Below are 57,671 nucleotides of genomic sequence, written 5' to 3' on the forward strand. Positions count from 1 at the left end.
AAAAACGCATGTTAAAGAACGAGCAGTAAGAGGAGGCTAACGCAGATGATTTCAATTAAAAATGTTAATAAAAGTTTCGGTACACATCATGTATTAACGGACATCTCATTAGAAGTACCAAAATCCAATGTCATCGCATTGATTGGTCCTTCTGGTGCGGGTAAGTCGACACTCATTCGTACAATTAATGCACTTGAGCCGATTGATTCAGGTGAGATTATTGTAAATGGTATTTCGATTCACGATAAAAAGACGAATATTAATAAAGCGCGTACGAATATCGGTTTCGTATTCCAAAGCTTTAATCTATATCCGTTCTTAAGTGTTTTAGATAATGTAACGATTTCACCAATTAAGGTGAAAAAACAGTCAAAAGAACAAGCTGAAAAGCGAGCAGTCGAATTATTAACGTCACTTGGGCTAGGAGATAAAGTACATGCTTTCCCTGGGCGTTTATCAGGTGGACAACAGCAGCGTGTTGCCATTGCGCGTGCGCTTGCGATGGATCCAGAAGTCATGCTATTTGACGAACCAACATCAGCACTCGACCCAGAGATGGTAAAAGAGGTACTCGATGCGATTCGTAAACTTGCACATGAGGGTATGACGATGGTCGTTGTAACACATGAAATGGGCTTCGCAAAAGAAATTTGTGACGAGATTGTTTTCATGGCAGAAGGAAAAATCGTCGAAGTCGCACCACCGAGCGAATTCTTCTCGAACCCGAAAACAGAACGCGCACAAAACTTCTTAAAAGCAGTATTAAATCATTAATATTTGTAGGGCACGACGTAGATGCGTCGTGCTTTTTTTGTGGAGAACGAATCTGGAGCGAGTGGCCCATTTTCGCCTTCGAATGTCCCGTTTGACGGGTGAATGGCCCAAATCGAGGTGCGAGTGACCCAATTTCTTCAGCGAGTGACCCAAAATACGGGTCGAATGCTCGAATTCACACTAACATAAACAATTCAAGTCCCTTTGAATTACTCAAAAGCCTTGAAGAAAGTGCAAAGAGGGAGCAACTTAGGTCTTGAAGCGTGTGGCCTATTTTCGCCCTCGGATCAGTCCCTTTCAGAGAGTGAGATTCCCTTTCACGCGTGGATCAGTCCCTTTCGGCGAGCAGGATTCCCTTTCGCGCGCGGGTCAGTCCCTTTCGGAGGCGTGGATTCCCTTTCGCGCGCGAGTTTGTCCCTTTCGGAGGCGAGGATTCCCTTTCGCGCGCGGATTAGTCCCTTTCGGAGGCGTGGATTCCCTTTCGCGCGCGGATCAGTCCCTTTCAGCGAGCAGGATTCCCTTTCGCGCGCATGTTAGTCCCTTTCGGCGAGCAGGATTCCCTTTCGCGCGCGAGTTTGTCCCTTTCGGAGGCGAGGATTCCCTTTCGCGCGCGGATCAGTCCCTTTCGGAGGCGTGGATTCCCTTTCGCGCGCGGATGATTCCCTTTCGGAAGACGAGATTCCCTTTCGCACGCGGATCAGTCCCTTTCGGCGAGCAAGAGTCCCTTTCGCGCGTGGATCAGTCCCTTTCAACAAAATTCGACACTCATTCATCCACGCCCCTAATATTAAATCTATGTAAAAACCACCTAAAAAATAACAAAAAAGCATGATGTTAACGTATGATATTTATAGAAAAAAGGCGTATAATATGGCTACTAATAAATGTATATTTGAAAGAAGGATTTTACCCATGGCGTTAGATATGAATTCACGCATTACCAACTTAGAAATTTCAGGCATTCGTCGTTTTGCCAATCAATTAGCAAATTTTCCAGAAGCACTCAATTTGACGATTGGTCAACCCGATTTTCATGCTCCAGAGGCAGTAAAAGAAGCAGCAGCACAGGCGATTTTGCAAGATCGTACGGGCTATTCAAGCAATGCAGGGTTACTAGAGCTTCGTGAAGTAGTAGCAGCGTTTTTTAAAGAGAAGTATCAGTGTTCATATAATCCAAAAACGGAAGTAATGGTGACGAATGGAGCAAGTCAAGCGCTCGATGCCGTATTACGTACGATTTTATTACCTGGTGATGAATTGATTGTGCCAGCACCGATGTATGCAGGTTACGTTCCTGTAATTGAGAGTGTAGGAGCAAAAGTAGTCTATTTAGATACAACAGATACGCATTTTCAGCCATCACTCGAGCGTTTAAAAGCATGTGTGACACCAAAAACAAAAGCGATTTTATTTAACTATCCGACAAATCCGACAGGTGCCACATTAAGTCATGATGTGATGGATGAGATTGTTGACTATTTAAAAGATCAACAGCTTTATATTATTTCAGATGAAATTTATAGTGAAAATACATTTGACCATGCACATCGTTCATTTGGTTCATATCCAGAAATAAAAGATCGTCTTTTCTTAATTCATGGGTTATCAAAATCACATGCGATGACTGGATATCGAATTGGCTTCATCATGGGGCATGAACATCTCATTCAACAGACATTAAAAGTGTCAGCCTTCAACATCTTATGTGCAGCTGTTCCAAGTCAGTATGGAGCTATTGCGGCATTAACAATAGCTAAAGATGCACCAGAAGTGATGAATGTATCCTATCGTCAACGTCGCGACTATGTGTATGAACGATTAATCGAAATGGGAATTGAAGTACAAAAGCCAGAAGGTGCATTTTATATCTTCCCATCGATTCAGCAGTTCGGTATGACATCTGAAGAATTTGCGACACGCTTAATGATTGAAGGTGGCGTGGGCGTTGTGCCGGGTTCTGCGTTTTCAAAATTGGGAGAAGGGTATGTAAGGATTACGTATGCTTATGCGATGGAAACGCTTGTTGAAGCGATGAATCGCATGGAACAATTCATTCAAACACTCAAGTAGCCTTGTGCTACATACATAATTGGATGTTCCGAGCATATGAAAACAATGAATAAGGGGTTGTTATAGTGATTTATGCAGGAATTTTAGCAGGCGGTAAAGGGACACGAATGGGGAATGTTCCGATGCCTAAACAATTTTTGTCGTTACAAAATAAACCGATTATTATTCATACAGTTGAAAAATTTGTTCTAAATCCACGAATTCAAAAGATTTTTATCGCCGTGCCACGTGATTGGGTACAACATACGCGAGATTTACTAAAAAAGTATGGACTTTCAATCCCACGAATTGAAGTAGTAAGTGGTGGATGTGATCGAAATGATACAATTATGAAAGTTATTGATGCCATTGAAAAAAATGCAGGAATTCAAACAGATGATATTTTAATTACTCATGATGCGGTGCGTCCATTTTTGACGCATCGTATTATTGAGCAAAATATTGAAAAAGGGTTAGAAGTAGGCGCAGTTGATACCGTGATTAATGCGATTGATACGATTGTTGCATCAGAGGATGGTGAATTTATTTCGGATATTCCGAGACGCGATTTTATGTACCAAGGTCAAACGCCACAAACATTTAATATAGTCGAGTTACGTGAGTTATATCAAGCACTAAGCGATGATGAAAAAGAAATTTTAACCGACGCAGCCAAAATTTTCGTTATGAAAGGGAAGAAAGTGGGAATCGTTAAAGGAGAAACGTTTAATATCAAAGTAACGACACCTTACGATTTAAACGTAGCAAACTCAATTTTGAAAGGGAGTTTGGATAAATAATGATTAATCAAATTTATCGACTCGTATCTGCTAGACAATTTGAGTTAAGTTACAAAGACCGTTCCTTACAAGGCGAGGAAATCATTGTGCGTCCGACACATCTATCCATTTGTGCAGCCGACCAGCGTTATTACACAGGTCGACGTGGCGCAAAAGCGATGCGTCAAAAGTTACCAATGGCGCTAATACATGAAGGAATTGGTGAAGTAGCATATGACCCAAAACACGAAATTCCAGTAGGTACGCGTGTTGTGATGGTGCCAAATACACCAACAGAAGATGATCCTTATGTCGCTGAAAACTATTTACGTTCAAGCCGCTTCCGTTCAAGTGGGTATGATGGCTTTATGCAAGATTATGTCTTTTTAAAGCGTGACCGCATTGTTCCGTTACCTGAACATGTTTGCCCAAACGTCGCATCTTTTACAGAATTAGTTACGATTACAACACATGCTCTCAGTCGTTTCGAACAGAAGGCGATTAAGCGTCGTGGACATTTTGGTGTTTGGGGGGATGGTAATTTAGGTTATATTACTTGTTTGATTTTAAAGTACATGTATCCAGATTGCCATGTAACGATTTTCGGGAAAACGCAATATAAACTAGATCATTTTACATTTGTGGATGAGGCTATTTTTATTAATGAAATTCCAGAGAATTACGAAATCGATCATGCGATTGAATGTGCAGGTGGTAAAGGAAGCCAGTATGCGATTGATCAAATGATTGATATTATTAAGCCAGAAGGTGCAATTTGCTTACTTGGTGTGAGTGAATTTCCTGTAGAAATTAATACACGTATGGTACTTGAAAAGGGCTTAACGTTGATTGGTAGCAGTCGAAGTGGCTCACTCGATTTTCAACGTACTGTAAATCTGTATAAAAAGTATCCTGAAATTCCTGAATATTTATCAACACTTGTAGGTAATGTCACAAGAGTGGAGTCTGTGCAAGATATTACACGCGCTTTTGAAGAAGATTTATCACGATCTTGGGGCAAAAGTGTGATGGAATGGAAGATCTAATATGTCGATAAAATATACTATTTTAAAATGGTATAAACAAATAGTGAATAGTTATTATCAACTCATCACGCTCTTTTCGCCTATTCGAAAAGAGAAAGTGGTGTTCTTTCTCTATAGAGGTTCAAAATTAGAAGGTAATCTACAAATGGTTTTTGAAGAATTAAAAAAACAATTTCCATCAAAAGAAATCTATATTCAAACATCTGCTAAAAAAGTAGGTCTCGCTATTTTAAAAGATTTATGGTTAATACGCGATGCAGAAACCGTATTGATTGATGATTATTTTTTAGCCGGATATCTTGTTACGCCGAGAAAAGGTACACGCATTATTCAACTTTGGCATGCTACAGGCGCGTTTAAAAAATTTGGACTTAGCACACGTAATACACAGTTTGGACCTTCGGAAAAGTATCTTGAAATATTACCAATTCACCAACATTATACCGCTGCATATGTCTCAACTGATATTTCCGCCAAATATTTTTCCGAAGCTTTTGGTATGTCACCTACACAAATTTTTGCGATGGGTTCGCCACGTGCAGAACAGTTAATGTGCCATGTTGCGCCACCGCCTGTTAAATTTTCGCATCAAAAGAAAAATATGACGAAAATTTTAATTGCACCTACGTATCGAGCAAGTAAAGTTCACCAAGAATCATTACTTAGATGGACAGATGAAGTCCAAGAAATAGTGAAGCAATTACCGGAAAATACACTATTTATTATCGTATTACACCCATATGAAAATTCACAGGATTGGATACCTTTAATGAATCATCCACAAATATATGTAGATCTACAATCAAGTGCAAATACTTGGATGCCACATGTGGATGCTTTTATTACAGATTATTCTTCTGCTATTTTTGAATTTGCTTTATTTGAAAAACCGTTAGCGCACTATATTCCAGACCTAGAGGAATATACAAAAAATAGAGGTTTCTATCGTCCAATCAAAGAAATTACAGATGGTGACTTGTTGCATAGTCGCAAGCAATTAATCGAATGGATTAATCAACGCCACCAGCATGAGTACTTAAATACAGAGCGTATGGTACGCGAAAATATTGGTGATGTATCGGGAGTTACGGAAAAAATTGTTCAACACATCTTTGAACCGAAGTGAGGGAAGTTACATGGCGAAAAAATTGACGTTCAAGCAAAAAGTTGATCGGCGATTTAAAAAAGAAGTCTTTCAGATGCTTTATAAAATGTTTTCATTACTACCAATTAACAAAAATCGCATTTCGATTTTATCAGACAGCCGCAAAACAATGAGTGATAACTTCCAATTCGTTTACGATGAGTTGCAAAGAAAGAAAAATTATAGTTACTACTTTTTATTAAAGCCATCCGTTAAAACACGCAAACGCTATATTGAAATTATTCAATTAGCGTATAATTTGGCACGCTCAAAAGTTATTTTACTCGATGATTTTTATCCGATGATTTATCCATTGAAAATTCGAAAAGGTGCCGATCTAATTCAAATCTGGCATGCGGTAGGTGCTTTTAAAACATTTGGCTTTAGTCGAATTGGTAAACCAGGTGGCCCAAAACCTGATTCGAATGCACATCGCAATTATACAAAGGCGATTGTTAGCTCGAAATACGTAGCTCCTTTCTATGCAGAGGGCTTTGGCATCGATGAATCCTGTGTTGTTGCAACAGGAGTACCAAGAACCGACGTCTTTTTTGACGAATCTTATAAACAGCAAAAAACAAAAGAAGTTTATGAAAAATACCCACAGTTTATTGGGAAGCGCGTAGCTTTATATGCACCGACCTTTAGAGGAAATGGTCAATCAAGTGCTAAGTTTCCAAAAGAACAACTTAATTTAGACCAGATTTATGAAGGACTGGGTGAAGAAGATGTCTTTATTATTAAAATGCATCCATTTGTTAAAAAGAAAATCTCAATTCCAGAAGCATATCGGGATAAAATTTTTGATTTAACAAAATACCCAAGTGTTAATAATCTATTATTTATTACAGATGTACTCATTACAGATTATTCATCTGTTTGTTTTGAATATGCTTTATTAAATAAACCGATGATTTTTTATTGTTTTGATTTAGAAGAATATATTTCAGCACGTGATTTTTATGTCCCATATGAAGAGTTTACACCTGGAGAGATCGTTCGAGATACCGATCAAATGGTGCGTGTACTACAAAATCAATTGAATCATCCACATGTTGACTACAAAGATTTCACAGATAAATTTTTTGATGATTTAGATGGAAAATCAACAGAACGTGTCGCAGATTTAGTTATATCTTGTATGGAACGAAAATAGGAGGTGATTAACAGTTAGAATAAAACTATAAATATATATAAAAAACTATTGATTTTTCATACATTTCATAACACAATAGAATTATCCACTAATTCAAAGGAGAATGTAATGTATGAAAAAATATAGTATTGGTCAATTCGCTAAAGAAATCGGAGTAACAGTTCAGACTTTAAGAAACTGGGATAAGACAAATAAATTAAATCCCCAATATACAGCACCTTCTGGACACCGTTATTACTCTCAACAACAACTTGAATATTTTCTTGGTTTACATTCTCCTGAATCAGAATCGAGAATAACTATAGGCTACTGTCGAGTATCTTCTCATCAGCAAAAGGATGATTTGCAGAGACAAGTGGAAAACATGGAATCATACTTACTGTCTCAAGGTAATCCATTTAAGATTGTGAAAGATATAGGTAGTGGCATAAACTACAACAAAAAAGGGTTAAATGATGTTATTGATTTAGTCCTAAATTACAAAGTAGATCGAGTTGTAGTTTTATACAAAGATAGGTTATTACGATTCGGATTTGAAATCTTGGAAAATTTATTTGCTAAATACGGAACAAAGATTGAGGTTATCGACAATACTCCAAAGACAGATGATCAAGAGTTGGTCGAAGATTTAATTCAGATTGTTACTGTATTTAGTTGCAAATTACAAGGGAGACGGGCGAATAAGGCTAAGAAATTAATTAAGGAGTTGAAAGAGAATGATACTAGCAAAGAAGATACGAATTAAACCAACTAAAGAACAAGAAATTCAGTTATGGAAATCTACTGGTGTGGCAAGATGGGTATACAATTGGACATTAGCCAGACAACAAGAAAATTATCAACGAGGGTTGAAATTCTTATCTGACAATGTTTTAAGAAAAGAAATCACACAAATTAAAAAACAAGAGGACTTCCAATGGTTGAGTGAAGTGTCAAATAATGTAGCTAAACAAGCTGTTAAAGATGCTTGTAATGCGTATAAGAGATTCTTTAAAGGTTTGGCGAAACGCCCAAGATTCAAATCTAAAAAGAAATCTAAACCTTCTTTCTATAATGATAATGTGAAACTTAAAGTAAAAAAGAACACGGTGTTAATTGAGAAAGTAGGATGGGTTGCAACTTCTGAACAAATACCAATGGGGGTGAAATATACTAATCCTAGAGTATCTTTTGACGGAAAGTATTGGTATATCTCTGTTGGAGTAGAGAAAGAACAAGTAAAACAAGAATTAACGAATGAAGTAATTGGAGTAGATTTAGGAGTTAAAGAATTAGCAATTTGCTCGAATGAAATGGTGTTCAAAAACATTAACAAAACAAAAGAAGTGAAAAAGATTGAGAAACGTTTACGTAGGTTACAGCGAAGCGTTTCTCGAAAATACGAGATGAATAAGGAGGGAAACCGATTTGTCAAAACATGTAACATTATAAAAATAGAAAAGCAAATACGAAATCTACACAGACGGTTAGCTAACATTAGAAACAACCACATTCATCAAGCGACAAATACAATAGTGAAAACCAAACCTTGTAAAGTTGTGATGGAAGATTTGAATGTAGTTGGAATGATGAAAAATCGTCATTTAGCTAAAGCAGTAGCTAAACAAAAGATGTATGAATTTCTCCGTCAAATGAAATACAAATGTGAAAAATACGGAATTGAATTTATACAAGTTGGGCGTTTCTTCCCATCTTCTAAAACATGTTCGTGCTGTGGACAAATTAAATCAGATTTAAAATTATCTGATAGAGTTTACAAGTGTGACTGTGGATTAGAGATAGACAGAGATATGAATGCTGCGTTAAATTTAGCTAAATTTGGAGAATTAGTAGCTTAGTCACTTACAAGATACTACTAATGTGTAGGGTTCGTTGTACCCGAATTAACGCCTGTGGAGTATCATATCAAATGTGAGTAGCTTCGGTAAAAGCAGATACAAAGAAACAGGAAATAAACATTGCTTATAGATTTTTATAGGTTTTTGGCAACGGGAACAAAATTAATGAAAAGAAAAATTTTTATGGCTGTGAATGATGTCAACATCAATAAAGGCGGTATTAATAGCGTGATGTTTTCACGTACGCATTTATTCGATAATGATAAATATAGTACAGCACTTGTCACATTGGATGACAAAACAAACTATCCTGAAATTGAAAAACAGCTGAAATATGAAGGACGCATTGCAGAAACATCGGAAGTTATTAATATTTTTGAATACTATCGTAATAAATTTACCCGTGGTGAAGTGAATGAAGAAATACGTGCACAGTATGAGCGTAATTTACAACGAGAAGAAGAAGGTTACCATTACCAACTAGATGGTAAAGTAGCACGCTATTTCGATAATGGTCGCTATGTAAAGTATAAGCGATGGGATGACGAAGGACGTTTACGCGTTGTCGATTATTTCTCAGAAATACGAGTACGCATTGAACGCGAAATTTATCATATTGACGGTTATTTACTACAAAAAGAAACATATCACCCATCTAACAATAAAGTAACGCAAATTCATTATTATACAAAAGAAGGTTTTTGCTACTTATCACGCTGGTTTAATCATAATACAGGTAAGCCGCAGCGAATTGTATTATTTAGCCCAGATCGTCAAGAAGCAAAAGTATTCCCTTCTAACTTAGAATTTCATGCGAGTTTTTTAGAGGAATTATGTGATTTAGAAGAAGTAAAACCAATCATTATTTGTGATGGACCAGGCACAAGTCCGAAAGTACAACACATTCCAGCTGAGAAAGCGATTCGTATCTATACAATCCATACGAACCATTTATTAGAACCATATACAATCGGTAGTGAAGTAAAACCGGATATCAAACATGTACTTAATAATAAAGATGAAGATGCACCAATCGTTGTTTTAACGAATCGTCAAAAAATTGATATCGAGACACAATTCTCAGATCGAAAATGGAATATCCATGTTATTTCGAATGTAGCGGAAAGCGAACTACAAGTGACGAAAAAACATCTAAATCGCGTTGTCACAATCAGTCGTTATAACTCAGAGAAGCGTCTTGATTTATTAATCCAAGCATTCAAAAAAACAGTAGAAGTAGTACCAGATGCTGAGTTACATATTTACGGTGATGGTCCACAAAAAGATGCTTTGAAAAAATTAATTGCTGACTTAAAATTACGTAAATCAGTAAAACTACTACCTTATACAAACGATGTTTTCACAAAATTAAGCGAAGGCTTATTCACAGTCATCACATCAATTTACGAAGGACAAAGTTTAGTTATTTTAGAAGCGATGACACAAAAAGTACCAGCAATCAGCTTCAAAGTGAACTACCTTGTACGTGAATTAACAGATGGCACAACAGGAAAAGTTGTACCAAACGGTGACATCGATGCATTGGCAGAAGCGATGACAGACTGGTTATACACACCAGAAAAAGCTCTAGAAGTAGGCGAACATGCATACCAAGTCGTCAATGAAAAATATACACGCGAACGCCAATACCAAGAATGGGATGAACTATTCGAACAAGAAATCGCTAAACAAAACTAATATGTGAAAAAGCGCTCATGGATGTGAGTGCTTTTTGTTTGGGATGAATTTTTGATTATGAAAGGGACAAATCCGCGCGCGAAAGGGAATCGATGTCGTTGAAAGGGACAAATCCGCGCGCGAAAGGGAATCGCCGCCTCCGAAAGGGACAAATCCGCGCGCGAAAGGGAATCGCCGCCATTGAAAGGGACAAATCCGCGCGCGAAAGGGAATCTTGGTATTTGAAAGGGACAAAACCGCGCGCGAAAGGGAATCCTGCTCGCCGAAAGGGACAAATCCGCGCGCGAAAGGGAATCTTGGCATTTGAAAGGGACAAATGGTCGCGCGAAAGGGAATTCTGCTCGCCGAAAGGGACTGATTCACGCGCGAAAGGGAATCCTGCTCGCCGAAAGGGACTGATCCACGCGCGAAAGGGAATCTTGGCATTTGAAAGGGACTGATCCACGCGCGAAAGGGAATCTTGGCATTTGAAAGGGACAAATGGTCGCGCGAAAGGGAATCCCCGCCACTGAAAGGGACAAAACCGCGCGCGAAAGGGAAACGCCGCCTCCGAAAGGGACAAATCCGCGCGCGAAAGGGAATCGGCGCCGTTGAAAGGGACAAAACCGCGCGCGAAAGGGAATCGGCGCCGTTGAAAGGGACAAACTCGCGCGCGAAAGGGAATCGCCGCCATTGAAAGGGACAAAACCGCGCGCGAAAGGGAATCCCCGCCACTGAAAGGGACAAATCCGCGCGCGAAAGGGAATCGCCGCCATTGAAAGGGACAAACCCGCGCGCGAAAGGGAATCCTGCTCGCCGAAAGGGACAAAACCGCGCGCGAAAGGGAATCCTGCTCGCCGAAAGGGAATCCCTACCACTCAAAAACCAAAAACCGAAAACGCTCTGCAATCTCAGAGAGTTTTCGGTTTCAATCGTTTCAGCGTTGGACTTGTTTTAAGTCTTCTTTAATTTTTGTTGTTGAGATGCCTTCTGTACGTGGTAAGTAGCATACTTCGCAGTAGTCAGATAGGAAGTCGAATTTGCCTTCCCAATCATGTCCCATTACGAATAAGTCTACATTGTATTTTTGTACATCTTCAACTTTTTGTTCCCAGTTATTTTCAGGAATGACTTTGTCTACATATTTAATCGCTTCCAAAATCATTTTGCGATCTTCGAAACTATAGTAAGCTTTTTTGCCTTTTAGTGCATTGAATTCATCCGACGAAATGGCAACGATTAGGTAGTCGCCCATTTCTTTAGCACGGCGAAGAATGTTGATGTGGCCAGCGTGTAGTAAATCAAACGTGCCATACGTAATAACGGTTTTCATAATTTGCCTCCAAAATCATACTTTTGGTTATTATAGTACACCCATTTAAAAAAAGAAAGATGTGTTATAAGTGAGTTAGTAAGTATTCTGCTAAGTTTTTAGAAGATTGACCTGTAGAATACGTATTCCAGTGGCTCGAGTAGTCTTGTATAACAGTTGCATCAAAATCGAGATGAAGAATTGCGTGTACTAATTCTTCGTCGCTATCCACAACAGGTCCGGGAACCATTGTTGGATAGTCACTCCAAAATCCACGACTCATACGGTATTGATCTAAATCATATGGATAGAAGATTTGTGGCTTTTTAAAGAACGCATACTCAAACGGAATTGACGAATAATCACTGATTAAACAGTCAGTTACCGTTAGTACTTCATGAATTGGTACTTGATTGTCGAGTACGATAATTTGAGGGTTTACTAAATTTTCTACTGTATGTTGAACAGCAGGATGTAATTTAATAATCAATACATATTCATCGCCGACATCTTGCATCAATTTTGTAAAGTGAATCGGAATTTGCTGTGTAGTTAATTCTAAATCACGAAAAGTTGGTGCGTATAATAGAACTTTCTTTTCACGCAAGATTGGATATTTTTCAAATAAGCGTGTGCGTACCTCAGTAACACGCGACTCGTCAAAATAAAAATCTGTGCGCGGAATCCCTGTGCGTAAAAACGCATCCGGATCCTTATGAAATGCTAGACGGAAAATCTTCGCCATTTGTTCCGAACCGACAACCACTTTATCCATACGTTTATAAACTTTTCGAAAGCGACGAACTGCTGCTGGTGTACGATATGCGATACTCGGATCAGAAAGTGCGAATTTTTTAATTGCACCTGCTGCATGCCAAAGTTGAATACATTCGATATGTTTCGGCAGCACATGTAAAAGCGGTACATAATTGTCGATTAATAGCGTTTTACAAGTAGAGATATGGTACAAACCACCTATATATTGACGTAAGTCTTTCATCTCAAATAAAATAATCTTTTTTACGTTAAGATTTGAAAAATTTTCGTTGCAACGAGACGTTTTTAGTACGATAATATCTGAGTAGCCTTGCTCGTTTAGTGCTTGTATTGTATAAGCAGCGTTATCGCCAAAATCGCATAAGAAAACCATCTTTTTACGTGTCGGAAAGATGGAAAAAAGTGCGAAGAAAAATTTATTTATAAGTAAAAATAGTTGAATTAACAATTCTTTTGTCATAGATTCACCCAAGTTAGTTTAATTTTTTACTACTTTTTTTATTATAGCATATTCTCTTGAAGGCGAAATATTGAAAGTTTAAAAAAATGGAAAGATTCATCATAGGAATATGGTATGATGTATGTTGAAAAATTATTAAAATTGAAAGAGTGAACAACTTTGTCTATTAAAAATATATTAACAAAAGTCTTGAAGAAGGCTTATCGTTATATGGCAAAAAAGCCACGCATCGAGAATTTAGTTGTCTTCGAAAGTTTTCATGGTAAACGTTATAGTGATAATCCACGTGCGATTTATGAATATATGAAAGAAAATTGTCCAGAATTTGATTTGATTTGGTCTGTAAATAAAAAGAGTATCCCGATGTTTAAAGAAATGAATGTTCCTTATATGAAGCGTTTTTCTTTAAAATGGTTGCTGACATTCCCGAGAGCACAGTATTGGGTGAATAATGTGCGTCTTGCGAAATGGATGAAAAAACCTAAAGGTACAACTTATTTGCAAACATGGCACGGTACACCATTGAAGCGATTAGGGACAGATATTGAGGAAGTACATATGCCAGGCACAGTCACTTCGAAATATCGTAAAAATATTATCTCAGAATCGAAAAACTGGAGCTATTTAGTAGGGCCAAACGCATACTCAACAGAGATTTTATCACGTGCATTTCATTTTAAAGGACCTGTAATTGAGTCAGGCTATCCGAGAAATGATGTCTTACATAACCCATCTGAAGCACGTATGCAGCAAATTCGTCAGTCATTGAATATCGATCCGAAGAAAAAAGTGGTATTATACGCACCGACGTGGCGTGATGATCAATTTTTCGAAAAAGGTAAATATCGTTTTGAGTTCCAATTTGATATTAATCGTATGAAAGAAAAATATGGCGATGATTTTGTCTTATTAGCGCGCATGCACTATCTTGTGTCAGAGAGCTTTGACTTTACGCCATATAAAGATTTTATTATCGACGTGTCAGATTATTATGATATTGCCGATTTATATTTAATTAGTGACTTATTGATTACGGATTATTCATCTGTGTTCTTCGATTACGCGACATTAGATCGCCCGATTATTTTCTATATGTATGACTTAGAAGATTATCGTGATCGCCTACGTGGTTTTTATATTGATATTGAAGCGGATGCGCCAGGTAAGATTGTCAAAACAGAAGATGAGCTCATCGCTGAAATTGATCGTGCGTTAACAGAAGGTCATGCAGATCCTGCTCGTTACGAACGTTTCAAAAATCGCTTCTGTGAATGGGAAGATGGACGTTCTTCGGAGCGTGTTGTGAAGCGCGTATTCTATAAACAAACACTCGCACCGGCCTACATTCCACCAGTAGAAGATGAAACAACTGTTGAAACAGAACCATGTGAAACCGTATTAAATTAATAAAAGTAATCCGAAAAGAGGAGTCGTCCGCAAGGCGATTTCTCTTTTTCAATCGCATGGACATTGTGTCTTAAATTGGGTGCGAATATGCTATAATAAGCAATGAATATTCGGAGCGTTTTGGAACTAATTTTCGCAGCATTTCGTTCTAATTATTTGAAATACAGGGAATAGAGGAAAATACAATATGAAAGCAATGATTAATATCATTAAAGAACAGGTGAATTCATTTTATCTGGTTCAGCGTTTAGCGAAATTCCAACTGCGCATTGATAATCAGGGGAACTATCTTGGATTCATATGGGAAATTTTAAATCCTGCCATCCAAATGGCGATGTATTGGTTCATCTTCGGCTATGTGATGCGTCGAAACGCAGAAGTCGACGGTATTCCGTATGTATACTGGATGTTAGCGGGGATTTCTTTCTGGTTCTTTATTAATAAAGCTATTTTACAAGGTTCAAAATCAATCTATCAAAAATACTCCATGGTCGCAAAGATGAATTTTCCACTTTCGAGCATACCGAGTTATATTATTATGGGAAAATATTATGGTCACTTGGCGCTACTCGCTGTCATTATGGTCATCTTCTGGATTGGCGGATACTATCCGACATGGCACTATTTCGAACTCATCATTTTCGTATTATGGTCATATGTGTTAGCCTTTTCAATCACATTACTTACATCAACACTGACAGTCGTTGTACGTGATTTACAAATGGTCATTCAATCGGTTCTACAAGGGATGTTCTTCATCTCTCCAATTCTGTGGGATCGCTCAAAAGACATGCCCGAATTATTACAAAATATTTTAATGTTGAATCCATTCTATTTCTTAGCGCAAGGTTACCGTGCTGGGTTACTAACACATGAATGGTATATCATCAATCATTGGGAACTCGCATTATACAACTTAGCACTTATACTGATCTTCTTGTACTTCGGTGCAAAAGCACATTATAAATTCCGTGCGCGCTTCTCAGACTTTGTCTAAACTTTATGGAGGATGCTCAAATGGCAGAATCAGTTATTTTAAAAAATATTACAAAAAAATATCGTATGTATGAAACGAAGGGCCAGCAAATTGCTGACCTGATCTTTCCAGGTAAAAAAGGTTCATCTTTTAATGCGATTGAAAATATCACTTTTTCAGTAGAAGAAGGCGATGTCGTCGGACTTGTCGGTATTAATGGTTCGGGGAAGTCGACTTTATCCAATATCATTGGCGGACTCGTTCCACCAACATCGGGCGAATTAATCGTTAATGGTGAAGTGAATGTCATTGCGATTCAGTCAGGTCTGAACAATGCCTTAACAGGTGCTGAAAATATCGAATTCAAATGTCTACTTATGGGCTATTCAAAAGAAAAGATTAAAGAAGTCATGCCAGAAATCATTGAGTTTTCAGAGCTTGGAGACTTCATTTATCAACCTGTTAAACAATATTCAAGTGGTATGAAGTCGAAACTTGGCTTTGCGATTAGTGTAACAGCGAATCCTGATATCCTCGTAATCGACGAAGCATTATCTGTTGGAGACCAGACGTTTACAGATAAGTCACTCGCAAAAATGCTCGAATATAAAAAACAAGGAAAGACGATTTTCTTCGTCAGCCATAACCTTTCTCAAGTACGTAATTTCTGTACAAAAATTGCATGGATTGAGGGTGGGCGTTTACGTGAATTCGGCCCAACAAATGTGGTCATGCGTAACTACATGGCGTTCCTAAAAGACTATAATAAGCTGACACCAGCCAAGCAAAAAGAATTCCGCGACCAATTGGCGAAGCAGCGTAAGCATAAATAAGAATAGGAGTGACAAGCGGTGAGAAAAACATTATTTCTGGTAAGCAATGACCTCAATACGGAACAAAGAGGCTTGCATAAAGCAGTATTAAAACAAGCGCGTCTGCTCAATCAGCCAGATTACCAACCTGTTCTTGTAACATTAGACTACAAACCAAACTATGCGGAAATCGAACGTGAACTTCATGTCACAGGTCATCTTCCACATGATGTGCATATTGTGAATTTATACGACTACTATCGTGATCGCTTTGCAGTGGTGGAAGTATCGGCTGTTTCAAAAGCACATTACGAAAAGAACCGTCATAAATTCGAAGACGAATTCTTTGTAGAAGATGCTGGCAATCACGCACGCTATTTTGAAAATGGTCGCTATGCAAAATATAAGCGCTGGGACGAAGATGGTCGCTTACAATTCGTCGACTACTTCAATGACAATCGCGTACGTATTTCGCGTGAGGAGTTCCATCCAGCAGGATATAAAGCACGCGAAATTTTATATCATCCAGCAAACAACAAGAAGAATCAAGAGAGTTACTTTACACCAGATGGCTTCTGTTACTTAACAATCTGGTTCAACTATTTAACAGGCGGACAACAACGTGTCTTCCTATTTGACCCGAAAATTCAAAAAGCCTTTGATTTTAAAAATCGTTTAGAGTTTCAAACTTTCTGGGTGAATGAATTATGTCGTTTAGAATCGGTTCGTCCGATTATTGTTGCTGAAACTGAACGTGTAGCAGATCGCGTACTCGGTGTGGAAGATCAGTATGCGGATAAAATTTTTGTTGTCGAACATAACCATTTAGAAGAACCTTATACAGTTGGTAGTTCGATGCCAAAGTTTATGAAGTCAGTCGTTAATGCGATTCCAAAAGGCTATGCAACGGTTGTATCAACAGAAAAACAGCAACTTGATTTACACAGTGATGTCGGCAATCGTGGCAATATTCACGTCATTCCACCGACAGTTGAAGCGATGCCAAGTGAAGCATTACGTGATCCAAATCGCTTCGTCATGGTGACACGCCTTATTGAAGATAAGCAAGTACAGCACGCAATAAAAGCGATGAAACAAGTGATTGCAGAAGAACCTGATGCACGCTTAGACATTTATGGTGTCGGAAACGAAGAAGCGAATCTACAAGAATTAATTGCAGAAGAAAAGCTTGAAAAAGTTGTCACATTAAAAGGCTACCATCCGAATGTAGCAGACATCTATCAACAAGCCCTCGCTTCCATCATTACAGCGAAAACAGAAGGACTTAATTATGCGTATGCGGAAGCAGCGATTCAAGGCACACCAACCATCTCTTATGCGATTACATACGGTCCAACGACATACATTACGCATAATGAAAATGGCATACTCGTTGAACCTGACAATATCGAACAACTCGCAACCAGCATGATTGAAGCAATCCAAAACCCAGATCACATGCTAAAACTCGGTGCAGCTGCAAAACAACACGCAACAGAACAATTTGCAGAAGCCACATACAAAGAACGCTGGCAACACGTCTTACACCAAGCTGTTCACCACAGCCCGAAAATCAATATGATCTAACTCTTAACTCTCGCTTAGGCGAGAGTTTTTTTGTTGTGAGTAGATGGTGGTGGGGGGTGGTGGGAGGATGGACTTAAGTTGACTAGGTTGTGTCTAAAAACTATTTTCGCTTCATGATACAATGTTAAAAACAAGAAATTGAGGTGGATGAAATGGCGCCAAGTCGTTACGAATTATCAGATGAACAGTGGAAACAAATTGAAGGGTTCTTCCCGCCGTACACAACCGGTCGTCCTTCGAAACGAAGTAACCGCGAGATGTTCAATGCGACGCTGTGGATTGCGCGTAGTGGTGCCCATTGGCGTGTGGATCTGCCAGAACACTATGGCTTTTGAAAAGCAGTGTATGCTCGCTTTTGTAAATGGCGGAACGACGGGACACTCATTTTGATTTTTCAAGCGCACATTATACGATTCCACCACGTACGAACGCCAAAGAACCGTGGTCTGTCGATTGGTATCTCTACAAAGAACGCCACGTAGTCGAATGCTTTTTCAATAAAATCAAACATTTCCGACGAGTGGCCGCGCGTTATGACAAATTAGCCACTTCTTTTTTTGGCATTCGTTTATATCGCTGCGATTTTCAAATTAACGCAACGCAATAAGGTAGAGTTTTTAGACACGTCCTAGTATTATTCACTATATTTAGACATAGAAAAACACCCCAAAAGTTAGTTTGAAGTGACCCCTAAAAGTTAGACACGGTTATTTCATTTAGGCAGCTTGAGTGAAATGGGTTCGGTACGCTACCGGACTCATTTTGTATTTTGCCTTCATACGTTTTGTGTTGTAATACGTTATATACTTTTCAAGTTCCAATTTAAAATGCTCCACACTTTCAAATTCCTTCAAGTAAAGGAATTCCGATTTCAATATGCCGAAGAAATTCTCCATGACGGAGTTGTCGTAACAGTTCCCTTTACGGGACATACTTTGCACAATCCCTTTTGATTCAAGGGCATGGCGATATTGCTTCATTTGATAATGCCAGCCTTGATCAGAATGCATCAATAGTTGATGTTCTTCCGGCAATCTCTCTAAAGCCTTCTCTAACATCTCAGATACTAAAGAATACGTTGGTCTAGAGCCAATGGTATACGTGATGATTTCTCCGTTAAATAAGTCTAAAACAGGTGATAAATAGAGCTTTTCACCAAATAGCTTAAACTCCGTAATATCTGTTACCCATTTCTCATTCGGTGCCTCTGCTGTAAAGTTACGATCTAAAATATTTGGCGCAATTTTACCGACGGTACCTTTATAGGATTTATACTTTTTCATACGCACTAAGCACTTTAAACCCAGCTCTTTCATGATGCGCTGCACCTTCTTATGATTCACCTTTTGCCCACGATTCGCTAGCTCATCGCGAATACGGCGATAGCCATAACGACCCTCATGTTCTTCATAAATCGCTTTGATTTCTGCCTTCAGTTCGGCATCGCGGTCTGGACGATTCATCTTTTTTACTACATTGTAATACGTGCTGCGTGGAATTTGTGCGAATGTTACAAGTGCTTTCACCGAGTATTTTTGCCTTAATTCATAGATGATCTTTACTTTGTCTTCTTTGGTGATTTTTCCTTGGCTTGAACTAAGGCATTCAACTTTTTTAAATACTCGTTTTCCATACGTAGACGGTCGATTTCTGCTTGTAGTGCTTCTGGTGAGCCTTCTACTGGTGCTTGTTTTGGTTGTTTATTTGTTTCTTTTTTCATGGATGGACGCCCCTTTTTCTTTGATTGAAGGGCATCAAATCCTTTGGTTTCGAATATTTTTCTCCATTGAAGAATCGTGGATGGTGCGGCTATACCGAAGATAGCCGCTGTTTCAAGTAAGGACGTACCTTGTTCAATCATGAAGTTTAGTACGTCTAGTTTAAACTGTGCTGTATAGTTTGTATACGATTTTGTAAACGCTTCTACACCGTTATACTTATATTGTTTCGTCCAATTAAGAATGGCCTTATGATCTGTCCCGATCGATTTAGCAATTTCACGTGAACTTTCTTTGCCTTCTAAGTAGCGTAAAGCCGCTTGTAATTTTTCCGCTGCCGTATATTTAGCCATAAAAAACTGCACCTCCAATTGTTAGATGTGTCTAACAATTGGGGTGCAGTTCAGTTTTTAACTCTAACTTTTGGGGTGCAGAACCCTTTTGTCATTAACGATTTAAGTAATTCAACGCATATTGAACGTATAATTCTACACCTGTATCCATTGCCTCTTCGTCGACATTGAAATGCCCGTTGTGGTGTGCCCAACGAGTATCTTTTTCAGTATTACCACAGCCGACTAAAGCAAAGCAACCAGGTACTTCATCTAAATAGTAGCTAAAATCTTCTCCACCCATTGTTGGATCATCTTCCCAATAAGCTTCTTTTCCAAAATGTGTTTCAACAATTTCTTGAACGAGTTCTGCACTCTCTTTACCGTTAATCACAGCTTGTGTTCCATAGTTATATGTCACTTCAGCTGTTCCACCATATAAAATAGCTGTTTGTTCTGCATAGTGGCGGATAGATTGTTCTACATGTTTGCGTACATTAGCGTCAAAACAACGTACAGTTCCTTCGATTAATGCATTTTCTGCGATAACATTAAAGCGCGTTCCAACATCCATTTTACCAATTGTCAATACGGCTGATTGAATGGGATCTATCGTTCTTGCTACAACTGTTTGAGCATTTAATGCAAATGATGAGGCCATCATAACTGCGTCAATTGCATTATGTGGTTGTGCAGCATGTCCGCCACGTCCTTTAAAACGTACAGAGAATAAATCGGCTGAAGCAAATTGAGCACCTTTTGCACATTGAACTTTACCAGAGTCAATTTGCGACCAAATATGAATGCCAAATACATTATCTACACCGTCAACAGCACCTTGAGCAACCATTTTTTTCGCGCCATTCGCTACTTCCTCTGCAGGTTGGAAAATGAGGCGTACTGTACCGTTAATTTCGTGCTGCAATTGTTTTAAAATGCGCGCCGCAGTTAGTAGTATGGCTGTATGAGCATCGTGACCACAAGCATGCATTTTACCATCTATTTTTGAAGCATAAGGTAACTGTTGATTTATTTCATAAACAGAAAGGGCATCCATATCTGCACGTAAAGCAACTGTTTTACCAGGGTTCGCTCCTTTAATTTCAGCTATAACACCTGTTGGTTTCATTCGTTTATACGGAATTTCTAAAGTGTCTAAAAAAGCACAGACATAATTTGTTGTTTCAAATTCTTCCCATGATAATTCAGGATTTTCATGGAGATGTCTCCTTGTATTTACTAAATCCTCATGATAAGTGTGAACAAGTTCTTTTACAGTTGTCATATAATTCTACATCCTTCCATTATTTAAATCCAAGAGATGAAAATACCAGCTAAAACAACAGATACAATTGTTACGGTAATAAATCCACCAACGAGCATGGGTGGTAAAAGATGACTCAATAATAAATCGCGTTCTTTTTCATTATCTGTTGTAGAGCGCACTACTTCGTTTGTAATAATATAATCTGCTGGGAAGCCATATAAAGCTGTTAGTGATACACAGAAAGCTAAATTTGGACTCACTTTTAAAATTTTTCCAGCAACAAATGAGAATATGTACATACCGATTACAGCTAAGACGATTGACACGATTAACGGAGCGATAATTCGTAACATCATTTCAGGAGTCGCATTTTTTAAGCCATCAAATACAAAGAGCATTAATACCATAACGGAAATACCAAAACCATTTGCTTTTTTTAATGGTTCACGTTCTAAAAATCCGATTGATGTTGCGATAACACCAAATACTAAACATAGCACGAGCGCATTCACTGTAACGAACGGTTCTAAGGCAGTTGAAACAGCGTAAGCTAATAGTCCAACAATCGCGATTCTTAAAAATTTAAAATAATCTGTATTGTATTTTTTTGGCATTCTTGCAAAAAGTTTTGGATTTTCATTATCCGTTGTTGTTTCTTTTTTAATTTCTGCATGCGCAAGTGTGCCGCTACGGTAGTCAGCTAACAATTTTTTAGCTTCACGTTTTAAGAAAATAGAAGTTAATGGGTACCCGGCAAATCCTTGAATGACATAAATAACGATTGCGAATACAGCCAAATCTTCAAATCCTGCGTTAGCAGCGCCTTCAGACATAATAAGTGAAGATACTAAGCCGCCAACAAGTGGTGGAATGGCAACAATCATTGTACGTAAATCGAAAATCATAGCACCAATAGTAAATAGAATTAAGATAATTCCTAAAATACCTGATAACGCAATAACGATTGTTTTCCATTGTGCTTTTAGTTCTTTAAGTGAAAGAAGCGTTCCCATATTTGTAATTAATAGATACATAAACATCGTTGCGATAATCGGTCCAATACCTGCAATTTCGACAATGTTTTTTGGAAATATGGTCCAATAACCAATTAAAAATAATACTGCACTAACGAATACAGAAGGAATCCAAGCTTTTGTTTTCGTTGAAACGACATCACCTGCAAATAAAATAGCAACAATGATGACAAGAGCTAGCATTTGAGACATAAACTCACTCCTTTTTTATTTTTTTTATATCTTCATTCTATTCTTATTTTTCTGAAAATACTGATTTTGTAGAAAAATTAAGTACAATATGTAGTATTTGATAAATATTTTTGTATGAAACAGCATATTTTTTATGCAATATACTAGGACGTGTCTAAAAACTCTACCTTATTGCATTGACTACGTGGCGTTCTTTGTAGAGGTACCAATCGACAGACGACGGTTCTTTGGCGTTCGTACATGGTGGAATCGTATAATGTGCGCCTGAAAAATCAAAATGAGTGTCCCGTCGTTCTGCCATTTCATCCACCCCATTTCCTGATTTACACCATTGTATCAGGGGGGATAGTTTTTAGACACAACCGACAAATGCCCGCGCGAAAGGGAATCCCCGCCATTGAAAGGGACAAATCCGCGCGCGAAAGGGAATCGGTGCATTTGAAAGGGAAAAACTCACGCGCGAAAGGGAATCCCGCTCTCTGAAAGGGACAAAACCGCGCGCGAAAGGGAATCTCGCTCTCTGAAAGGGAAAAACTCACGCGCGAAAGGGAATCTCGCTCTCCGAAAGGGAATCCTGGCATTTGAAAGAGACAAATGGTCGCGCGAAAGGGAATCCTGGCATTTGAAAGGGACAAATGGTCGCGCGAAAGGGAATCCCGGCATTTGAAAGAGACAAATGGTCGCGCGAAAGGGAATCCCGCTCTCTGAAAGGGACAAATCCGCGCGCGAAAGGGAATCTTGGCATTTGAAAGGGACAAATCCGCGCGCGAAAGGGAATCTTGGCATTTGAAAGGGACAAATCCGCGCGCGAAAGGGAATCCCCGCCACTGAAAGGGACAAATGGTCGCGCGAAAGGGAATCCTGGCATTTGAAAGGGACAAATGGTCGCGCGAAAGGGAAACGGTGTCGTTGAAAGGGACAAATGGTCGCGCGAAAGGGAATCCCGACTTTTGAAAGGGAAAACTCGAATCTTTTTATGATGAACAAGCTTTCTAATCTATAATCCAATAATTGAATAAAAAAACACGCCTTTTTTAAAATAAGAAGTATAAACAAAAAATCTCGAAAATATGCATAGTGTATAGTAAATAAAAAAGGAGAATTTTGAAATGATCCAAAAAGAATTTCGTTCTAGTCCTAAAATGCACATTTTAAAAAGGCTTTATGCACGTTTACATTTGGATGAAATAAAAGTACGTATTCAACAAGATATAGCGAAGATTGAAGCTGGAGACTTTGGAGAAGAAATTGTTGCAAAACGCTTAAATACTTATAAAAACACAATAGATATTCATGTTTTTCACGATATCACGCTCTATCAAAATGGGCTATTTCAAATGGATTTTCTTGTTGTGACATCGAGTTGCATCATCATTTTAGAAGTGAAAAATATTTCGGGACATATTTATTTTACACAGAATCCACAACAACTGATTCGAAAAATAAAAGGACAACCTGATCAGAAATTTAGAAGTCCCGAAACTCAAATTCAAAAATATATTAAACAATTAGAAATATGGAATTATAGTCATCAATATAATATTCCAATATATGGATCAGTAGTTTTTCCTACACTCTCAAGTATTGTAAATAGTGATAATACCATGACACATATTTTAGATTTAGATGAAATTGAGCAGTTTATTTATAAGCAAAATCAGGAGAATACTGAAAATACGGATGTACAAAAATTTATTAACAAAATAAAAGAAAAAGCGATTGATTATCGGATAAATACTTTAGGAGAATATTATAATTTTAAATTGTATCACTTGAATAGTGACTTTCTCTGTCCAAAATGTCATTCGAAAATGCTGAAAAAAAGTCGGAGGAAATGGAACTGTTCCAATTGTACTTATACAGGTCAGCGAATAATTAAAGAAGAATTAGATGAATATTTGAGTTATTTTCATCAAGATATGCTAAAACAAGACTTACAAAAATTTATGAAAGATGTTTCTAAAAGTACGTTTTATCGAGAATGGAAGAAAATACAAAAATAGAAATATTACACACATCACAATTCTATAACAATTTTGTCATATACGTTTATTTCTATTTCAAAAGGAAGGAAATAGTATATAAATATTTCAATTATATTAAGAAATCCAATTATTTGTATAAATATAAGGTAATTGGACGAAGGTATAATTAGGACAAAAGAAAGGTGTGTTTAAATTTGAAGTGGAAATGGATGATTGCGGGGGTACTGAGTTTACTATGTGTGTTTGCATTTACGAGTACACAAAGTCAGGCGGCGAGTGAGTATAAGGTAGCTGAAATCAAAACGACGAAAGCGAAATTTTACAAAACACCCTCTAAAAAAGCAAAAGCGACAGCAGTGAAAAGTACGGATTTAAAACGTACATACTATGTTCGCGAATCGAAAAAAGCAGATGGAACAACATATTATCGCCTTGAAAAAGGTGTAACATCGATGGGGTGGATTGATGGAAAAGTATTAAAAATTAACAATCGTACACTCCTTTCAAAAAAGAAACAGACAATGTATTTATTAGGCCGCAATAATGCTTATACAATGCCTGCGACAACATCGAGTAATCGATCATACAATTTAGAAATTCGTCGCGGTTTATCATTTGCGGCAGAGCGTTATGAAAAAGTAGGTACAACTTATTGGTATAAAGGGAAGATTGAAGGGACAACTAAATTGCGCTGGATTCGTTCAGATTTATTAACAACGAATGGCTTTGTAGGTGTTGATTTACGCAAACCTTCGAATGTTACAGCGAAAGATTTACAGGCACTTATTTTATCAAAAGGGCGTACTCCGGATAATATTCTATACAAGTTAGCGCCTGAGTTTATTAAAGCTCAAAGTAGTACAGGTGTAAGTGCACAATTTATGTTTGCACATGCGGCACTCGAAACTGGTTGGGGTGGCTCGACGATTTCGCAGTATAAAAACAACCTATTCGGCTACCAAGCATATGATACTTGTCCGATTACATGTTCAAAATATTTCCCTAAAGGTGAAGATGGTCTGAAATTATATGCTTCACGCATTGTGAATAATTATTTAACAGTTAGTGGTCCTTATTATTATGGTAAAAATGTATTAGCGATGAATGTAAAATACGCTACGGATCCATCATGGGGCGAAAAAATAGCAAATATCATGCAACAGATTAAACCGTATAATAGTTCATATTATAAAGGTGCAAAAGCATCGACGAAAAAAGTATCGATTGCACAAGATTTCGGCAGTGAGATTCCATCGACGAAACCACAGCCAAGTGCATTTGTAGCTTTACCTTCAAGTATTTCGGCAACAATTAATTCTTCAGGTGCATCAGTTTATTCAATTCCATATGTATATGCACCACGCGTGGGAAGTTATGCAAAAGGCAAAAAAATTACGTTAAAAGCATATCATATAGACGTAAAAGACTTTAAAAATGCAAAAGGTGCTCAGTCGCGCTGGTACAGAATTAGTTATCAAAATAAACAAGCATGGGTGAGCAGCGATCAGATTACAACAACGAACTTAGCGTTTACAACAGTCGATGCGACACTTCGTTCAAATGCAGGTACAAACTATTCTAAAGTAACAACAGCAAAGAAAAATACAGCGCTAAAACTTGTAACATCTTCAAGCAAACCCATTACAAAAAAAGACTCGAAAAAAGCAACTTGGTACCAAGTCTACCAACCAGGCTCAACGAAAAAAGTTTGGATTCGTTCAGACCTAATGAAAATCTATCGTTAAACTAAAGTAGGAATTACGTTATGATAACGTGATTCCTCTTTTTTATCACAAATATTAGGGGATTCCCTTTCGCGCGCGAGTTTGTCCCTTTCGAGGAACAGGATTCCCTTTCGCGCGTGAGTTTTTCCCTTTCGGAGACGGGGATTCCCTTTCGCGCGCGGATTTGTCCCTTTCGAGGAACAGGAGTCCCTTTCGCGCGCGGAATAGTCCCTTTCGAGGAACAGGAGTCCCTTTCGCGCGCGGAATAGTCCCTTTCGAGGAACAGGAGTCCCTTTCGCGCGCGGAATAGTCCCTTTCAACGGCATCGATTCCCTTTCGCGCGTGGATTTGTCCCTTTCGAGGAACAGGAGTCCCTTTCGCGCGCGGAATAGTCCCTTTCGAGGAACAGGAGTCCCTTTCGGCGGAGGCGATTCCCTTTCGCGTGCGGATTAGTCCCTTTCGGAGGCGAGGATTCCCTTTCGCGTGTGGAATAGTCCCTTTCGGAGAGCGAGATTCCCTTTGGCGCGCGGAATAGTCCCTTTCGGAGAGCGAGATTCCCTTTCGCGCGCGGATTAGTCCCTTTCAGTGGCGGGGATTCCCTTTCGCGCGCGGATTAGTCCCTTTCGGAGGCGAGGATTCCCTTTCGCGCGCGAGTTTGTCCCTTTCGAGGAACAGGATTCCCTTTGGCGCGTGGATTAGTCCCTTTCGGAGAGCGAGATTCCCTTTGGCGCGCGGAATAGTCCCTTTCGAGGAACAGGATTCCCTTTGGCGCGCGAAATGGTCCCTTTCGGCGAAGGCGATTCCCTTTGGCGCGCGGAATAGTCCCTTTCAGCCTCTGATCAGTCCCTTTCAGCCTCTGATCAGTCCCTTTCGACAAATATTATGTCCATAAGAATAGAGTTGTCATAGAAAATTTAAGTCTCTACCGAAAGTCCAGCCCTATCGAAACACTATCCCATGAAAAAACGAGTCACTCCAATGAGTCACTCGTCATAATTCCTTGCGCATATGAAAGTTTTGTAGGGCAATCTGGTTGCGTATCGCGATTTCTTCGCTCACGATGTCGTAGCCTTCGTGTTGGAAGAAGGGGACTGCTGTGGTGCTCGCCATTGTGTCGAGATGAATCAAGCCAAGTTGGTAAGCTTCTTCTTCGAGTTCAAATAGTAATTTTTTTGCAATGCCTCGATTTTGGTAGTCTTTGTGAACATAGATGCGGTTGATCTGTCCATCAAGTGTTAAATCAGCAAATCCGACAATTTTATGTTCGCAGCGTGCCACGTAGGAGATGTGTTCACGCAATGTTTTTTGCCAAGATTCGATGATCTCTTGGCGTCGTTCGTAAGGAGCCCATGCATTAAGCTGTGCGAGGCTGTAGTCTTTACGATTAATTTCATGTACGGTATCTAAGAATAAGTCGACAATCTCCTCTAAATCCGATTCACGATATTTTGAAATCTCCATGCCAACATCCTTTCTAACAACTATCCTCTTTTCAACTTACATGAAAAGGAAAAAAAGTACAATACTAACGTAAATAGCAATTTGAAAAATAGGACGTACCCCATGCTAAAAATATGATATGATAACTTACAAAAGGAGGAGAACAAATGAAAAAACAGTCAATCGTTATAGGACTTTTAGCTTCTACTTTTGTACTATCTTCGGCAACACAACTTCTGGAGCCGCCGACAGTACAAGCTGCGACAAAAGCTACCTATAAACAGAGTAACACAAGCCAATTGGGACAACTCAAATCACAAAAATCACGCATTTATACAGCACCTGGCTCGAAAAAGAGTGTAGTGGCATCAACTAAATACACGAACGAAATCTTCTATATTTCAAAAGTCGCAACGAAGACAGGTGACGAAACTTATTACCAAGTAAGTCGCCAAGCTGATCCGAAAAAAGCAGCACTCGGTTGGGTGAAGTCGAAGTCAATCACACGTAAAAGTTATAAGGTGATGACGAATACGAAAAAGACGCGCTACATTAAAGGAACAGGAACTGGTTACACGCGTCCGGGCGGTTTAGCACGTAATGTTATTTTTCCGTCAATGGCTCCCTATAAACATAAAACCTTCCTTAATGCCGAAACGGTGAAGGTAGGAACGGCAACATGGTATCGTGGTACAGTGAATAATCAGACGACATGGCTTCCAGCAACGTCACTAAGCGATCAAAAGCTCACAACTGCGACAGAAAAGCCTGTCGTGACGAAAGTATCACTTATTGCGCAACTAAACGATAAAAATACAATACTACAAACGGACTTAACGAATGACAAAACGAAGCAAACGGCTGGCGCGAAAGCACCTCATACATATGTGGTAAAACAGCAAGCAAGCTACAAGAAAAAAGTTTACTACAATCTAGGGACAATCGGTTGGGTGGAAAAAGACGCCGTTAAAACGCATTCTTATGGCGTAGAAAGCACACTCAATCAAAAAGCATACCTAACAGGCGGTGGATACGGTTATACGATGCCATGGGGCGCAGCAGACGATATTGTGACGAAGACGCTCACGAAGGGCAAATCGTTCACCATTTCAAAACAAGTGAAGATTGGCACAGCTCTGTGGTATTACGGAAAAACAGAAGATAACAAACTGATGTGGGTGCTATCGTCTCGCACGACAACGACAAATCCGACACCTGAACCAACACCGCCACCAGTGGAAGCACCTGTCTATCAAAAGATTTCAAAACAAGGGACAATCAAGTCGACAGCTGTACTCTATACTAACCTTGTGAAGCAGACGACACGCACATGGACGACTGCAGAGAAAACAGAGAAATTTACAATGAATCGTTCAGCAAAATTAGGCAACACGACCTACTATGAGCTATCACGCCTCTCAACAACAGGGAAGGACACTGTAGTAGGCTGGGTGAAGTCAACAGAGCTCAAGTCAGCAAATGTCCAAGCGCCTACAGCCTTATCAGAAGTCCTATACCTAACTGGACTGGGGAATGCGACGACCGTAGCAGGTGCGACGAATGCGAGTAATATTCGCTTTAAAGATTTAAAATCATATCCAGCAACGAAGTTCACTGCAACAAAACAACAAGTCATTAATGACACAACATATTATCTTGGCAAAATCGGTTCGAAATTTGCATGGGTGCGCGCCGACTACTTCGGTAACCCGTACCAATACATGAACCTTCGAAAAGTATCGAATATCACGCAAGCAGAGATGGAACAATTCCTTGTAGCATGGAAAGGTACGACAATCAAAAATAATAATCTATACAAAGCCATTCCTGTATTTTTAGATATGCAAAAACGCTATGGCATTAACGCACAGTTCATGTTGGCGCATGCGATCGTCGAAACAGGGTGGGGTAGCTCGAAAATCTCACAATACAAAAATAACTTCTTCGGCTATCAAGCCTATGATAAATGTGCGATGAGTTGCGCGCTTTACTTCCCAACAGGAAATGACGGCGTACAGTATTATGCAGATGCCATCTATCGTAAATATTTACGAGCAGGAGCCATCTACAATAACGGACCATCAGCAGCAGGTATGAATGTGAAGTATGCTTCGGATAAATCATGGGCGACGAGTATCGGACGCATCATGGGGAATATGAAACCATATGACGCCACTTATTATGACAAGGCGAAAGTCTCAACACTCGATCCAACACAACCTGTATTCAATTATACGAATGTTATTCCAGCAGGTAAGCCACTACCGCCAACTTATCAATTCTTTGATGCAGGTATCACAGCGACAGTGACGAAATTTACAACGGTTCGCCTACTGCCATCGGAATACGGTAAAGTACTAATGAATTACAACATCGGTACAAAAGTGACAATTGACGGAACGAATGACGATGTCGCAAGTACGTGGATGCGCGTGAAGATTCAAGGGCAGGAAGCATGGGTGCTGAAATCAGATTTACGCTTTATGAATTTAGCACGCACGACAACAGAAGCGAATGTCCGAAACGATGCGAGTACGACAGGCACAAAAGTTATCAAAGTATTAGACAAGGGCAAGTTCGTCAAACTCGTACAAGATGCATCGGGCAAAATCGTAACGAAGAAAGATGCAAAAGGTACCGTATGGAATCAAGTTTACGTACCAACAACTAAAACAAAAGGCTGGATTAGCTCAACTATCTTAAAAGTTCAATAAATGCCAGAGAAGATCGTTCTAAAAAAAGGACGGTCTTTTCTTTTTGTAACAAATCCGTTACAATCGTAAATTCAAAAATATGTAAAAAAAGATAGAATACAATCGCTATATAATAGGTAGAAACATCATGTGAAAAGTATAAAAAGTGATATGACAATTGTTACATGGTTAAAACATATTGGAAAATATATCCTAAAAATCAAAAATGAATCAAAAGGTATTAATGAAAGAATAAAGTGGTAATAAACTATTCTTTATAATAAGAATATTTCTTTTAGTCAAAATGTAACTAATAATTAAATGATAAAAATGACATTATAATGATATAGTCCTTTATAAGTGCAATATTTTGGAATAAAAAAAGGTGGAAAATCTTATCCTATTAGATGATAATTAGGCTAAGCATGGTTAGCTGACGATTTCAAACAGCAAATGCTAATCATATCCAATAAGGGAGGATTTTCATTCATGAGTAATTTCAAATTAGTCAAAACTGCAGCAGCCCTAGCTCTAGGTGCTTCAGTTGTAACATCAGCAGTAGCAACTACGGATGCATCTGCAGCAAGCAAATACAAAATCAAGTCTGGTAAATTAGTTTACGCTAAATCAGGTAAAGTAGTTAAAGGTTATGTAACTTACAAATCAACTGTTTACAAAAACGGTAAAAAACTTACTGGTTTAAAAGGCAAAACTTACTACAAAGCTGGTAAAAAAGCGACTGGTACTTACAAAGGCGCTTACTACGTAAAAGGCGTTAAAAAAGTAACTACTGGTACTTATAACAAAGCTTACTACGTAAAAGGTGTTAAAAAAGTATCTACAGGGATCTATAACAAAAAATACTACAAATACGGTAAAGTAGCGACTGGTACTTACAAAGGCGCTTACTACGTAAAAGGTATCAAAAAAGTAACTACTGGTACTTACGCTGGTTCTTACTATGTTAAAGGTGTTAAAATCGTATCTACAGGTCTTTACCAAGATCGTTTATACCAAGCTGGTAAACTTTCAAAAGGTTACGCTACTTACAAATCAATCCTTTACAAAGATTCTTACCAAAACGAAGGTTTAGCTCTATTCGAAGGTAAACTTTACGATGGTCCAGTTCTTAACAAAGGTTTAGAACTATTCGAAGGTAAACTTTACAATGGTTCAGTTCTTTCAACTGGCTTCGTTAAACACGACGAAAAATTCTACAACAACGGTGAATTAGCTAACGGCGAATTCGACGGCGTTGAGTACAAAGACGGCGTAGCTGTGAAGTATGAGGTTACTGATGTAAAAGCGATTAACGCTGAAGAATTACAAGTAACTTTCTCTGAAGCTGTAACTGAAGCAACTGCTGAAAATAAAGCTAACTATGAGCTTTCTGTTAATGGATTTAAAACTCCTGGTACTTCTGTATTCCAAGATATTCAATTGTCAGATGATGGAAAAACAGCTACTTTACGTGTAGGATCAGGTAAAGAATTTAAAAAAGGTGATAAAATCGTTCTTCAATCAAACGATGCAATCAAATTAGCTAAAAATGATAAGAAAGTTATCGCTAAACATGCTACTGATGAATTCTTATTTGATGTAGAAGTTGCACCAACTCTAGTTGCGAATCCAACAGCTACATTAAGTAATAAAGAAGTAACAACTCTTAACTTAACATTTGATCGTCCGGTTGCTTCAACAGTTACTTTAATTAAAATTGATGGAATTGAAATCTCTTCGAAATCGTTAACTCCAGTAAAAACTAATGGTGTTGAATTAGCTGGTGATTATCGTTATACTGTAGCAGTAAGCGTTCCAACAGCTTCTCAATTAAAAGATATTTCTGCTAATGGCGAACACAAAGTAGTTATCTATGATGTAAAAGCAACAGCAAATTCTTTAGCAACACATGTTGCACCGACTACTGGTACTGTAAATACATCATACACAATTGCTCAAAATACTGCTCAACCAGAAATTAAAAGCGTGACTGCACTTAACAGTAACAAATTCTTCCTAGAAACAAACCGTTCTGATATCACTTTAGCAGATGCTGTTATCGAAGTAAATAAAGGTACGCATACATTTGCTAAAGGTACAGTTGCAAGTACACCAGGTAACAATGTTGCGAATTCATCAAGTACTATGAATGCAGAAGTAGGCCATTTAAATGGAAAACCTGGTATTTATGTGGTAGTTACAGATAAAGCTACAACTGATGCTAACCCACTATACAAAGATGCTGAAACTTCAGCTGCTTTAAATGTTTCAGTTAAAAATCTTAAAGCTGATGGATTAGTAGGTAAAGATTATACTGGTTCAGTAACTTTAAATAAAGCTGATACAAAACCAAGTGTATATACTACATCTTATGATACAAATAACACTTCTACTTTAAATGATGATAAACTAAACGTAGTATTCAACAATAAATTGAATGCCGCACCAACAGTTTCAGATATCATTGTACGTGATAAAGATGGTGTTGTAATTACTGGTATCGCTAATGTAGCACTAGATGTTGCAACTGGTAAAACAGTTACTATTACTTTACCAGGTAATTTATCAACTCAAACTGCAGGAGCACCATACACTGTAGAATTTAAAGCTGATACAATCCGCAACGCTAAAGATTCTACAATCGCTGGTTACTCAGTTTTAGGTGCTAAAAATGATAAAATCGTTGCATCTGTATCTCCAGAAGATCAAAACTTCGGTTATGTTGCATTTAGTGATTTAACTGCTACTGCTACAGGAGCTAATAATAAAATTACAATTGACTATAAGAAAGATATGAAAGATTCTGCTAAAGATTTAGCTAACTATAAATATGATGGAGTTGCTTTCCCAGCAGGTACAACAATTGACTTTGTAGGTGGTAAACAACAAGTTGTTATTACTTTACCTAAAAATTCAATTCCAACAACTACTGGTTACAAATTAACTATTGATCCTAAAGTAGAAACAGCTACAGGTCAAAAAGTTGTAAAAGATTTACAATCTAAAACAGCGTTTGAAAAAGTAGTATCTTTAACTGATAATACTCAACCTACATTAAAATCAGGTAAGTATGTATTAGCAAACCAAGGTGATACAACTACTAAAGAACTTGTCGTTGCATTCTCTGAAGATTTAAAATCTACTTTAACTTCTACACAATTAAAAGATAACTTAAAAGTTGAGTTAGCTGGTGTTAAACAAGATCCATCTTCATATAATGTTGCTTTAGGTTCTAAATCAAATGAAGTAAAAATCACATTTACTAATGCAGTATCTATTAATCAAGAAGCCAAAGTTACTGTAGTACCAGATAACAATGGTGATATTGCTATTCAAGATGCTGAAGCAAATAACGTTAACTATGCTTTATCTGGTTCAACAGCTACAATCGCTGCAAATACAACTGAATTAGATGTTGCTGCAGCAGCTGCTCAACAAGCTGTAAATGCAGAAGCTGCTAAAATTACAAAAGCAGCTGTAGAAGCTAAACCTGCATTTGCAACTAATGCTTTAACAGCAGCACAAAGTCTTGTAACGGCTGGTTATAATGTAACAATTAAATCATCTGCTAACACTAACACTAACACAGCAATTAATAGTTCAACTGGTGCTGTAACAACTCCATCTTATAATACAGGTGATAAATCTGGTAATGTAACATTTACTGTAGCTAAAGATGGTAAAACTGCTGATGTAACTGTTAACCTAACTGTTGCTAAAGCCGCAATTGTTGCAGCGTCAGTAGTGTCTACACCAGCTGCTATTGTAAATACAAGTGGTACTACTACATTTACTATTACTCTAGTAGATAGCACTGGTGCAGCAGTAACAGGTTTAGCTTCAACTAAATTTGCATTTGCAAGTAATGCAGCAGCAGGTTCTTCTAAGTTAGGAACAATTGCAGTTGCTGAAGATACAACAACTGCTGGAAAATACAATGTAACAGTTCCTACAACTGCAACAACAGGAACTAATGCTACTGAAAACTTAACAATTACTGTTGATGGTGTGAATTTATCAACAACACCAACTGTAACAATTGCCATTTCTTAGTTTAGTTTTAGGTGCCAGGCACCGAAACAATTCTGACAATATGGTACAAATTAAGTCTTCAATCTCTTCGGGGATTGAAGGCTTTAACTTTGTTAAGATTAAATTTCAATCCTGTTTCTATCAGCATTTTAAATATATATTATATCCGTGAGAGTCCTAATGTAGCGATACATTAGGGCTTATTTTGTTTTAGGAGTGATTTTATGATTAGTAAGAGAGTAGATATTGTGAGTCTAAAAATGGTTAAGGAGAAAAGCTTGTTGTACTGCAATCGCAGAGTAAGATCTCCACAAGATGGTGCAGAGTTATTTCGAGAATTTCTAGGAGAAGTAGATCGTGAACATTTTCTAGTGATGTGCTTGAATACAAAGAATGAACCAACGCATTTGAATGTATGTCACATAGGTTCCTTGAATGCATCAATAGTGCATCCAAGGGAAGTGCTAAAACCAGCCATTCTTTCTAATGCAGCCTCAATCATGGTTTGTCACAATGATTGCTAGGTGCCAGGCACCAAAACAATTCTGACAATAGTCAACAAGGTAAGTCTTCAATCTCTTCGGAGGTTGAAGGCTTTTTCTTTATTAAGATAGGATTCTAATTATGTTTCTATCATCATTTCAAATATATATTATTATCATGAGAGTCCTAATGTAGCACTAAATTAGGAGTTATTTTATTTTAGTAGTAATTTTATGATTAGTAAGAGAGTAGATATTGTGAGTCTAAAAATGGTTAAGGAGAAAAGCTTGTTATACAGTAATCGCAAAGTAAGATCTCCACAAGATGGTGCAGAGTTATTTCGGGAATTTTTAGGGAAAGTATATTGAAAACATTTTCTAGTGATGTGCTTGAATACAAAGAATGAACCAACGCATTGGAATATCTGGCGCATTGGTTCTTTTAATGCATCCATTGTTCATCTAAGGGAAGTGCTTAAACTAGCCATTCTTTTTAAGGCGGCATCTATCATGGTTTATCACAATCCTCCATCGGGTGAGTGTACACCATCGTATTACTTTAAATAAAGCTAAAGATGATTTTAAAGTTGTAGTTAATGGTTCTGAAGTAAAAGTATCTACAGTAAAACGTGTTAATTCTGGTGAAAACAGCGACCATAAATTAGTTTTAGTTTTTAACCAACAAGTTAACTTAGATCAAGCAGCGACTGTAACAATCGTTGATGAAGATGCTCAAGCTGATAAAACTATGGCTGTTAAAGACGCTGAAGGTAACAAAGCAAAAGCTGGTTCAACTACAACAGCTTCAAACTACAAGTACAACGGTTCTTATGTAAGTGAAGTAGAACTAGTAGCAGCAAAAGCAGATGCAGAATATACAGTTAATAAATCAGCTTTAACAACGGAAATTGCTACACAAAAGACAGCAATTACAAATGCTACAACAATAGCAGCTGTACTTGCAACAGTTAAAGCTTTAGTATCAGACAATGCGCAGATTGATGCATTAACAGTGGCTGATATTGAAATTTCACAATCAGAATCAAAAGTAACAGTAACTATTAAAGTAGGCGCAGCGACAAAAACTTCAGCTGAAATTACTATTGAAGAATCAGCTTAATCCAACTCACATTCGTTTTTGACTAACGCATGAGTGAAAATTCAAAAAGGGCTTCGTACAGGGTAACCTGTGCGGGGTTCTTTTTTTGTTTTCGTAAAGATTTGATTGTTTTGGTGAGTATCTACCTTTTTGTTAATATTTGGTTTATTCTTCGTTCTTTTTGGTATAATTTGTGTATGTACATTTTAAAGGAGGTCTTTTGTGTGAAGACAGGTTTTTCATGGAAGCGTTTATTGGTTGTTCCTCTCTGTGCGACGTTTTTAGTAGCGGCTGTTCCCGATGGTCGTGCGGCACAGTCTGAGTTATCGCCAGAGCACATGGTTGTTCAAAATTTACCGGGGGCGTTGGATTATGTGACGGTCGCAGGTATTAAGAAGGGTGATGTGTTATACATGTATGATCATCCTTCCATGTATACACCAATTGAGGTGAAGACGGCGACAAGTTCGACATTGCAATTCTCTACGAAGAAGTTGAAGGATGAGCGTCAGACGTTGTATTTCATTTTAAAGCGTAATGGGCAGCAGGTTGGGAACTATGAGGCGATTACGACAGAGGCTCCTGCCATGCAGCAGTTGGGTGAGAGTGGTATGCATCTTGTGAATCGTTCGGGTTATACGGATTCGATCAAAATTCATGATGCGTATAAGGGTTATACGTATCGCGTGTACGAAACACAGGATCGTTCGCGTATGATTACATCTGTGCGTGCGTCAAAAGATGGTTATCTGTCAATCAATTGCGCACTACCGAAGTATGAGAATGCTTTTGAGCAAAAGGCTGTCTATGTGACGGTACAGGCTCCGGGAGCAGAGGAGAGTGCGGTACAGTCTTTATTATTAACGCCTGAGCAATCTCTTCCGATTAATGCAAAGACGGTGACCGTGAAGAATAATAAGACATATACGGATACGATTCATATTAATCCAATCAAGCCAGAGTCCATCGTACGTGTGTATCGTACGAAGAAGGAGACGACGTACGTTACGCCGGATACAGAAGCGTTTGAGCCGCCAGTTGTGGCAGAGCGTAAGGCACGTGCTGGTCAGACGACGGTCTATGTGCCTCAGCTTGGAACTGCGGCGGGTTCAGTCTACTTAACGATTCAAGAGCCGGGTGAGCTAGAGAGTGATCCTGTGCTTGTGAAGTATGCGAAAGAGAAGAAGTAGGGGGAAGAGTAAATGAAGTTATCAAAATGGATGAAGGTTGGGATCATTGCGCCAATCCTAGTAGGTTCTGTGTTCATCTGGAAGCAGCCTGAACATGTGGTAGCAGATGGCGATTATACATTGGATACGAATGTCATCGCTGTACAGAATAATAAGGGGACTTCGGATTATATTACGATTAATGAACTATCTACGAAGGATCAAGTTGCCATCTATACAGATGCGGCGATGAAGAAGAAAATCTATAGTACGACTGCGAAAAGCAGTACATTAAAAATCAAAACGAAGTCACTCAAAGATGCGGGTGGTACGTTATATGTCAGCATCAAGCATTCATGGTTATCAAAAGCAGATATTGGTAAGCTAACATATGCGGCAAGCCCGAACTATACGGCACCGCTTCAAAATACGTCGACATTGGAACTTGTGAATATTAAAGACGGTCAGGACATCTTCAAAATTAAGCGTCCGATTAAGAACGCCACATATCGCGTCTATGAAGATGCCGCTAAGAAGAAGCGTCTTCTACAAGTAACAGCTAAGAGTACGGCAACCATCTCAACGAATGTGGAGATCCCAAAAGACTATTCACTGCATATGCCGCAAACGGTCTATGTGACGGTACAGGAGAAGGGGAAAAAAGAGAGTCGTGCTATCGACTACACATCTGTTGATCCAGAAGGTATCGCACCACTTAAAGCAAGCCAAGTTACAATCACGAATAATAAAAACTACGCGGACGTTATCAAAATTACAGGACTTCAAACAGGCGACATGATTACAGTACGCTCAACAACTCTGCCAGCCCACAACTACGTGGTCGACCGCAAATCACCAGGCAGCACGATGTACATCTACATCGACCAATTGAGCCGCAAATCAAAAACGCTCGAAATCCTACGCACACCAGCAAACGGCGGCAACCACATCAAACCGCTCCAAGTGACATATAAAGCAGAGAAGTAACACCTAAAACCCAAGTCGGGCAGATTCCCCCCGACTTGGGTTTTTTCGTGGTTGGGGAGGTGGTTGTGGGCGAGTGACCCATTTTGAGGTGCGAGTGACCCATTTCTGCGCTCGAATGTCCCGAACCGAGCGCCGAGTGCCCCAACTGCCTCAGCGAATGCCCCGTTTCGTCGGTCGAATGTTCGAATGCACATTAGAATAGTCAATTGAAGTTCTAGCTCAGGCAGTTGGGGCGAGTGACCCATTTTCGCCCTCGAATGTCCCATTTTCACGTGCGAGTGACCCGCCCCGAGCGCCGAATGACCCAACCGCCTCAGCGAATGCCCCATTTCGCCGTTCGAATGTTCGATTTCACATTAGAATAGTCAATTGAAGTTCTAGCTCAGGCAGTTGGGGCGAGTGACCCATTTTCGCCCTCGAATGTCCCGTTTGCACGTGCGAATGACCCGAACCAAGCGCCGAGTGCCCCAACTCCCTCAGCGAATGACCCATTTCGTCGGTCGAATGTTCGAATGCACATTAGAATAGTCAATTGAAGTTCTAGCTACTCAAAAGCCTTGAAGAAAGTACGGAGAGTGAGTAGCTCAGGCAGTTGGGCGAGTGACCCATTTTCGCCCTCGAATGTCCCATTTTCACGTGCGAGTGACCCGCCCCGAGCGCCGAGTGACCCAACTGCCTCAGCGAATGACCCGTTTCGTCGGTCGAATGTTCGAATGCACATTAGAATAGTCAACTGAAGTTCTAGCTACTCAAAAGCCTTGAAGAAAGTACGGAGAGTGAGTAGCTCAGGCAGTTGGGGCGAGTGACCCATTTTCGCCCTCGAATGTCCCATTTGCACGTGCGAATGACCCGAACCGAGCGCCGAGTGCCCCAACTGCCTCAGCGAATGCCCCGTTTCGCCGGTCGAATGTTCGAATGCACATTAGAATAGTCAATTGAAGTTCTAGCTCAGGCAGTTGGGGCGAGCGCCCCATTTTCGCCCTCGAATGTCCCATTTGCACGTGCGAATGACCCGAACCGAGCGCCGAGTGCCCCAACCGCCTCAGCGAATGACCCATTTCGTCGTTCGAATGTTCGAATGCACATTAGAATAGTCAACTGAAGTTCTAGCTACTCAAAAGCCTTGAAGAAAGTACGGAGAGTGAGTAGTTCAGGCAGTTGGGCGAGTGGCCCATTTTCGCCCTCGAATGTCCCATTTGCACGTGCGAGTGACCCGAACCAAGCGCCGAGTGCCCCAACTCCCTCAGCGAATGACCCGTTTCGCCACCTGAATGTTCGAATTCACCAAAACAACTCAGCTCAAGTCCTCAAAACTTTTGCAAAAGAAGGCAAAGTTCTTAAACGATGGGGAAATACACATATGTTTTTAGATAGATGAATGCTTTTGGCTAAATTTGAAGCTCATTTTCTAAAAAAGCGGTTTTGGTATTTTGAGATGAATGTCTTAAGATGGAAAAAAGGGGGATTTGATATGATTCAGAAAAGTTTTATGCCAAATATCCGAATTGCTAGTTGGCGAAAATTGAATGTGCGTCTAAAAAATGAATCAGTCCGTCTACGTGTTGAGAAAGATTTGGCGCAAATGGAGGCAGGGGATTTCGGGGAGCGGGTGGTTGCGAAACATCTGGATCGCTATCGTCATGCGGAAAATATTCATATTTTTCATGATGTAATGTTAGATTGTGATGGCTTTTTTCAAATGGATTTTTTAGTTTTAACAGAAAGTTGTATCATCCTTTTGGAAGTGAAAAATATATCAGGTACTATTTATTTTACTAAAAACCCACAACAATTAATTCGGAAAATTGATGGGCAAGGGGAACAAAAATTAAGAAGTCCAGAAGTACAAGTCGAGAAGCAAATTTACAAACTGCGTGAATGGTGTATGCGACGTGGACATGAAATACCGATCTATGGAGCAGTTGTTTTTCCTACTTTAACAAGTATTGTGGATGGTTCGAACACAACAGCTACTTTACTTGATTTATACGAAATTGAAAATTATATTCTGAAAAATATGCAACAACATTCTCCTCATCTAGCTATGGATTCGTTAATTTTAAAATTAAAAAACGGTCAAAAATTGTATGAACCCTATGATTTAAGTGCCTATTATAAATTTGAATTCGCTGATTTACATACAGGATTTTTATGTCCTTATTGCTATAATTTCATGAAAAAATTAAATACAAGAACATGGCAATGTCCAGCGTGCCAGCAATTTAGTCGACAAAACGTGCTTGCTGATTTGAAAGAGTATTTTTTATATTTTCCAAAACCCGCTCATAAAAAAATCTTAAAAGCATGGTTGAGCGATTTATCGAGCAGTCGCTTTAAAAGAAGTTGGCAAAAGTTAGATTTACAAGTTCATTATCATCATCGTAAAGCGTTTTATAGTTTGAAAAATGAATCTACCCACCCTTGAATCGTCGCTTTCGGTACGTCAAACTGGTTTGCGGCGTGTCCAAGCGAGTGTTCTGTCGCCACGGTTTTCACAAGTTTTCGGTAGTTCGCGGTCGTCTTATGGATTACGTCGAGTCCACCGTCATGTCGCGTTGTTACGTGGCATGTCTGGCAGCGCTCGTAGTACATGGTCAATCTGATTGTAATCGTTCCATACTCATATGTGTACGAGTGGCGAATGTCCTGCTCCTTTTTATGATGAAGATGTCGTTTTCCACCACATGGACATATTTTGTCTCTTTTTGGTGTCGCATAGAGTATGTCGTCGATGAAGTCCAATTGAATTGTCAGTGGTATATTAAAAAATGTATGCATTAAAAAACTCCCCTTTTTCGAAAACAAGCTCTTTTTTCTTTTTATTTTCCTTCATTTTCAGAAAAAGACCTATTCAAAAAATTGCGTACGAAAAGTATGGGGAAATGATGGGGGAATAGAGGTTTTTCAAGGATTTCCCCATTATATACATATGAAAAAATTCATTCGGAAAACGTCGTTTCGCCAACATTCACACATTTTAGTAAGCTAGGTGTACCCAAGGGAATACAAGCATGGTCGACTGTGAGAAGCGAGTATGAGATGACGTTTGAAGCGATGTTAGAGAAGTTGGAGCCGATGATTTCCGCGCACATGCGCAAACTGCATATTTATAAGGAGCATGAGCAATTTCGTCAGTCTGCACGCGTAGCCATCTGGCGTGCGTGGCAACGATTCGATGCGGAAAAGGGCGATTTTGAACCGTATGCATTCCAGACAATTCGCGGTGCATTACTCGATGAATTGAAGATGAGCGCGCGTTACGAGGAACGATTCGTGCCAACAGAAGATGATGCCCTACATGAGCAAATTCAAGGAGAAGGGTGCCAGCGTACACGCGACTTCGTGGAATTCCTAGCACCCCACACGACACCCGAAGAATGTATGATTCTCCACGCCTATTATATCGAAGGGTACGATCACACCGAGATTGCGGCAATGCTTGGCATGAGTCGCGCCGCCCTACAAAAGAAGAAAAGCCGCCTGTTACTACGCCTTCGAAAAGAGATGAGTCGACCATAAGAAAAAGCCGCGATTTGCGGCTTTTTTGTTTGGAATCGCATAAAAATACGATGCTGTTTGAAGTAATTACTTAAATAACAAATATAAATAATATATTTTTAACATCGTTTCGGTAGAATTCCCCCATCTTCTATAAGTGGGGGATGAATACCGTTTAGTTTGAGGGTTACCGTTGGTGACTCGAAAAACGGATATAAAGGTCTTATCGCCTTTTTCTTTTAGCCTAGATGAGAACAAATGTTTCTTTTTGTTAAAATAAGGTATAATAAAATCAAGAAATCATCTTAAAAAGGAGGTAAACCTTATGGAACAATTGAAAGCCTACAAATTCAGAATTTACCCAACAGAAGAACAGGAGTTATTCTTTGCGAAGACGTTCGGTTGTGTCCGTAAGGTGTACAACCTTATGCTAGATGATCGAATGAAAAATTATGAAGAATCCAAACGCGATGGATCCAAAAAACAAAAATTCCCGACACCTGCAAAATACAAGACGGAATTTCCCTTTTTGAAAGAAGTCGATAGTTTAGCTTTAGCTAATGCACAACGTAACTTAGAAAAAGCCTATAAAAACTTCTTCCGCGATCAATCGGTTGGATTCCCTCGTTTCAAAAGTAAGAAAAACCCGATACAAAGCTATACAACGAACAATCAAAAAGGCACGGTTGCATTGATTGACGGTAAATTCCTCAAAATTCCGAAGCTAAAATCATTGGTCCGAATCAAGCTACATCGCCAACTGAAAGGTGAAATTCGTTCCGCGACCATCACACGTCATGCAAGCGGTATATATAAAATTTCATTGTTAGTGAAAGAGGAAATTAGGGCATTGCCAAAAACTAATTCAGCTATCGGCATTGATTTAGGCATTACTGATTTTGCGATTCTTTCAAACGGTCAAAAAGTCGATAATCACCGCTTTACGTTGAAAATGGCTCAAAAATTGAAACGTGAACAACGTAAATTGGCGAAAAGACGATTAGTAGCCAAAGAAAAGGGAATCGATCTCATCGATTCCTTGAATTATCAAAAGCAAAAACGGAAAGTAGCGAAGCTCTATGATAAAATCGTCAACCAGCGCGAAGATTTTCTTCATAAATTAAGTACAGACATCATCAAAAATCACGATGTCATCTGTCTTGAAAAGCTGAATACCAAAGGGATGATGAAGAATCATAAGTTAGCGAAAAGTATTGCCGATGTATCGTGGTCGAGCTTCGTTCAAAAGTTACAATACAAAGCCGATTGGTACGGCAAGAGCATTGTACAAATTGATACATGGTTCCCTTCTAGTCAGCTCTGCTCGCATTGTGGGCAGAATGACGGAAAGAAAGGTCTTTCGATTCGACAATGGTGTTGTACGAATTGTGGTACACAGCATGACCGTGACATCAATGCGAGTATCAATATTCTTAATGAAGGATTACGACTTCAGACGTTGGGCTAACAGCCTATACAAACCGTAGGAACTACGGGGTTCGCTCGGTCAAATAAGAGAAACCGCTGCAAGTAAAGAAATACACTTGCAAGTACGCTCTATTCCCAAGAAGCTCCCACTTCAAGCGTGAAGAACCGCAAGGTTTAGCTAAGTGGCGAGTAGTTCACATATCGTTTTACGATGACAGTCGTAGACAGTAAGACTACAGAAATTGAGCCGAATAATGGTTCTGAACTTGCGATGGCGATTAAACCAACACAAAAACCCGTCACAGCACAACTTAGTTGGAATGACAGTACGGATTATTATAAAGTAAAATTAGACCAAGCTGGTTTACTAAATGTTAAAATGACAGCGTACATGGAATATATGAGTGTACAAATTTTTGATTCTAATCTATATGAAGTCACAGATTGGAGTGAGGATTATAATGGTTCTGAGCTTTCAGGTAAGGTGAAACAAGATGAATATTATTTAGAAAAAGGAACGTATTATATAAAGGTTTCACAAGTCATTCATCGGTCTAGTACTGGTAAATATAAAATCGAAACAAAGTTTTCAAAAACACCTAATAATGAAAAAGAGCCGAATAATGGGCTTGAACAAGCTCAGAAAATCAAGTCGAATGTACAATCTGTGACGGGTTTAATTAGTTGGAATGATTCGTCTGATTTTTATAAAGTAGATGTTTCAAAAACAGGTGTATTGAATGTTCATATGACAGTTTATCAGAGTATGGAAATCAAAATTTATGATCGAGATGGTTATGAACTGTTGGATCGTTGGATTTCTAAATCGAGTAATACAAGTTCTGATAAATGGTCTACATCTTTAAATGTCAAAAAAGGAACGTACTATGTTCAAATTTATGGTAATACAGGACTTTATAAATTAAATGTAAAAGTACCCGAAATGTTACCAAAATCTCCAAAAGCCAAAGCCACGAAAACAAAAGTGACAGGCACAACGTATGCGAACAGCAAAGTCACAGTGAAAATCGGAAGCAAAAAATATACAGGCAAAAGTAATAGCAAAGGTGCATTCAGCATCAAAATACCAACACAAAAAGTAAAAACAAAAGTCTATGTATCCGTTACGACAGGTGCAGGAACAAGTAAATCAACTAAAGTACAAGTAAAATGAGCCGCGTATGCGGTTCTTTTTTTATTGTTGGACGAGTGACCCATTTTCGCCCTCGAATGTCCCGTTTTGACGAGTGAATGACCTGAATCGATGGGTGAGTGACCCAACAGCTTCCTTGAGTGACCCGTTTCGCCGGTCGAATGTTCGAATTCACAGTAGCATAGTCAATTCAAGTCCTTTTGAATTACTCAAAAGCCTTGAAGAAAGTGCGGAAAGTGAGCAATTTAGGTGTTTTAGACGAGTGACCCATTTTCGCCCTCGAATGTCCCGTTTTGACGAGTGAATGACCTGAATCGATGGGTGAATGACCCAACAGCTTCCTCGAATGTCCCGATTTGAGGGTCGAATGTTCGAATTCACAGTAGCATAGACAATTCAAGTCCCCTTGAATTACTCAAAAGCCTTGAAGAAAGTGCGGAAAGTGAGCAATTTAGGTGGTTTAGACGAGTGACCCATTTTCGCCCTCGAATGTTCCGTTTGGACGGGTGAATGACCTGAATCGATGGGCGAGTGACCCAACAGCTTCCTCGAATGTCCCGTTTTGAGGGTCGAATGTTCGAATTCACAGTAGCATAGACAATTCAAGTCCCCTTGAATTACTCAAAAGCCTTGAAGAAAGTGCGGAAAGTGAGCAATTTAGGTGGTTTAGACGAGTGACCCATTTTCGCCCTCGAATGTTCCGTTTGGACGAGTGAATGACCTGAATCGATGGGCGAGTGACCCAACAGCTTCCTCGAATGTCCCGTTTCGCCGGTCGAATGTTCGAATTCACACTGGAATAGCCAATTCAAGGCATAAAATTCCCAATGATTTTTATATAACAAATGGTATAATTAGTAAAAAGGAGTGGAGATATGAAAAAATTATGCATGATGATGATGTTGATTTTCACTATTTCCCTAGCAGGTTTAGCGATGAATGCGCAAGCAGCGGAAAATCCGACGCTTACTTCTGGGAAAGCTGTGGAAGGAACTCTGACAAATCAGAAGGAAATAACCTATCAAATCAAAGTGACAAAACCAAGTTATATCCAGTTGCAAGGGACGGCCTATTCGCCAATGCTATACATGGATTTAGTGGACCAAAAAAATAATGTGATTAAACAGTTACACAATGAATTTAGCGATTCAATGGAACAAACGCCAGCTAACGGTAAAGTGAGTGAATATCTTGAAGCGGGTACATACACAATTAAAATCCATCGCGGAGAAAATGAATCAACAGAAGCAGCAGATTATCGCTTGCTTGTAACGGTCAAGGCGAGTGCTGTAACAGAGATTGAACCGAATAATGGTTCGAAAACGGCGATGACTTTACCTGTGAACGCCAAAGCGATTAAAGGACAAATGAGTTTTGGAGATGCAACTGATTTTTACAAAGTTGAATTGAAGGAAGCTGGGAATTTATCAATTAAAGTGAAAGGCTATCTTCGTGACATGGTCGTAAATTTGTATGATCAAGATTTACAACGTATTTTCAGATTACCACAGTATTATTATGGTAATATTTTAACTGGAGTCACACAATCGAATAATATGTTTTTAGAAAAAGGAATTTATTATGTTCGTATAAATAATACAAGAGCAACAGGTTTATATGAAATTTCTGCACCTTTTGAGCCGACTAAAAATAATGATATTGAACCAAACAATGGCACATCCCAAGCACAACTAATTCGTCCGAATATAGATAAAATTACAGGACTATTAAGTTGGAATGATAAACAAGACTTTTATAAAGTGAATGTAACGAAAAAAGGAAATATGGAAATAGCTGTAACATTATCGAAAGAGGCATACATTTTAGTACAGGATCATGAGGGAAAACCTGTATATGAAAACTATATAGCAATACCAAATGGTGCGTATGATTATACATTTAAAAAGAAAATTCCTGTTGGGAAAGGGCACTATTACGTTAAAATTTTCATCTATGACAATAGCTATGGTCTATATAATTTGGCGGTAAACGTACCTGAAATGTTACCAAATGCGCCAACAGCCAAAGCGACAAAAACAAAAGTCACAGGTACAACGTATGCGAACAGCAAAGTCACAGCGAAAATCGGAAGCAAAAAATATACAGGCAAAAGTAACAGCAAAGGTGCATTCAGCATCAAAATACCAACACAAAAAGTAAAAACAAAAGTCTATGTATCCGTTACGACAGGTGCAGGAACGAGTAAAACAACTAAACTACAAGTAAAATGAGCCGCGTATGCGGTTCTTTTTTTATGGTAGTGGGCGAAATTCCCTTTGGCGCGCGGTTTTGTCCCTTTCGGAGGCGGCGATTCCCTTTGGCGCGCGGTTTTGTCCCTTTCGGAAGACGAAATTCCCTTTGGCGCGTGGGTTAGTCCCTTTCAGAGTGAGAAATTCCCTTTCGCGCGCGGAATAGTCCCTTTCAAATGCCAAGTTTCCCTTTCGCGCGCGGAATAGTCCCTTTCAATGGCGGAGATTCCCTTTCGCGCGCGGAATAGTCCCTTTCAAAGTGAGAAATTCCCTTTGGCGCGCGGAATAGTCCCTTTCAAATGCCAAGATTCCCTTTCGCGCGCGGAATAGTCCCTTTCAAATGCCAAGATTCCCTTTGGCGCGCGTGTTTGTTCCTTTCAGAAGCCGAGATTCCCTTTGGCGCGCGGTTTTGTCCCTTTCAAATGCCAAGATTCCCTTTCGCGCGTGGATTAGTCCCTTTCAGAGTGAGAGATTCCCTTTCGCGCGCGTGAATTAGTCCCTTTCAAATGCCAAGATTCCCTTTCGCACACGAATCAGTCTCTCACCATTGTTTATTTCACCGCTTAGTGAGATAATAATATGGAATAATTAGACATTAAAGGGGATTGACATGAAACGATTATATATAGTAGGAATTCTTTTGTTGGCCGCCATCTTTTTTATACCGCAACAAGCTTCAGCTGCAACAACTCTTACATCGGGAAAGTGGGTAACCGGTGAAATTACCGATACAACCACAAAGCAAACATATCAATTTAAGTTGACGAAACCGAGTAAGGTGACGGTGGAAGTGAAGTCGTATATGAATGAATTGGAGGCATTCGTCTACAATTCGAAAGAGACAAATATGGTGAAGCCGATGCATTTCTTTGCGGCAGATCCAACGAATCCAATTACGCAAAAAGAGACGGTTTATTTGCAGGCGGGGACATACACAATTCATACGAATCGCATAGCGTTATCTGGTCAGACGGGGAAATATCAAGTGAAAGCGACTTGGAAAACGAATGGTTCGAATGAGGTAGAGCCGAATGATGAGCCGAACCAAGCGCAACCAATCGAAGTAAACAAAACGAAGATTAAAGGACAACTCGGACTCGACGATTTGGCAGACTATTATATGGTGGAAGTAGACCGAGCGGGGAAATTAACAGTTCAAACAAAATCATACATGCCTTTTTTACAAGTTGAACTATACAATTTAGCACAAGTTCAAATGACGAAAGTGAATGATTTCCAACAAGCAACCAATACAAAAGCTGTAACAAGAAGCGGCTCTATGTACGTGGAAAAAGGACAGTATCTCATTAAAATATCAAATACAGGTGTCCTCGATAGTATGGGATTATACGAGATACAGACAAAATTTGTAGGGGCAAGTAATAATGAAAAAGAACCGAATAATAGCCCAGAAAAAGCGCAAACACTCAAGCCGAATGCTGCGCCAATTACAGGACTAATTAGTTTTGGTGATCGACTCGATTATTATAAATTGAATGTACCAAAGACAGCGGAAGTAAAGGTGCAAGTAAAGTCGCATATGAAGTGGCTTGAGGTTTCGATTTATAACCAATCATTTAAAAGAATCGACACATATAATTATTTCACAGGTGCGAGCGATCAATTACTCGTATCGAAAACATTAAAAAATAAATTGAAAACAGGCATCTATTATATCGGTGTGAAAGAAATGGGCTACTTTGGCACATATCAAATTAATGCGAGTATTCCAACCATTGTACCGAAAGCGCCAACTGTAAAAGCAGTGAAAAAAGGTGCGACGCGTGTTACAGGAACAACGTATAAAAAGAGCCAAGTGACTGTGAAAATTGGCAAGAAAGAATACAAAGGCAAGAGTAACACAAAAGGTGCATTTAGTATTAAAGTGCCGAAGCAAAAAGCCAAAACGAATATTTATGTATCAGTCACAACAGATAGTGGAACAAGCAACTATAAAAAAGTACAAGTAAAATGAGTCGTGTATGCGGCTCTTTTTTTATTTGGAGGTTTGTTTGTGCGAGTGGCCCAATTTCGCCCTCGAATGTTCCGTTTGGATGGGCGAATGACCCGAATCGATGGGTGAGTGACCCGAATCGATGGGTGAGTGACCCGAAACGAGGAGCGAGTGTCCCAAACACTACAGCGAGTGTCCCGTTTCGCCGGTCGAATGTTCGAATTCACCCAAACCTAGTCAATTCAAGTCCCTCTGAATTACTCAAAAGCCTTGAAGAAAGTGCGGAAAGGGAGTAATTTAGTCTTTTGTGCGAGTGCCCCATTTTCGCCCTTGAATGACCCGTTTTGACGGGGGAATGTTCGAATTCACTCACTCATAGTCAAAAGAAGTCCCTCTGAATTACTCAAAAGCCTTGAAGAAAGTGCGGAAAGTGAGCAATTTAGTCTTTTGTGCGAGTGCCCCAATTTCGCCCTCGAATGACCCATTTTGACGGGGGAATGTCCCAAAACGAGGAGCGAATGACCCAAACACTTCAGCGAGTGACCCGTTTCGCCGGTCGAATGTTCGAATTCACTCACTCATAGTCAAATGAAGTCCTTTTGAATTACTCAAAGGCCTTGAAGAAAGTACGGAAAGGGAGTAATTTAGTCTTTTGTGCGAGTGACCCAATTTCGCCCTCGAATGACCCATTTTGACGGGTGAATGCCCCGAAACGAGGAGCGAGTGTCCCAAAGACTTCAACGAGTGACCCGTTTCGCCGGTCGAATGTTCGAATTCACCCAAACCTAGTCAATTCAAGTCCCTCTGAATTACTCAAAAGCCTTGAAGAAAGTGCGGAAAGGGAGTAATTTAGTCTTTTGTGCGAGTGCCCCATTTTCGCCCTTGAATGACCCGTTTTGACGGGGGAATGTTCGAATTCACTCACTCATAGTCAAAAGAAGTCCTACTGAATTACTCAAAAGCCTTGAAGAAAGTGCGGAAAGGGAGCAATTTAGTCTTTTGTGCGAGTGACCCGTTTTCGCCTTCGAATGTCCCGTTTTGACGGGAGAATGTCCCAAAACGAGGAGCGAATGACCCAAACACTTCAGCGAGTGACCTGTTTTGCCGGTCGAATGTTCGAATTCACTCACTCATAGTCAAATGAAGTCCTTTTGAATTACTCCAAAGCCTTGAAGAAAGTACGGAAAGGGAGCAATTTAGTCTTTTGTGCGAGTGGCCCAATTTCGCCCTCGAGTGACCCGTTTTGACGGGTGAATGACCCGAATCAGGGGGCGAGTGTCCCAAACACTACAGCGAATGTCCCGTTTTGCCGGTCGAATGTTCGAATTCACCCCAGAATAGACAATTCAAGTCCCTCTGAATTACTCAAAAGCCTTGAAGAAAGTACGGAAAGGGAGCAATTTAGTCTTTTGTGCGAGTGGCTCGTTTTGCCACTCGAATGTCCCGTTTTGACGGGCGAATGTCCCGAAACGAGGAGCGAGTGTCCCAAACACTTCAACGAGTGTCCCGTTTGGACGGGCGAATGTCCCAAAACGCACCCCCACCCTCACTCCACAAAAAAACCTCGAATCTTCGAGGTTAGCCTTCGTTTGGTGTTTGTTTTTCAATCGCTCCGCCAAATAATACGATGGCTTTGGTAACGCCGCCGCCGACATTGGCAAATTCATGGATACCGAGTGGGATGCCAACGACTTGGAGTGAATCGTCCAGTGCGATGTTGCCGAGAGGTTCATATGTAATGTAGAGGTAGGATTGTCCGTCCTCTGCATAGAGATGAATGAAGCGGTAGGGTAGCGCACCTTCTTCTTTTTCATGGAAGGAGACGACATCGCCTTTGAAGGAGACGACGGTTTCAAAGTAGTCTTCGACGTTGTCCGTTAGTTGTTGCGGGGTGATGGTCGAATCGACTTTTTCTTTGATGCCAACGCCTGCAAAGAGTTTTTCTTGTTGATCGATGTATTCGCGTGAGCGTAATCGTAAATTGAGTGTATTTTCTGTTATTTCTGGCAAATCGACTGCTAATTGATCGCTTAATCCGAGTGTAGCTGCTTCGACTTCGATTTCTTGTGCTTCTGTTTTTCCGTCTTGAATGGTGTTTTCTGGCGCTTTTTCATCGCCACACGCTGCAAGAAATAGTATCAGACAGAGACTTGTATTAAGCAGGAACTTTTTCTTCATGTATGCCCCCCTCCTTTTCTTCTATTATATAACTTTTTAAGATGAAAATGGATAATTTTATCACATTGTAAATACCATTATTTGGTGAGATAATATTTGTATAGACCTAGATTGAAAGAGGCGATTATATGAAGCAACTTGGAAAGTATGCATTGGCACTATCACTTGCGGCACCTATCGTATGTTCGATTAATACATCTGCAAAAGCAATCAGCAGTAAGGCGATTGTGAATGTGTCGTGGGCAAGTATATATACAGACTCAACGAAAAAGACGAAGTTAGCTGTTGTGAAGCAGAAGACCATCTTTACTTCTTATTCTAAAGGGAAGACGTGGACGAAGGTTACATATAAGGGGAAGACGGGCTATATTTTAACGAAGCAATTAATGTTTAAAGAGTTGACCTATCAAGAGTTTGTTGCGGAAGGAAAGGCACTCACTAAGCAAATGGAACAATTAGCAAAGTTTGAACAAAAGGGTGATGTATCCAATCTAGCAGCACGCTATCAGACGACGAAAACACAATTTGCTTCATACGAAAAAGCACTAAAAGCGAGTCGTCTCAACACAAGTCAAAAGAATGTGTTGCAAAAACAATATGTGAAAGCTTCAAAAGTGAAGATGGAGCGATTCGCTGGCTTTGTACAAGCATGGGAAGATTTAGTGAAGACCGAGTCCTATATGAAACAATATAATATGAAATCAGCAAAAACGACTTGGAAACGAGCTGTAAAAGTAAAGACAGAAGCTGATGCCAAACTGCGTAAAAACAAATGGACAGCCTATGCATATAAAGCAAATGATACATTTGAACGCTATATGAAAACATTGGAACGTCGATTTACCTATGTGACATATGACGAATTACAACCACAATTGATGAATCGCTTCGCTCGTAGTCTAGATGAAGAAGATCGTGACGTACGAGGTAGACGACAATATAACGGAGTCCACCAAATCAATCATATTGAAAAAATGCGTGTTCTCATGTGTATTCCTGTAAAAAGTGGGATTCAAAAAATTACGTTTACCGTTGTACCGGATAAAACATGGGTTGATGTAGATGAACTAATTGATAATCCTGATGGTGGTGCTAATATTTTTGTAATGGGCGCATCTGGCGTGCAAAAGTATGAATTGTACTCGAAACAGGATGAACTAAAAGGTGAATTTACACTCGACTCGACAATGGCTACTGAAGAGGGCTATTATGAATTGAAAGTCTACGGGGCGATGGGAATGATTGTGTCAAATATGAAGTTTTGGTATAAATAGAGAAAAACCTTCGACCTCAATGGTTGAAGGTTTTTTTACTTCCCAAAAAATAAAGAATTAACCAAGCAGCAATGAAGGCAGGAATCGCATAAACTTGTCCAACGAGTAGTTTCCAACTCCAAACATCATAACCAGGTGAGGCAGGGAGCAGAATGATAATTCCACAAGCAATGAGATATACGATAAACGCATAACCAAGTTTTTTCACTTTAAAAAACCTCCTTATTTCCCTTATTATACCACATATTAGGTTCATCACTAAAATCCGGGGATGACAAAATTAATGCTCTGTTTCCAGTCGTAAACGAAGGAACAGATGGTCATCGTTTCGATAACCAAATCCTCGTCTTTTGATGAGTTTAATTTTGTTATTTGTCCCTTCTATAATGCCGTTTGAGAACGGTGACAGAATCGTTTCAAGCATTTCTTTTTCTCGTAAAATCATGGTCTTGGCGATTTTTGCGACAACGCCACAAGGATGCAATTGATAACGTGTTAACCAGTCTTTTAATCGCCGCTTGGCTTGGGTTGGTATCACCGCTTTTAATACGTAACACATCTGGTTCAACGCCTGATAAATATGCTTTGAATGGAAATCTTCTTGGAGCCATGCTTGCACAAAAGCGCGTTCTTCAGTCGTTAATTGTGCGGGATTCCGAGCTAAGCAACGGTCAATAAAGCGTGATTTATGCTGCTTTTTCGCTTCCACTAAGTAGCGTCTTCTGTGTTGCTGGGCATCCGTAAAGAATTGAATCAAATGAAAACGATCGAGTACGTGAATGGCATGTGGATAGACGGCTTGAATTGCACCAACCATCGCTGGAGTGAAATCGCTAATAACCGTTTGAATTTTGCCTGTTACTTTCGCTAACACAGCTTCAATCACGTCCTGATCACGTTGAGGCATAATCGCCAAAATACGCCCCGTTACCGCATTCAGCACACTTGTCGCATAGTTGTGCCCTTTGCGCAGCGCGAACTCATCGACACCAATATGTTGCGCTTCTTCTTCCACCAATTGATCAGGGGCATACAGGTAAAACCAACGTTCAACCGTTGTGTAGGGCATTTCATATTCCTGTGCCACTTCGGCGATTGAACGACCATGACAATGTTTCACGATTTCATGACGAAATGATTCCTTTGATGAATGAACAAGCCCTAAACCATAGTCAAAAGTGAACGTAAAGCCGCAACTTTTACAGCGTTGACGTGGCACAAATAGTTCAATCCAAAGTACGCCAAGATGCCAGGCATAGCCATGGCGAAAGCGGCGCAGCGAACAATCATGACAAACCGTAGCGCCTGCACAAATAGGGCAAGCGATTGTTTGCGGTGCAGCCGTGGCACGAAATACATGTGGTTCTGCCTCAGATAAATGTAAAACCAGGTTTTTATTACATTGGAATATCGAATGATAATCGAACAGGTCCTTATAACTTCTCAGTAAAAGTACCGCAAATGCTACCAAAAGCACCGAGTGTTTCAAAAGTTACGCCTAAATCAAAAGCAGTCAAAGGAACGACATATAAAAACAGTACTGTAAAAGTTAAAATCGGCAGCAAAATTTATACAACGAAAAGATCAAGCAAAGGGAAATTCTCAGTGAAAATCCTCGCACAAAAAGCCAAAAAAGCGATTTATGTATCCGTTACAACACCAGCAGGTACGAGTGCATCTAAAAAAGTAATCGTGAAATAAAGTGAAGTAGAGAAGCCCAGCATTCGCTGGGCTTTTTGTATGAATAAATCAGAACCAGTCTAAACATCACCTTTCCACGGTGCATCAATTGAATAATCATGTGAAATACCTAAAACTTCAATTGAATAGGAGATGGATGCATAAGTAATCTCTTTGAGGGAGATCGTAACACCTGCTTGTTGGAATTTTGACATTTGCTCCCTGAATCGATTAGAAGCAGTGTCGCCAGATTCTTCTTCAAGCCAAGTGAATGAATTTGCTTCTAAATTAATTTCAGTAAATTTCTGTTGAGCAACGGTTTCTATTTTTTCTTTAATAGAATTCGAAAGTCGCTCATTTACTATTGGATATTTAGGCAGTAATGAAGCAATGCGCTGTTGAATTTGGATCGCATTCTCAAAAGTCGGATTTTCATTTAGAAGGAATTCGTCCACTTCTTTTTCAACCGCTAACCAACCTGCTGCAACTATGAACGATTTACCCTCTAACTTGATCTGAATCGTATAAGGAGTAGACGTATCATACGCCACTTGATTGCTACCTGAAAGATCGCGAATGGCTTCTTTTATAATTGCCAAATGTTGAACAGAACTGTCTTGATCCGCCCATTCGATTTTTTCAATCGCAGATTTGATTCGGTCAAAATCAGCCGTTTGATTTGAACCACCTGAATTTGAACCACCCGAATTCTGTTGCGCAATGACGGTATCAACCCGATTTAATAGCTCTGCTTTCTTGGCAGGGTTTTGTAAGGCATCTAGTAATTTCTTCGCTTCATTTAGTTGATCCTTTGTAGCATTCGGATTGTTTAAAATGAGCATTAGTTGATCTTCAACCGCCTTCCAAGGAGCAGGCGATGCGAAATCACGCTTTTCATCACCAGAAGAATACGTGAAGTTGAACGTATTATCTTTGAATGAAAGCGAAATGCCATCTTTTAAACCAAGTCTACTAAGGAATTTTTCAAAAGCTGCTTGGAATTCGCTCTGACTCAGATTTGGTTGCCATTTGAAAGAATTGATTAATGCCACAGTCTGATTGAATTTCGGTGAATTCGCTGCTAATAACTCTGCCGCCTTTTTCTGCTTTTCTTCAAGAGCCTTTTTCAATTGCTCATTTTTTAGCTTTTCCGCTAGCAATTTCGCCTGACTTAATGTGAAATCATTGGCATTTTGAGAAAGTGCATTTGCATTTAGCAAAGCTTCTGTTGCCTCAAATGCTGCCATCTCATTTGGCATAGTTGTCACTGAGCTACTTTGACCTAAAGCTTGTAAATCGAAAGTGATTTTGCCATTTTCCATCGTATACGATAAAGTGTACGGTATTTTCATGTCATCCAAAGCTTTCCTCACGAATGCCACATATGACTCAGCAGTAAGATCATCCGTCCATTGTTGCGCCTTCAAAGTAGCTTGAAGCATAGTAAATGAAGCCATATTATTCAATTTGGTCAATTCATCCACCTTCTCGAATTCCGCAAGTAGCTGATTGCCTCGAATCGCTTGTGGTGAAGGAGGAGTAGGGAAAATCAATGAAGAATGAATCTTTTCCTTCTCCAATTGTAATTTTTGAGCTTCCAATAAAGCAGCAATCAATTTGGCAGAAGGTGAACTGATGAGACTAGGTGGAAGCGCCCCAAGAGATTGATTCAGCGAACTTTCATTATTTATAAGGATTTGATAAGCTGGAAGGATGAAGTTTGGCGATAATGCACCCGACTGAGCCACCTCATCCAATTGCTGTTGTTGCGCCACAGTTCCTGATTGCACAAGAATATGAAGTTTGCCAAGTTGATCCTGTGTAACTAAAAAAGCTGTCTTCGTTTGTAATTTCTGCACTTGCGAACGATCCGCAATTCCATATTTCTCGGCAAGTTGGAACGCTAATTGCTGATATTCAGCTTGAAGCTTATATTGTTCAACTGTCGCTTGCATCTTTTCAGTACGGAATGCGATCGTCCTTGCATGATCGACCTTCCCATCTTTAAAAATTGTCGAATTAAATTTTCCGCTATAAGCCTTCCCATTGCGATAGTAGACGCCATTATACTTGGCAGTCGCTTTCAATCCATTTTTGTAATACGTTTTTGCAAATACACCATTGGCAATTGTACCTTTCGAGTAGTACTTACCTTTATGCGTACCAGTTGCCTTCATTCCATTTTTGTAATACAGCTTGTTGTGAAGACCAGAGAATAAGTAACCTTTTGCATACAGCTTTTTATTTAAAATACCTGAATAGACCTTCCCATTTTTATAAATCGTCCCTTTAAATGAAGCGTAGTTTTTAATCGTTTTTCCAGAAGATTTCTTTACTAATTTTCCTTTTTTCAAAGTGGCCGTCTGATCTACTTTCGGAATTTTCGTAGCAGCATCTACTGTCATCGTCAGTCCGAAAGAGAGGAGAGACGTTGTCAATACAGTGGCTGCGATTAGTTTTATGTGATTTTTCTTCATACTATTTCTCCTTTTCCTTTAAATTGTCGAAAAATTCAACTTTCTTTTAATATATACGCTTTTCTTGTCGAAATCAATTGATTGAAAAAGATAATAGATTGTTGATAAATATAAGGAAAAGTCACTATTTTTTCCAATGCCAAATAGTCGACTTAGGTGTGGAAAATTTCAGCGCGGCTTTTTGTAAGGATGTGGCTTCGGCATAATCGACTGCGATTTGACGGAAGTTTTGTGTTGTACCTTTTTGAACGCCAAGTTGCCCATCACAAGTGAATTGATGTTTACAACAGCTACAGCGATAAGTTCGAATCATCAAATGAATCATGACGACACCCGATTCAAACGTATAGGAGTGTTTGATCGCCTGAATCCTTTTCTCATGAATATGAAGCCGCCCCCACAGTAACAATTTTGTAGTTTCGGTGGTGTGACAAATAAATCGCCTTCGAAAAATTCGACATTTACATTCTCTGGTAAATTAAAAATACAATGCATATAATCCTTCCAAAATAGTAGTATGAGTCTATTTTAAAAGGTGAAGAAGGGAATAAACCATTTTCTGTAAAATAATTACTAAATTAATAAAATGAAGGTGGAATTTATTCGAAATTGCAATGTATTTAATAGTTGAAAGTCGATGTCGAAAATCGTCCGATATGGAAGGGGAAAGGGTGCATGGTAGTGATCGTTTGAGTCAGATTCCCTCTTGATTCAGCCGGTTTTTATTTTTGTAAAACGGGCTTTGTACGAAAATCCACATATTTCGTAAGATGAATATACCCAGGGAATACAAGCAGTACCGGTATTGAGTAAAGAGGATCAGATGAAGTTTGAGGAAATGTTAGAGAAGTTGGAGCCAATGATTACATCACATATGAGAAAGTTAGGGATTTACAAAGATCATGAGCAGTTTCGTCAAGCCGCGCGCGTAGCGATTTGGAAGGCATGGGAGAGATTTGATCCAACGAGAGGGGACTTCGAGCCGTACGCTTCGCAGACCATTCATGGGGCATTGCTGGATGAATTGAAGGCGAGCTACAAGTATGATGAGCATTTTGTGCCAACGGAGAATACGGAAATCCACGAGTTCTTACATGAGGTGAAGCCGAATCGAACGCCATTAATTGTTGAGACATTAGAGCTTTTTTGACACAGGAGGAGCTGGCAATCATCATCGCATACTATATTGATGGCTATTCACATGAAGAAATAGGCCGCGCATTCGGTATGAACGCAGCGGCCCTACAAAAAAGAAAAAGCCGCATCATCACGAGACTCCGTAAAGAATGCCGCTTACACATGTAAACAAAGAAACACCACGATCGCTATGCGACCGTGGTGTTTTGGGTTTTATTGTTTTGGTTTTTAAGTAGTATTATTTTTGATCAGGGTACAAGATAAATTTACCAAGTGTGCCGGATTCAGTATTTTCTAATAGGATTTTATAAGTTTTAGTAAATGACTCTTCTGTTTTTTTATTTACAGTAATGTTGTAAGTTTTATTATTATCAGCATCTAATTTATTGAAATCGTCGGCAATTAATCCTGAAGAATCAACAGTTAGAATTGTGTAACCATGTTTTTCTTTATGATTTATTTGAACATAATTCTTATCTTGCAGAGAAGTTCCAGAATCTTTAGCATTTAGAGTAGCTTGAATACCCTTGTTAATGTGTTCAATTGTAAGGTCTTTAGCTTGTGAATGTCCATCAACGAAATATGTTGGAACATTGTCTTTTAAATAGATGCTTTTCATTTGGAAAGTATAGGCTTTTTTGAATTCTTCAAAAGTACCTTCAACCGCTAATGAACCATCTTCTTGAATACCTCTT

The 57,671-nt window shown here is 39.3% G+C and carries 45 protein-coding genes and 2 pseudogenes (2 of these 47 only partly in view); 34 read left to right on the top strand and 13 right to left on the bottom strand.

Annotated elements, in window-relative coordinates:
- From QN089_RS01940 to QN089_RS01985, 10 genes are all read left to right on the top strand, one after another.
- Positions 1-29 carry the 3' end of an amino acid ABC transporter permease gene (locus tag QN089_RS01940; protein ID WP_068455811.1) on the top strand. Its footprint begins 640 nt before the window's first position, so the window shows 29 of its 669 coding nt (coding positions 641-669); its start codon lies beyond the left edge, outside the window; the stop codon is at positions 27-29.
- Positions 30-45: 16 nt separating this feature from the next.
- Complete coding sequence (locus QN089_RS01945; RefSeq protein ID WP_068455808.1) at positions 46-774, top strand: amino acid ABC transporter ATP-binding protein; 729 nt, start codon at positions 46-48, stop codon at positions 772-774.
- 912 nt (positions 775-1,686) lie between these two features.
- Complete coding sequence (locus QN089_RS01950; protein WP_285215826.1) at positions 1,687-2,844, top strand: aminotransferase class I/II-fold pyridoxal phosphate-dependent enzyme; 1,158 nt, start codon at positions 1,687-1,689, stop codon at positions 2,842-2,844.
- A gap of 65 nt (positions 2,845-2,909) precedes the next feature.
- Positions 2,910-3,623 (top strand): IspD/TarI family cytidylyltransferase, encoded by a 714-nt coding sequence (locus tag QN089_RS01955; protein ID WP_285215827.1) that lies wholly within the window; start codon positions 2,910-2,912, stop codon positions 3,621-3,623.
- Positions 3,623-4,648, top strand: coding sequence for a ribitol-5-phosphate dehydrogenase (locus QN089_RS01960; protein ID WP_068455799.1), 1,026 nt, complete (start codon positions 3,623-3,625; stop codon positions 4,646-4,648). Before QN089_RS01955 ends, QN089_RS01960 begins: the two co-directional genes overlap by 1 nt.
- A 1-nt stretch (position 4,649) precedes the next feature.
- Positions 4,650-5,774, top strand: a complete 1,125-nt coding sequence (locus tag QN089_RS01965; RefSeq protein ID WP_285215828.1) for a CDP-glycerol glycerophosphotransferase family protein — start codon at positions 4,650-4,652, stop codon at positions 5,772-5,774.
- A gap of 10 nt (positions 5,775-5,784) precedes the next feature.
- Positions 5,785-6,948 (top strand): CDP-glycerol glycerophosphotransferase family protein, encoded by a 1,164-nt coding sequence (locus QN089_RS01970; RefSeq protein ID WP_285215829.1) that lies wholly within the window; start codon positions 5,785-5,787, stop codon positions 6,946-6,948.
- A gap of 112 nt (positions 6,949-7,060) precedes the next feature.
- Positions 7,061-7,693 carry an IS607 family transposase gene (locus QN089_RS01975; RefSeq protein ID WP_285215558.1) on the top strand — a complete coding sequence of 211 codons (633 nt, stop codon included), beginning with the start codon at positions 7,061-7,063 and terminating at the stop codon, positions 7,691-7,693.
- Positions 7,665-8,786, top strand: coding sequence for an RNA-guided endonuclease InsQ/TnpB family protein (locus tag QN089_RS01980; protein ID WP_285215557.1), 1,122 nt, complete (start codon positions 7,665-7,667; stop codon positions 8,784-8,786). Before QN089_RS01975 ends, QN089_RS01980 begins: the two co-directional genes overlap by 29 nt.
- 165 nt (positions 8,787-8,951) lie before the next feature.
- Positions 8,952-10,484, top strand: a complete 1,533-nt coding sequence (locus QN089_RS01985) for a glycosyltransferase (RefSeq protein WP_068455789.1) — start codon at positions 8,952-8,954, stop codon at positions 10,482-10,484.
- 916 nt (positions 10,485-11,400) lie between these two features.
- On the opposite strand, the gene tagD is transcribed toward QN089_RS01985, so the two are convergent.
- Positions 11,401-11,796, bottom strand: coding sequence for a glycerol-3-phosphate cytidylyltransferase (tagD, locus tag QN089_RS01990; protein WP_285215830.1), 396 nt, complete (start codon positions 11,794-11,796; stop codon positions 11,401-11,403).
- Positions 11,797-11,860: 64 nt separating this feature from the next.
- Positions 11,861-13,012 (bottom strand): CDP-glycerol glycerophosphotransferase family protein, encoded by a 1,152-nt coding sequence (locus QN089_RS01995; protein WP_285215831.1) that lies wholly within the window; start codon positions 13,010-13,012, stop codon positions 11,861-11,863.
- Between the two features lie 210 nt (positions 13,013-13,222).
- Here QN089_RS01995 and QN089_RS02000 point away from each other — a divergent pair, with 210 nt between their 5' ends.
- From QN089_RS02000 to QN089_RS02020, 5 genes and pseudogenes are all read left to right on the top strand, one after another.
- Complete coding sequence (locus QN089_RS02000; protein WP_285215832.1) at positions 13,223-14,419, top strand: CDP-glycerol glycerophosphotransferase family protein; 1,197 nt, start codon at positions 13,223-13,225, stop codon at positions 14,417-14,419.
- Between the two features lie 187 nt (positions 14,420-14,606).
- The gene (locus QN089_RS02005; RefSeq protein ID WP_068455780.1) at positions 14,607-15,416 is read left to right on the top strand and encodes an ABC transporter permease; all 810 of its coding nucleotides are present in this window, start codon (positions 14,607-14,609) and stop codon (positions 15,414-15,416) included.
- 20 nt (positions 15,417-15,436) lie between these two features.
- The gene (gene tagH, locus QN089_RS02010; RefSeq protein ID WP_068455778.1) at positions 15,437-16,228 is read left to right on the top strand and encodes a teichoic acids export ABC transporter ATP-binding subunit TagH; all 792 of its coding nucleotides are present in this window, start codon (positions 15,437-15,439) and stop codon (positions 16,226-16,228) included.
- Between the two features lie 18 nt (positions 16,229-16,246).
- Positions 16,247-17,794, top strand: coding sequence for a glycosyltransferase (locus tag QN089_RS02015; RefSeq protein WP_285215833.1), 1,548 nt, complete (start codon positions 16,247-16,249; stop codon positions 17,792-17,794).
- Positions 17,795-17,946: 152 nt separating this feature from the next.
- Positions 17,947-18,426 (top strand): annotated as a pseudogene (locus QN089_RS02020) (transposase).
- Between the two features lie 84 nt (positions 18,427-18,510).
- On the opposite strand, the gene QN089_RS02025 reads toward QN089_RS02020, so the two are convergent.
- The 3 genes from QN089_RS02025 to QN089_RS02035 form a co-directional block, all read right to left on the bottom strand.
- Positions 18,511-19,865, bottom strand: a protein-coding gene (locus QN089_RS02025; RefSeq protein WP_285215258.1) for an IS3 family transposase whose coding sequence is annotated in 2 segments (ribosomal slippage) — positions 18,511-19,412 and positions 19,412-19,865 — 1,356 coding nt in all. Because the reading frame shifts where the segments join, the coding sequence is not laid out codon by codon here.
- A gap of 94 nt (positions 19,866-19,959) precedes the next feature.
- Positions 19,960-21,129: an amidohydrolase gene (locus tag QN089_RS02030; protein WP_285215834.1), complete on the bottom strand. Its 1,170-nt coding sequence runs from the start codon at positions 21,127-21,129 to the stop codon at positions 19,960-19,962.
- Positions 21,130-21,152: 23 nt separating this feature from the next.
- On the bottom strand, positions 21,153-22,337 hold the full coding sequence (locus QN089_RS02035) for a hypothetical protein (RefSeq protein WP_285215835.1): 1,185 nt from the start codon (positions 22,335-22,337) through the stop codon (positions 21,153-21,155).
- Between the two features lie 1,109 nt (positions 22,338-23,446).
- Here QN089_RS02035 and QN089_RS02040 point away from each other — a divergent pair.
- Both QN089_RS02040 and QN089_RS02045 read left to right on the top strand, forming a co-directional pair.
- Positions 23,447-24,340: an NERD domain-containing protein gene (locus QN089_RS02040; RefSeq protein WP_285215836.1), complete on the top strand. Its 894-nt coding sequence runs from the start codon at positions 23,447-23,449 to the stop codon at positions 24,338-24,340.
- A 176-nt stretch (positions 24,341-24,516) separates the two neighbouring features.
- On the top strand, positions 24,517-26,067 hold the full coding sequence (locus tag QN089_RS02045) for a glucosaminidase domain-containing protein (protein WP_285215837.1): 1,551 nt from the start codon (positions 24,517-24,519) through the stop codon (positions 26,065-26,067).
- A 969-nt stretch (positions 26,068-27,036) separates the two neighbouring features.
- Here QN089_RS02045 and QN089_RS02050 read toward each other — a convergent pair.
- A complete protein-coding gene (locus QN089_RS02050) occupies positions 27,037-27,507 on the bottom strand; it encodes a GNAT family N-acetyltransferase (RefSeq protein WP_068455764.1) in 471 nt (156 codons plus the stop codon).
- Between the two features lie 146 nt (positions 27,508-27,653).
- On the opposite strand from QN089_RS02050, the gene QN089_RS02055 reads away from it, so the two are divergent.
- The 8 genes and pseudogenes from QN089_RS02055 to QN089_RS02085 all read left to right on the top strand — a co-directional run bounded on the left by QN089_RS02055 (position 27,654) and on the right by QN089_RS02085 (position 40,373).
- Positions 27,654-30,200 carry a glucosaminidase domain-containing protein gene (locus QN089_RS02055; protein ID WP_285215838.1) on the top strand — a complete coding sequence of 849 codons (2,547 nt, stop codon included), beginning with the start codon at positions 27,654-27,656 and terminating at the stop codon, positions 30,198-30,200.
- 468 nt (positions 30,201-30,668) lie between these two features.
- Positions 30,669-34,232 (top strand): hypothetical protein, encoded by a 3,564-nt coding sequence (locus tag QN089_RS02060; RefSeq protein ID WP_285215839.1) that lies wholly within the window; start codon positions 30,669-30,671, stop codon positions 34,230-34,232.
- 203 nt (positions 34,233-34,435) lie between these two features.
- Positions 34,436-34,726: pseudogene (locus tag QN089_RS02065) on the top strand (JAB domain-containing protein); the annotation flags it as partial.
- Between the two features lie 351 nt (positions 34,727-35,077).
- Positions 35,078-35,260 carry a JAB domain-containing protein gene (locus tag QN089_RS16010; protein ID WP_350310915.1) on the top strand — a complete coding sequence of 61 codons (183 nt, stop codon included), beginning with the start codon at positions 35,078-35,080 and terminating at the stop codon, positions 35,258-35,260.
- Positions 35,229-35,813: a hypothetical protein gene (locus QN089_RS02070; protein ID WP_285215840.1), complete on the top strand. Its 585-nt coding sequence runs from the start codon at positions 35,229-35,231 to the stop codon at positions 35,811-35,813. The genes QN089_RS16010 and QN089_RS02070 overlap by 32 nt, the downstream gene beginning before the upstream one ends.
- 203 nt (positions 35,814-36,016) lie before the next feature.
- Positions 36,017-36,982 (top strand): hypothetical protein, encoded by a 966-nt coding sequence (locus QN089_RS02075; protein WP_285215841.1) that lies wholly within the window; start codon positions 36,017-36,019, stop codon positions 36,980-36,982.
- A 12-nt stretch (positions 36,983-36,994) separates the two neighbouring features.
- The gene (locus QN089_RS02080) at positions 36,995-37,948 is read left to right on the top strand and encodes a hypothetical protein (protein WP_285215842.1); all 954 of its coding nucleotides are present in this window, start codon (positions 36,995-36,997) and stop codon (positions 37,946-37,948) included.
- 1,384 nt (positions 37,949-39,332) lie between these two features.
- Positions 39,333-40,373 (top strand): nuclease-related domain-containing protein, encoded by a 1,041-nt coding sequence (locus tag QN089_RS02085; protein ID WP_285215843.1) that lies wholly within the window; start codon positions 39,333-39,335, stop codon positions 40,371-40,373.
- On the opposite strand, the gene QN089_RS02090 is transcribed toward QN089_RS02085, so the two are convergent.
- Entirely contained in the window at positions 40,340-40,726 is a 387-nt protein-coding gene (locus QN089_RS02090) for a hypothetical protein (RefSeq protein WP_285215844.1), read from the bottom strand. The two genes, QN089_RS02085 and QN089_RS02090, sit on opposite strands and share 34 nt — an antisense overlap.
- Before the next feature lie 243 nt (positions 40,727-40,969).
- Between QN089_RS02090 and QN089_RS02095 the strand changes: the two genes are divergently transcribed.
- From QN089_RS02095 to QN089_RS02115, 5 genes are all read left to right on the top strand, one after another.
- Positions 40,970-41,467 (top strand): sigma-70 family RNA polymerase sigma factor, encoded by a 498-nt coding sequence (locus tag QN089_RS02095; RefSeq protein ID WP_285215845.1) that lies wholly within the window; start codon positions 40,970-40,972, stop codon positions 41,465-41,467.
- 304 nt (positions 41,468-41,771) lie between these two features.
- Positions 41,772-42,914 carry an IS200/IS605 family element RNA-guided endonuclease TnpB gene (gene tnpB / locus QN089_RS02100; protein ID WP_141275007.1) on the top strand — a complete coding sequence of 381 codons (1,143 nt, stop codon included), beginning with the start codon at positions 41,772-41,774 and terminating at the stop codon, positions 42,912-42,914.
- Between the two features lie 171 nt (positions 42,915-43,085).
- Complete coding sequence (locus QN089_RS02105) at positions 43,086-44,048, top strand: Ig-like domain-containing protein (protein ID WP_285215846.1); 963 nt, start codon at positions 43,086-43,088, stop codon at positions 44,046-44,048.
- A gap of 854 nt (positions 44,049-44,902) precedes the next feature.
- A complete protein-coding gene (locus QN089_RS02110; RefSeq protein WP_285215847.1) occupies positions 44,903-46,258 on the top strand; it encodes an Ig-like domain-containing protein in 1,356 nt (451 codons plus the stop codon).
- A 628-nt stretch (positions 46,259-46,886) separates the two neighbouring features.
- Positions 46,887-48,251 (top strand): Ig-like domain-containing protein, encoded by a 1,365-nt coding sequence (locus QN089_RS02115; protein ID WP_285215848.1) that lies wholly within the window; start codon positions 46,887-46,889, stop codon positions 48,249-48,251.
- Positions 48,252-49,808: 1,557 nt separating this feature from the next.
- Here QN089_RS02115 and QN089_RS02120 read toward each other — a convergent pair.
- The gene (locus tag QN089_RS02120) at positions 49,809-50,408 is read right to left on the bottom strand and encodes a hypothetical protein (protein ID WP_285215849.1); all 600 of its coding nucleotides are present in this window, start codon (positions 50,406-50,408) and stop codon (positions 49,809-49,811) included.
- A gap of 128 nt (positions 50,409-50,536) precedes the next feature.
- Between QN089_RS02120 and QN089_RS02125 the strand changes: the two genes are divergently transcribed.
- On the top strand, positions 50,537-51,682 hold the full coding sequence (locus QN089_RS02125) for a hypothetical protein (RefSeq protein WP_285215850.1): 1,146 nt from the start codon (positions 50,537-50,539) through the stop codon (positions 51,680-51,682).
- A gap of 16 nt (positions 51,683-51,698) precedes the next feature.
- On the opposite strand, the gene QN089_RS02130 is transcribed toward QN089_RS02125, so the two are convergent.
- Positions 51,699-51,890, bottom strand: a complete 192-nt coding sequence (locus QN089_RS02130) for a DUF4017 family protein (RefSeq protein WP_285215851.1) — start codon at positions 51,888-51,890, stop codon at positions 51,699-51,701.
- 72 nt (positions 51,891-51,962) lie between these two features.
- A complete protein-coding gene (locus QN089_RS02135; RefSeq protein ID WP_285216404.1) occupies positions 51,963-53,129 on the bottom strand; it encodes an ISL3 family transposase in 1,167 nt (388 codons plus the stop codon).
- Here QN089_RS02135 and QN089_RS02140 point away from each other — a divergent pair.
- The gene (locus QN089_RS02140) at positions 53,018-53,383 is read left to right on the top strand and encodes an Ig-like domain-containing protein (RefSeq protein WP_285215852.1); all 366 of its coding nucleotides are present in this window, start codon (positions 53,018-53,020) and stop codon (positions 53,381-53,383) included. The genes QN089_RS02135 and QN089_RS02140 overlap by 112 nt on opposite strands.
- A 59-nt stretch (positions 53,384-53,442) precedes the next feature.
- Here QN089_RS02140 and QN089_RS02145 read toward each other — a convergent pair whose 3' ends face one another.
- The gene (locus tag QN089_RS02145; RefSeq protein ID WP_285215853.1) at positions 53,443-55,839 is read right to left on the bottom strand and encodes an MORN repeat-containing protein; all 2,397 of its coding nucleotides are present in this window, start codon (positions 55,837-55,839) and stop codon (positions 53,443-53,445) included.
- 124 nt (positions 55,840-55,963) lie between these two features.
- Complete coding sequence (locus QN089_RS02150) at positions 55,964-56,164, bottom strand: hypothetical protein (protein ID WP_285215854.1); 201 nt, start codon at positions 56,162-56,164, stop codon at positions 55,964-55,966.
- A gap of 498 nt (positions 56,165-56,662) precedes the next feature.
- Between QN089_RS02150 and QN089_RS02155 the strand changes: the two genes are divergently transcribed.
- Entirely contained in the window at positions 56,663-56,989 is a 327-nt protein-coding gene (locus tag QN089_RS02155) for a sigma factor (protein WP_285215855.1), read from the top strand.
- Entirely contained in the window at positions 56,986-57,144 is a 159-nt protein-coding gene (locus QN089_RS16015; protein ID WP_350310902.1) for a sigma factor-like helix-turn-helix DNA-binding protein, read from the top strand. Before QN089_RS02155 ends, QN089_RS16015 begins: the two co-directional genes overlap by 4 nt.
- Positions 57,145-57,214: 70 nt before the next feature.
- On the opposite strand, the gene QN089_RS02160 is transcribed toward QN089_RS16015, so the two are convergent.
- Positions 57,215-57,671: the 3' end of a toxin Cry1Ac domain D-VI-related protein gene (locus QN089_RS02160; RefSeq protein WP_285215856.1), read on the bottom strand. 3,173 nt of this gene lie beyond the right edge of the window; 457 of the gene's 3,630 nt are visible here — the last part of the coding sequence; its start codon lies off the right edge, out of view; its stop codon occupies positions 57,215-57,217.

Source organism: Kurthia sp. YJT4, assembly GCF_030219945.1.
GTDB classification, from domain to species: domain Bacteria; phylum Bacillota; class Bacilli; order Bacillales_A; family Planococcaceae; genus Kurthia; species Kurthia gibsonii.

Coding starts and splice junctions, on each gene's coding strand:
- QN089_RS02005 (WP_068455780.1), top strand. CDS start 14,607: ATGAAAGCAATGATTAATATCATTAAAGAACAGGTGAATTCATTTTAT.
- QN089_RS02090 (WP_285215844.1), bottom strand. CDS start 40,726: ATGCATACATTTTTTAATATACCACTGACAATTCAATTGGACTTCATC.
- QN089_RS01970 (WP_285215829.1), top strand. CDS start 5,785: ATGGCGAAAAAATTGACGTTCAAGCAAAAAGTTGATCGGCGATTTAAA.
- QN089_RS01985 (WP_068455789.1), top strand. CDS start 8,952: ATGAAAAGAAAAATTTTTATGGCTGTGAATGATGTCAACATCAATAAA.
- QN089_RS02080 (WP_285215842.1), top strand. CDS start 36,995: ATGAAGTTATCAAAATGGATGAAGGTTGGGATCATTGCGCCAATCCTA.
- QN089_RS02055 (WP_285215838.1), top strand. CDS start 27,654: ATGAAAAAACAGTCAATCGTTATAGGACTTTTAGCTTCTACTTTTGTA.
- QN089_RS16010 (WP_350310915.1), top strand. CDS start 35,078: ATGTGCTTGAATACAAAGAATGAACCAACGCATTGGAATATCTGGCGC.
- QN089_RS01960 (WP_068455799.1), top strand. CDS start 3,623: ATGATTAATCAAATTTATCGACTCGTATCTGCTAGACAATTTGAGTTA.
- QN089_RS02125 (WP_285215850.1), top strand. CDS start 50,537: ATGAAGCAACTTGGAAAGTATGCATTGGCACTATCACTTGCGGCACCT.
- QN089_RS02030 (WP_285215834.1), bottom strand. CDS start 21,129: ATGACAACTGTAAAAGAACTTGTTCACACTTATCATGAGGATTTAGTA.
- QN089_RS02060 (WP_285215839.1), top strand. CDS start 30,669: ATGAGTAATTTCAAATTAGTCAAAACTGCAGCAGCCCTAGCTCTAGGT.
- QN089_RS02110 (WP_285215847.1), top strand. CDS start 44,903: ATGAAAAAATTATGCATGATGATGATGTTGATTTTCACTATTTCCCTA.
- tnpB (WP_141275007.1), top strand. CDS start 41,772: ATGGAACAATTGAAAGCCTACAAATTCAGAATTTACCCAACAGAAGAA.
- QN089_RS02120 (WP_285215849.1), bottom strand. CDS start 50,408: ATGAAGAAAAAGTTCCTGCTTAATACAAGTCTCTGTCTGATACTATTT.
- QN089_RS02145 (WP_285215853.1), bottom strand. CDS start 55,839: ATGAAGAAAAATCACATAAAACTAATCGCAGCCACTGTATTGACAACG.
- QN089_RS02115 (WP_285215848.1), top strand. CDS start 46,887: ATGAAACGATTATATATAGTAGGAATTCTTTTGTTGGCCGCCATCTTT.
- QN089_RS01995 (WP_285215831.1), bottom strand. CDS start 13,012: ATGACAAAAGAATTGTTAATTCAACTATTTTTACTTATAAATAAATTT.
- QN089_RS01950 (WP_285215826.1), top strand. CDS start 1,687: ATGGCGTTAGATATGAATTCACGCATTACCAACTTAGAAATTTCAGGC.
- QN089_RS02105 (WP_285215846.1), top strand. CDS start 43,086: ATGACAGTCGTAGACAGTAAGACTACAGAAATTGAGCCGAATAATGGT.
- QN089_RS01965 (WP_285215828.1), top strand. CDS start 4,650: ATGTCGATAAAATATACTATTTTAAAATGGTATAAACAAATAGTGAAT.
- QN089_RS01975 (WP_285215558.1), top strand. CDS start 7,061: ATGAAAAAATATAGTATTGGTCAATTCGCTAAAGAAATCGGAGTAACA.
- QN089_RS02040 (WP_285215836.1), top strand. CDS start 23,447: ATGATCCAAAAAGAATTTCGTTCTAGTCCTAAAATGCACATTTTAAAA.
- tagH (WP_068455778.1), top strand. CDS start 15,437: ATGGCAGAATCAGTTATTTTAAAAAATATTACAAAAAAATATCGTATG.
- QN089_RS02155 (WP_285215855.1), top strand. CDS start 56,663: ATGAAGTTTGAGGAAATGTTAGAGAAGTTGGAGCCAATGATTACATCA.
- QN089_RS02050 (WP_068455764.1), bottom strand. CDS start 27,507: ATGGAGATTTCAAAATATCGTGAATCGGATTTAGAGGAGATTGTCGAC.
- QN089_RS02000 (WP_285215832.1), top strand. CDS start 13,223: ATGGCAAAAAAGCCACGCATCGAGAATTTAGTTGTCTTCGAAAGTTTT.
- tagD (WP_285215830.1), bottom strand. CDS start 11,796: ATGAAAACCGTTATTACGTATGGCACGTTTGATTTACTACACGCTGGC.
- QN089_RS01980 (WP_285215557.1), top strand. CDS start 7,665: ATGATACTAGCAAAGAAGATACGAATTAAACCAACTAAAGAACAAGAA.
- QN089_RS02150 (WP_285215854.1), bottom strand. CDS start 56,164: ATGATTCATTTGATGATTCGAACTTATCGCTGTAGCTGTTGTAAACAT.
- QN089_RS02035 (WP_285215835.1), bottom strand. CDS start 22,337: ATGTCTCAAATGCTAGCTCTTGTCATCATTGTTGCTATTTTATTTGCA.
- QN089_RS01945 (WP_068455808.1), top strand. CDS start 46: ATGATTTCAATTAAAAATGTTAATAAAAGTTTCGGTACACATCATGTA.